Origin of the sequence: Planotetraspora sp. A-T 1434, assembly GCF_025420585.1 — a bacterium.
GTDB lineage: Bacteria > Actinomycetota > Actinomycetes > Streptosporangiales > Streptosporangiaceae > JAOEGB01.
In genome coordinates, this window is record NZ_JAOEGB010000016.1 from 1 (window position 1) to 57671 (window position 57671).

49 protein-coding genes (1 of these 49 running past the window's edge) are annotated in these 57671 nt (G+C 70.7%); 20 read left to right on the forward strand and 29 right to left on the reverse strand.

Annotated elements, in window-relative coordinates:
- Positions 1-47 precede the first annotated feature (47 nt).
- A complete protein-coding gene (metH, locus tag N5079_RS21040) occupies positions 48-3512 on the reverse strand; it encodes a methionine synthase (RefSeq protein WP_261585663.1) in 3465 nt (1154 codons plus the stop codon).
- A 243-nt stretch (positions 3513-3755) separates the two neighbouring features.
- On the opposite strand from metH, the gene N5079_RS21045 reads away from it, so the two are divergent.
- A complete protein-coding gene (locus tag N5079_RS21045; protein ID WP_261585664.1) occupies positions 3756-4610 on the forward strand; it encodes a PAC2 family protein in 855 nt (284 codons plus the stop codon).
- A 392-nt stretch (positions 4611-5002) separates the two neighbouring features.
- On the opposite strand, the gene N5079_RS21050 is transcribed toward N5079_RS21045, so the two are convergent.
- The 9 genes from N5079_RS21050 to N5079_RS21090 form a co-directional block, all read right to left on the reverse strand.
- A complete protein-coding gene (locus tag N5079_RS21050; RefSeq protein WP_261585665.1) occupies positions 5003-5254 on the reverse strand; it encodes a hypothetical protein in 252 nt (83 codons plus the stop codon).
- A complete protein-coding gene (locus tag N5079_RS21055) occupies positions 5248-5877 on the reverse strand; it encodes a hypothetical protein (protein WP_261585666.1) in 630 nt (209 codons plus the stop codon). Before N5079_RS21055 ends, N5079_RS21050 begins: the two co-directional genes overlap by 7 nt.
- 114 nt (positions 5878-5991) lie before the next feature.
- On the reverse strand, positions 5992-6801 hold the full coding sequence (locus N5079_RS21060) for a sirohydrochlorin chelatase (protein WP_261585667.1): 810 nt from the start codon (positions 6799-6801) through the stop codon (positions 5992-5994).
- Positions 6798-7961, reverse strand: a complete 1164-nt coding sequence (locus tag N5079_RS21065; protein ID WP_261585668.1) for a uroporphyrinogen-III synthase — start codon at positions 7959-7961, stop codon at positions 6798-6800. The genes N5079_RS21060 and N5079_RS21065 overlap by 4 nt, the downstream gene beginning before the upstream one ends.
- The gene (gene nirD / locus N5079_RS21070) at positions 7958-8317 is read right to left on the reverse strand and encodes a nitrite reductase small subunit NirD (RefSeq protein ID WP_261585669.1); all 360 of its coding nucleotides are present in this window, start codon (positions 8315-8317) and stop codon (positions 7958-7960) included. Before nirD ends, N5079_RS21065 begins: the two co-directional genes overlap by 4 nt.
- A complete protein-coding gene (nirB, locus tag N5079_RS21075; RefSeq protein ID WP_261585670.1) occupies positions 8314-10806 on the reverse strand; it encodes a nitrite reductase large subunit NirB in 2493 nt (830 codons plus the stop codon). The genes nirD and nirB overlap by 4 nt, the downstream gene beginning before the upstream one ends.
- Positions 10803-12323, reverse strand: a complete 1521-nt coding sequence (locus tag N5079_RS21080; RefSeq protein ID WP_261585671.1) for an FAD-dependent oxidoreductase — start codon at positions 12321-12323, stop codon at positions 10803-10805. Before N5079_RS21080 ends, nirB begins: the two co-directional genes overlap by 4 nt.
- Positions 12320-14416, reverse strand: coding sequence for a molybdopterin oxidoreductase family protein (locus N5079_RS21085; RefSeq protein WP_410007817.1), 2097 nt, complete (start codon positions 14414-14416; stop codon positions 12320-12322). Before N5079_RS21085 ends, N5079_RS21080 begins: the two co-directional genes overlap by 4 nt.
- 196 nt (positions 14417-14612) lie before the next feature.
- A complete protein-coding gene (locus N5079_RS21090; RefSeq protein ID WP_261585672.1) occupies positions 14613-15977 on the reverse strand; it encodes an MFS transporter in 1365 nt (454 codons plus the stop codon).
- A gap of 221 nt (positions 15978-16198) precedes the next feature.
- Here N5079_RS21090 and N5079_RS21095 point away from each other — a divergent pair, with 221 nt between their 5' ends.
- From N5079_RS21095 to N5079_RS21110, 4 genes are all read left to right on the forward strand, one after another.
- The gene (locus tag N5079_RS21095) at positions 16199-16675 is read left to right on the forward strand and encodes a peptide deformylase (protein WP_261585673.1); all 477 of its coding nucleotides are present in this window, start codon (positions 16199-16201) and stop codon (positions 16673-16675) included.
- A gap of 212 nt (positions 16676-16887) precedes the next feature.
- Positions 16888-17970, forward strand: a complete 1083-nt coding sequence (locus N5079_RS21100; RefSeq protein ID WP_261585674.1) for a peptidoglycan recognition family protein — start codon at positions 16888-16890, stop codon at positions 17968-17970.
- Between the two features lie 510 nt (positions 17971-18480).
- Positions 18481-19200, forward strand: a complete 720-nt coding sequence (locus N5079_RS21105) for a glycosyltransferase family 2 protein (protein WP_261585675.1) — start codon at positions 18481-18483, stop codon at positions 19198-19200.
- Positions 19201-19372: 172 nt separating this feature from the next.
- On the forward strand, positions 19373-22990 hold the full coding sequence (locus N5079_RS21110) for a lipopolysaccharide biosynthesis protein (RefSeq protein WP_261585676.1): 3618 nt from the start codon (positions 19373-19375) through the stop codon (positions 22988-22990).
- Positions 22991-23057: 67 nt separating this feature from the next.
- Here the strand turns inward: N5079_RS21110 and N5079_RS21115 are convergent, their stop codons facing one another.
- The 3 genes from N5079_RS21115 to N5079_RS21125 form a co-directional block, all read right to left on the reverse strand.
- The gene (locus N5079_RS21115; RefSeq protein ID WP_261585677.1) at positions 23058-23963 is read right to left on the reverse strand and encodes a glycosyltransferase family 2 protein; all 906 of its coding nucleotides are present in this window, start codon (positions 23961-23963) and stop codon (positions 23058-23060) included.
- A gap of 71 nt (positions 23964-24034) precedes the next feature.
- Positions 24035-25447, reverse strand: coding sequence for a GH39 family glycosyl hydrolase (locus N5079_RS21120; RefSeq protein ID WP_261585678.1), 1413 nt, complete (start codon positions 25445-25447; stop codon positions 24035-24037).
- Positions 25448-25457: 10 nt separating this feature from the next.
- Positions 25458-26720 (reverse strand): cytochrome P450, encoded by a 1263-nt coding sequence (locus N5079_RS21125; protein ID WP_261585679.1) that lies wholly within the window; start codon positions 26718-26720, stop codon positions 25458-25460.
- A 173-nt stretch (positions 26721-26893) separates the two neighbouring features.
- Here N5079_RS21125 and N5079_RS21130 point away from each other — a divergent pair, with 173 nt between their 5' ends.
- A complete protein-coding gene (locus N5079_RS21130; protein ID WP_261585680.1) occupies positions 26894-27979 on the forward strand; it encodes a GNAT family N-acetyltransferase in 1086 nt (361 codons plus the stop codon).
- The gene (locus tag N5079_RS21135; protein WP_261585681.1) at positions 27976-29046 is read left to right on the forward strand and encodes a GNAT family N-acetyltransferase; all 1071 of its coding nucleotides are present in this window, start codon (positions 27976-27978) and stop codon (positions 29044-29046) included. The genes N5079_RS21130 and N5079_RS21135 overlap by 4 nt, the downstream gene beginning before the upstream one ends.
- Positions 29047-29456: 410 nt before the next feature.
- On the opposite strand, the gene N5079_RS21140 is transcribed toward N5079_RS21135, so the two are convergent.
- The 8 genes from N5079_RS21140 to N5079_RS21175 form a co-directional block, all read right to left on the reverse strand.
- Positions 29457-31652: an HNH endonuclease signature motif containing protein gene (locus tag N5079_RS21140; RefSeq protein WP_261585682.1), complete on the reverse strand. Its 2196-nt coding sequence runs from the start codon at positions 31650-31652 to the stop codon at positions 29457-29459.
- A 525-nt stretch (positions 31653-32177) separates the two neighbouring features.
- The gene (locus tag N5079_RS21145; RefSeq protein ID WP_261585683.1) at positions 32178-33539 is read right to left on the reverse strand and encodes an LVIVD repeat-containing protein; all 1362 of its coding nucleotides are present in this window, start codon (positions 33537-33539) and stop codon (positions 32178-32180) included.
- 270 nt (positions 33540-33809) lie between these two features.
- Positions 33810-35030 (reverse strand): cysteine--1-D-myo-inosityl 2-amino-2-deoxy-alpha-D-glucopyranoside ligase, encoded by a 1221-nt coding sequence (gene mshC / locus N5079_RS21150; protein WP_261585684.1) that lies wholly within the window; start codon positions 35028-35030, stop codon positions 33810-33812.
- Between the two features lie 34 nt (positions 35031-35064).
- Positions 35065-35853 (reverse strand): NRDE family protein, encoded by a 789-nt coding sequence (locus N5079_RS21155; RefSeq protein WP_261585685.1) that lies wholly within the window; start codon positions 35851-35853, stop codon positions 35065-35067.
- Between the two features lie 25 nt (positions 35854-35878).
- Positions 35879-36640: an SCO1664 family protein gene (locus tag N5079_RS21160; RefSeq protein WP_261585686.1), complete on the reverse strand. Its 762-nt coding sequence runs from the start codon at positions 36638-36640 to the stop codon at positions 35879-35881.
- Positions 36641-36689: 49 nt separating this feature from the next.
- Positions 36690-37265, reverse strand: coding sequence for a DUF3090 domain-containing protein (locus N5079_RS21165; RefSeq protein WP_261585687.1), 576 nt, complete (start codon positions 37263-37265; stop codon positions 36690-36692).
- A 9-nt stretch (positions 37266-37274) separates the two neighbouring features.
- Positions 37275-37976, reverse strand: a complete 702-nt coding sequence (locus N5079_RS21170; protein WP_261585688.1) for a histidine phosphatase family protein — start codon at positions 37974-37976, stop codon at positions 37275-37277.
- The gene (locus N5079_RS21175; protein WP_261585689.1) at positions 37973-38791 is read right to left on the reverse strand and encodes an undecaprenyl-diphosphate phosphatase; all 819 of its coding nucleotides are present in this window, start codon (positions 38789-38791) and stop codon (positions 37973-37975) included. Before N5079_RS21175 ends, N5079_RS21170 begins: the two co-directional genes overlap by 4 nt.
- 35 nt (positions 38792-38826) lie before the next feature.
- Here N5079_RS21175 and N5079_RS21180 point away from each other — a divergent pair, with 35 nt between their 5' ends.
- The 3 genes from N5079_RS21180 (at position 38827) to N5079_RS21190 (ending at position 42318) form a co-directional block, all read left to right on the forward strand.
- Entirely contained in the window at positions 38827-39768 is a 942-nt protein-coding gene (locus N5079_RS21180; protein ID WP_261585690.1) for an aldo/keto reductase, read from the forward strand.
- A 227-nt stretch (positions 39769-39995) separates the two neighbouring features.
- Positions 39996-41072, forward strand: a complete 1077-nt coding sequence (locus N5079_RS21185) for a hypothetical protein (RefSeq protein ID WP_261585691.1) — start codon at positions 39996-39998, stop codon at positions 41070-41072.
- 472 nt (positions 41073-41544) lie between these two features.
- Entirely contained in the window at positions 41545-42318 is a 774-nt protein-coding gene (locus N5079_RS21190) for a nuclease-related domain-containing protein (RefSeq protein ID WP_261585692.1), read from the forward strand.
- 15 nt (positions 42319-42333) lie between these two features.
- On the opposite strand, the gene fabI is transcribed toward N5079_RS21190, so the two are convergent.
- Both fabI and fabG read right to left on the reverse strand, forming a co-directional pair.
- Complete coding sequence (fabI, locus tag N5079_RS21195; protein ID WP_261585693.1) at positions 42334-43098, reverse strand: enoyl-ACP reductase FabI; 765 nt, start codon at positions 43096-43098, stop codon at positions 42334-42336.
- Positions 43099-43163: 65 nt separating this feature from the next.
- Positions 43164-43868 carry a 3-oxoacyl-[acyl-carrier-protein] reductase gene (gene fabG, locus N5079_RS21200; RefSeq protein ID WP_261585694.1) on the reverse strand — a complete coding sequence of 235 codons (705 nt, stop codon included), beginning with the start codon at positions 43866-43868 and terminating at the stop codon, positions 43164-43166.
- 77 nt (positions 43869-43945) lie between these two features.
- On the opposite strand from fabG, the gene N5079_RS21205 reads away from it, so the two are divergent.
- Both N5079_RS21205 and N5079_RS21210 read left to right on the forward strand, forming a co-directional pair.
- On the forward strand, positions 43946-45439 hold the full coding sequence (locus N5079_RS21205; RefSeq protein ID WP_261585695.1) for a TldD/PmbA family protein: 1494 nt from the start codon (positions 43946-43948) through the stop codon (positions 45437-45439).
- 82 nt (positions 45440-45521) lie between these two features.
- On the forward strand, positions 45522-46904 hold the full coding sequence (locus N5079_RS21210) for a metallopeptidase TldD-related protein (RefSeq protein ID WP_261585696.1): 1383 nt from the start codon (positions 45522-45524) through the stop codon (positions 46902-46904).
- An 84-nt stretch (positions 46905-46988) separates the two neighbouring features.
- On the opposite strand, the gene N5079_RS21215 is transcribed toward N5079_RS21210, so the two are convergent.
- Entirely contained in the window at positions 46989-47201 is a 213-nt protein-coding gene (locus N5079_RS21215; protein ID WP_261585697.1) for a dodecin, read from the reverse strand.
- A gap of 126 nt (positions 47202-47327) precedes the next feature.
- Here N5079_RS21215 and N5079_RS21220 point away from each other — a divergent pair, with 126 nt between their 5' ends.
- The gene (locus N5079_RS21220; RefSeq protein WP_261585805.1) at positions 47328-47603 is read left to right on the forward strand and encodes a DUF3099 domain-containing protein; all 276 of its coding nucleotides are present in this window, start codon (positions 47328-47330) and stop codon (positions 47601-47603) included.
- Between the two features lie 212 nt (positions 47604-47815).
- On the opposite strand, the gene N5079_RS21225 is transcribed toward N5079_RS21220, so the two are convergent.
- The 3 genes from N5079_RS21225 to moaA are packed head-to-tail and all read right to left on the reverse strand — an operon-like array spanning position 47816 to position 49706.
- Entirely contained in the window at positions 47816-48073 is a 258-nt protein-coding gene (locus tag N5079_RS21225; RefSeq protein WP_261585698.1) for a DUF6457 domain-containing protein, read from the reverse strand.
- Positions 48074-48082: 9 nt separating this feature from the next.
- The gene (locus tag N5079_RS21230) at positions 48083-48700 is read right to left on the reverse strand and encodes a molybdenum cofactor guanylyltransferase (protein ID WP_261585699.1); all 618 of its coding nucleotides are present in this window, start codon (positions 48698-48700) and stop codon (positions 48083-48085) included.
- Between the two features lie 16 nt (positions 48701-48716).
- Positions 48717-49706, reverse strand: coding sequence for a GTP 3',8-cyclase MoaA (moaA, locus tag N5079_RS21235; RefSeq protein WP_261585700.1), 990 nt, complete (start codon positions 49704-49706; stop codon positions 48717-48719).
- Positions 49707-49891: 185 nt separating this feature from the next.
- On the opposite strand from moaA, the gene N5079_RS21240 reads away from it, so the two are divergent.
- From N5079_RS21240 to N5079_RS21260, 5 genes are read left to right on the forward strand one after another with little or no spacing between them, the layout of a single operon-like run.
- Complete coding sequence (locus N5079_RS21240) at positions 49892-50443, forward strand: RNA polymerase sigma factor (protein WP_261585701.1); 552 nt, start codon at positions 49892-49894, stop codon at positions 50441-50443.
- Positions 50427-51182 (forward strand): hypothetical protein, encoded by a 756-nt coding sequence (locus tag N5079_RS21245; protein ID WP_261585702.1) that lies wholly within the window; start codon positions 50427-50429, stop codon positions 51180-51182. The genes N5079_RS21240 and N5079_RS21245 overlap by 17 nt, the downstream gene beginning before the upstream one ends.
- Positions 51179-51901 (forward strand): hypothetical protein, encoded by a 723-nt coding sequence (locus N5079_RS21250; protein WP_261585703.1) that lies wholly within the window; start codon positions 51179-51181, stop codon positions 51899-51901. The genes N5079_RS21245 and N5079_RS21250 overlap by 4 nt, the downstream gene beginning before the upstream one ends.
- Positions 51898-52701 (forward strand): hypothetical protein, encoded by an 804-nt coding sequence (locus tag N5079_RS21255; protein WP_261585704.1) that lies wholly within the window; start codon positions 51898-51900, stop codon positions 52699-52701. The genes N5079_RS21250 and N5079_RS21255 overlap by 4 nt, the downstream gene beginning before the upstream one ends.
- 2 nt (positions 52702-52703) lie before the next feature.
- Positions 52704-53603 carry an ABC transporter ATP-binding protein gene (locus tag N5079_RS21260; protein ID WP_261585705.1) on the forward strand — a complete coding sequence of 300 codons (900 nt, stop codon included), beginning with the start codon at positions 52704-52706 and terminating at the stop codon, positions 53601-53603.
- Here the strand turns inward: N5079_RS21260 and N5079_RS21265 are convergent.
- Positions 53579-53701 (reverse strand): hypothetical protein, encoded by a 123-nt coding sequence (locus N5079_RS21265; protein WP_261585706.1) that lies wholly within the window; start codon positions 53699-53701, stop codon positions 53579-53581. The genes N5079_RS21260 and N5079_RS21265 overlap by 25 nt on opposite strands.
- A 111-nt stretch (positions 53702-53812) precedes the next feature.
- On the opposite strand from N5079_RS21265, the gene N5079_RS21270 reads away from it, so the two are divergent.
- Complete coding sequence (locus N5079_RS21270) at positions 53813-54967, forward strand: RtcB family protein (RefSeq protein ID WP_261585707.1); 1155 nt, start codon at positions 53813-53815, stop codon at positions 54965-54967.
- Between the two features lie 260 nt (positions 54968-55227).
- Here N5079_RS21270 and N5079_RS21275 read toward each other — a convergent pair whose 3' ends face one another.
- Complete coding sequence (locus N5079_RS21275; protein ID WP_261585708.1) at positions 55228-56160, reverse strand: helix-turn-helix transcriptional regulator; 933 nt, start codon at positions 56158-56160, stop codon at positions 55228-55230.
- A gap of 130 nt (positions 56161-56290) precedes the next feature.
- Between N5079_RS21275 and N5079_RS21280 the strand changes: the two genes are divergently transcribed.
- Positions 56291-57671, forward strand: the beginning of a protein-coding gene (locus N5079_RS21280; RefSeq protein ID WP_261585709.1) for a S8 family serine peptidase. 1883 nt of this gene lie beyond the right edge of the window; the window shows 1381 of its 3264 coding nt (coding positions 1-1381); its start codon is at positions 56291-56293; the stop codon falls past the right edge of the window.

Here is a 57671-nt window from a genome sequence, read left to right on the forward strand (position 1 = left end):
ACGTTGAAGTACGTCAGACGTTGAAGTACGTCAGACGTTGAAGTACGTCAGACGTTGAAGTACTTCGCCTCGGGATGGTGGGAGATCAGCGCCGACGTGGCCTGCTCGGGGTGGAGCTGGAACTCCTCAGACAGGGTCACGCCGATGCGCGACGGGTCGAGCAGCTCCATGACCTGCACCTGATCCTCCAGGTTCGGGCAGGCCGGGTAGCCGAAGGAGTAGCGGCAGCCCGCGATGTTGACCTTGAGCATGTCGGCGAGCGACTCGTCGCCGCCGATGCCCAGCTCCGAGCGCACCCTGGCGTGCCAATACTCGGCGAGCGCCTCGGTGAGCTGAACGGACAGGCCGTGAAGCTCCAGGTAGTCGCGGTAGGCGTCCTTGGCGAACAGCTCGGCCGTGGCCTCGCTGATCCGGTTGCCCATCGTGGCGACCTGGAAGGCGACGACGTCGACCTCGCCCGACTCGCGCGGCCGGAAGAAGTCGGCCAGGCAGAGATGCCGGTCGCGGCGCTGCCGCGGGAACGTGAACCGGGTCCGCTCGTTTCCGGCGTCGTCGAGGATGATCAGGTTGTCGCCCTCGCTGACGCAGGGGAAGTAGCCGTAGACGACGGCCGCCTCCAGCAGGTTCTCCGTCTGGAGCCGGTCCAGCCACATCCGGAGCCGCGGCCGGCCCTCGGTCTCGACGAGTTCCTCGTACGACGGCCCGTCACCGCCGCGGGCGGCCTTGAGGCCCCACTGGCCCATGAACGTGGCCCGCTCGTCGAGGAACGCGGCGTAGTCGGCGAGCGGGATGCCCTTGACCACCCGGTCGCCGAGGAACGGCGGCGTGGGCAGCGGGTTGTCGGCCGCCACGCCGGAGCGGGACGGCAGGTCCTCGACCGCCGTGCGCTTCAGGACGGCCCCGGTCTTGACCCGGCGCTCGCGGAGCGCGGGCAGCTCGGCCCCCTTCTCGCCGCGCTTGACCGCCATGAACGCGTCCATCAGCCGCAGGCCCTCGAAGGCGTCGCGGGCGTAGCGGACCTCGCCGCGGTACAGCTCGGCCAGGTCCTGCTCGACGTACGCCCTGGTCAGCGCGGCGCCACCCAGGAGCACCGGATACTTCTCGGCGATGCCCCGGGAGTTCATCTCCTCGAGGTTCTCCTTCATGATGACCGTCGACTTCACCAGAAGCCCGGACATGCCGATGACGTCGGCCTTCTTGTCCTCCGCGGCCTCCAGGATCGCCGACACCGGCTGCTTGATGCCGAGGTTGACGACCTCGTAGCCGTTGTTGGACAGGATGATGTCCACGAGGTTCTTGCCGATGTCGTGCACGTCGCCCTTGACCGTGGCCAGCACGATCCGCCCCTTGGTGGTGCCCTCGACCCGCTCCATGTAGGGCTCCAGGTAGGCCACCGCGGTCTTCATGACCTCGGCCGACTGGAGCACGAACGGCAGCTGCATCTGGCCGGAGCCGAACAGCTCGCCGACCGTCTTCATGCCGTCGAGCAGCACGTCGTTGATGATCTCCAGCGCCGGCCGCTGGGCGAGCGCCTCGTCGAGGTCGGCCTCCAGGCCCTTCTTCTCCCCGTCGACGATGCGCCTCTTGAGCCGCTCCCACAGCGGCAGCCCGAGGAGCTCCGCCGCCTTCCCGGCCTTGAGCGCCGCCGCGTCCACGCCCTCGAACAGCTCCATGAACCGCTGCAGCGGGTCGTAGCCGTCGCGGCGGCGGTCGTAGATCATGTCCAGGGCGATCTGGCGCTGCTCGTCCGGGATCCGCGCCATCGGCAGGATCTTCGAGGCGTGCACGATCGCCGAGTCGAGCCCGGCGTTGACGCACTCGTTGAGGAAGACCGAGTTGAGCACCATCCGCGCGGCCGGGTTGAGGCCGAACGACACGTTGGACAGGCCGAGCGTGGTCTGCACGGTCGGGTAGCGCCGCTTCAGCTCGCGGATCGCCTCGATCGTCTCGATGCCGTCGCGGCGGGTCTCCTCCTGACCGGTGGAGATGGGGAACGTGAGGCAGTCGACGATGATGTCCTCGACCCGCATGCCCCAGTTGCCCACCAGGTCCTCGATGATGCGGACCGCGACGCGGACCTTCCACTCGGCGGTGCGGGCCTGGCCCTCCTCGTCGATGGTCAGCGCGACCACAGCGGCGCCGTGCTCCCTGACCAGCCGCATCACCTTGGTGAAGCGCGAGTCGGGGCCGTCGCCGTCCTCGTAGTTCACCGAGTTCACGATGGCGCGGCCGCCGAGCATCTCCAGACCGGCCTCGATCACCGCCGGCTCGGTGGAGTCGAGCACGATCGGCAACGTCGAGGCGGTGGCGAAGCGGAACGCCAGCTCCTTCATGTCCACGACACCATCCCGGCCGACGTAGTCGACGCACAGGTCGAGCATGTGCGCGCCGTCGCGGGCCTGCGCCCTGGCGATCTCGACGCACTCCTCGTAGTTGCCCGCCAGCATCGCCTCGCGGAACGCCTTGGACCCGTTGGCGTTCGTCCGCTCGCCGATCGCGAGATACGACGTGTCCTGCCGGAACGGCACATGCTGGTAGAGCGACGCCGCCCCCGCCTCGGGGCGCGGACGCCGTACGGCACGGGCCTTGCCGCGGATGCGCTCGACCACCTGGCGCAGGTGCTCGGGCGTGGTGCCGCAGCAGCCGCCGACCAGCGCGAGGCCGTAGTCGCGGGTGAACCCCTCGTGTGCGTCGGCCAGCTCCCCCGGCGTGAGCGGGTAGTAGGCGCCGTCGGAGGTGAGCTGCGGGAGCCCGGCGTTCGGCATGCAGGAGATCGGCAGCCGCGCGTGCTTGGCCAGGTAGCGTAGGTGCTCGCTCATCTCGGTAGGGCCCGTGGCGCAGTTGAGGCCGATCAGGTCGACGCCCAGCGGCTCGATCACGGTCAGCGCCGCCCCGATCTCGGAGCCGAGCAGCATCGCGCCGTTGGTCTCGATGGTGACCTGGGTGATGATCGGGACATCCCGCCCCGCGGCCTCGATGGCCCGTTTCGCGCCGACGATCGCGGCCTTGACCTGGAGCAGGTCCTGGCAGGTCTCGATGATCAGTGCGTCCGCCCCGCCCGCGATCAGGCCCGCGGCGTTCTCCTGGTAGGCGTCGCGCAGCGTCTCGTACGGCAGGTGGCCCAGCGTGGGGAGCTTGGTCCCGGGGCCCATGGAGCCGAGGACGAACCGGGGGTGATCGGCCGTGGACCACTGGTCGGCCTGCTCCCGGGCCAGCCGCGCGCCGGCCTCGGACAGCTCGAAGATCCGGTCGGCGATGCCGTACTCACCGAGGGCGGCCCGGTTGGCGTTGAAGGTGTTGGTCTCGACGCAGTCGACGCCCACCGCGAGGTAGGCGTCGTGGACGGCCCGCACGATGTCGGGCCGGCTGACATTGAGCACGTCGTTGCAGCCCTCATGGCCCTGGAAGTCCTCCAGGGTGGGGTCATAGGACTGCAGCATCGTCCCCATGGCCCCGTCGGCGACCAAAACTCGCTCGGACAGCACTTCACGGAAGGACGGTCGGCTGGTCATGGAGCAAGCCTATCGGGACACCGCCCCCGCGAATTGAACGTGATGTCCAATGAAGGGATCTTCGAGGGGTCCTCCCATGTCCGCGTTACCTCCACGTAACTTCCGACGCGGCTTCAACGCCACTTCAACGCGGCTGCCGGCGCAGCGCAACGAGCCGGTGGGACACGAAGGTGACGCCCGGGTACCCTCACCGAATAGTCTTGAGTTGAACCATGCCGTGTGGGCCAATGAGGGAGGCGGCGCGTGATCGAGCTCGAAGGGCTCCCAGAGCTCGTCGACCCGGTGCTCATCGCCGCGTTCGAAGGGTGGAACGACGCGGGTGAGGCGTCCAGCGGCGTGCTCGCCCACCTGGAGACGGAGTGGAAGGCCACACCGCTGGTCGAGCTCGACCCCGAGGACTACTACGACTTCCAGGTCACCCGGCCCATCGTGGAGCTCGGCGAGGGCCTGACCCGTTCCATCATCTGGCCGACGACCCGGCTGCTGCTCGCCCGCCCGCCGGGCGCCAAGCGCGACGTCGTGCTGCTGCGCGGCATCGAGCCCAACATGCGGTGGCGGTCGTTCTGCGCCGAGATCGTCGGGCTCTGCCACGACCTGGGCGTCGAGCTGGCGATCCTGCTGGGGGCGCTGCTGAACGACTCCCCGCACACCCGGCCGGTCCCGATCGTCGGCTCGGTAAGCGACCCGGGTCTCGCCCGCGCGCTCAACCTGGAGCTGACGAAATACGAGGGCCCCACCGGCATCGTCGGCGTGCTGCAGCACTCGCTGAGCACCGCCGGGCTGCAGGCCGTCTCGCTGTGGGCGTCGGTCCCCCACTACGTCGCCCAGCCGCCCAACCCGAAGGCGACCCTGGCGCTGCTGCGCCGGATCGAGGACATGCTCGACATCCCCATGCCGTACGGCGAGCTGGCCGAGGAGGCCCGTGCCTGGGAGCACGGCGTCGACGAGCTCGCGGCGCAGGACACCGAGGTCGCCGAGTACGTCAGGGAGCTGGAGGAGCGCAAGGACGCCGCCGACCTGCCCGAGGCGAGCGGCGACGCCATCGCGGCCGAGTTCGAGCGCTACCTGCGCCGCCGCGACCGCGGCACCGACGGCTAGGACCCCGGTCAAGTAGGGGCAGAACGATGTGCGACGTGTGAATGTGTGTGATATGTGGAGGCCTTGCCTCCGAGCCACGGCGTGATCATGCACATGTTCCGCCACACACCGCCCCACCTGACGCTTCGCGCAGCGTGATCATGTACATGTTCCCGCACACACCGCCCCACCTGACGCTTCGCGCAGCGTGATCATGTACATGTTCCCGCACACACCGTCCCACCTGACGGTTCACACAGCGTGATCATGCACTATAAGGGCACGCCCGCCGGACGGACACTGCATGATCACAAAGAGTGTCGGCGCTGATCAGACCGCGTGCGGCGGAATCGGCGCATGATCACGACCCGGGAAAGCCCACGTCCCCGAGCTTCCCGGGAAACTCTGCTTGATCACGGCGACGCGGAGGATCCCGGCGGGGGTGATCCAGAAGGGCCGGGAGGCTCGGGGGCCTCGGCCCGCTCCTGGGTAGCCCGGATCAGCGCCACGTCCTGGTACGCCCTGGTCACGGCGGCGAACATGGCGGCCAGCGCGACAAGGGGCCCCACCGGCCAGACGTATTTCCCCGGCAGGAACAAGGCGGGAAGAACAGGCGAGGCGGCCAGGGCGACCCACAAGCCCGGCTCTCCCGGGACCCTCACCACCGGCTCTCCCACAGGTACCAAGGGCCGTCCATGTGGGTGTACACGGTGCGGGACTCTTCCGTTGGCGGCCCCTTCGGGCTCCATGCGAAGCCGTACTCGTCCAGGAAACCCGTGTCGCTCACCAGGAACCGCGCGCCGTCCTCGATCCGCTCGATCGACGTCACCGGATAGAGCCCCACCCACCCGTCGCCGCTCTCGGGCTCGCTCCCTGTCGCGACCGCGCGCGCGACGCGCTCCAGGCTTGCCTCAGAAAGCGCGAACCTGGCGGTGAAAGGCACGTCGAAGTACACCAGCCCGGCCACGGCCAGCCCCATGACCGGCGCGGCGGCCCAGCGCGCCCAGTGCCTGAGGAGCCTGGGGCGGCCGTCGGACCGCAGGAGGCCCACCCCGAAACGGGGGATCCAGACGATGACCGCGATGAACGCGATCAGGAGCCCAAGGAGGTAAATGTCAATAGGGCCCCCACCGGGGAGGCTCCTGTCGTGCAGGAGGATCAGCCCCGCCAGCGCGACGAGCGGAAGCAGGACCCGTCCGGGAGGACTCGTCAACACCCGGGTGAGCGCGGGTAATCGCGGCTGCTCGGCGGCCTCGTCGAGCGCGCTTTCCGGGGCGCTTTCTGGCATGCCAGAGCGTACCGCGATCTTGATCGTCCGGCCAAGGGTCGGCCGGGGGCGACCCACGGCCAGCGGAGGCGGTGGGGGCGGCGGTTCGTGGCAACAGGGACGCGTGAGCCGCCCTCAGACGCGGCGCCGGAGCACTGTCATGAACCCATGAACCCCGTCGTGAACCCCGTCGTGAACCCCGTCGTGAACCCCGCCATAAGCACCGCTGTAAGCGCCGTCGTACGCACCGCCGTAAGCACCGTCGAGAGCCCCGTGGAAGGTCTCGTCGAAGCGGGTCCACACCAGGGCGGCCAGGTCGTCGTCCACGCCGAGGGGGGCGCTCACCACGTCGGCCCCGCTGCGCGCCAGGCGGCTGTGGAAGAACCCGGGGGCGAGGAGGTACGACGCGATGGCGACCCTCGGGGCGGGCCCCGACCTGACCTGCTCGAGCGCCTCGGCGACCGTGGGGCCGCCGGCCGACGCGAAGGCGGCCGTGACGGGCCGCGACAGCCGTACCGACAGAAGGCGGGCGGCGGCGCGGACGTCCTCGAGGGCGGCGGGGTCCGAGGATCCGGCCGCGCCGAGGATCACCGCGTCGCAGGGCCGCAGCCCGGCCGAGGCGAGCCGCCGGGCCAGCACGGACGTCAGCAGCCGGTGCGGGCCGAGCTGACCCGCCACGCGGGCGTCGGGCCGGGCCCGCGCGACCACGGCGGGCAGGTCGATGTGCACGTGATATCCCCCGGCGAGCAGCAGGGGGACCACCACCACCGGCCCCGGTACGGCGGCAAGCACGTCGGACAGCAGCGGGGAGCTGATCTCCAGGAAGCCGAGCTCGACCCGGCTCCGGGGGCGGGCCCGGCGGACCCGCCCGGCGAGCGAGGCCATGACGGACTCCCAGTCCCCGTTGCGCGCCCCGTGCGCTGCGAGCACCAGGGTGGGAGTCACCGGTCGTCCCGCCCGCAGGCCAGGCGGTAGCCCCGCTTGACGACGGTCTCGACGATGCCGCCGGGGCCGAGTGCCCGGCGCAGCCGGGTGATCGCCATCTCGACCGCGTGCTCGGCGGAGTCGCGCGACGGCCCGCCGGGGAGCACCGTCCGCAGCTCGGAACGTGCCACGACGTGGCCGGGCCGCTCGGCGAGCCGCTTGAGCACCGCCATCGGGGCGGGCGGCAGCGGCTTGAGGTCGCCGTCGACCACGACGGCGTGGCCGCGGATCTCCAGCTCGTGCCCGCCGGCGGACAGCCGGGTTACGCTGCTCTCCGGCAGGTGGCGGGCGAGCGTCCGGGCCAGGGCGCCGAGCCGGGGCCGATCGGGCTGGATGACCCGCACGCCCCGCGCCGCGAGTGGCCCGGAGGTGACCGAGCCCACGCAGGCCGCCACGACGTCGGTGTTGAAGGCCGCCAGCAGCGCCTCTTCGAGCCCGTCGGCACGGGCCGCGTTCAGCATGGCGATCACGGCGGGTGCGCTGGTGAACGCCACCGCGTCCACCGATCCCGAGACGGCCTGGGTGACCAGGCGGCGCAGCGGGGAGGTGTCCCGGTAGGGCAGCCAGCGGTAGACCGGCGCCTCGATGACCTCGGCTCCCGCGTCGCGCAGCGACTCGACGAAGCCGGTGAGCGGCTCGCCGTGCAGTTGGACCGCGATGCGCAGGCCGCGCAGGTCGCGGGCGAGGAGGTACTGCTTGACCTCCTCGCACGACTCGGTCGCCGGGGTCCAGTAGTCCGTCAGCCCCGCCGCGCGGACCGCGCCCCGCGCCTTCGGGCCTCGGGCGAGCAGCCGGGAGTCCCCGAAGTGGGCGGCGATGTCGGTGGACAGCCCCCAGCCCTCCGCCGCCGCCATCCAGCCCCGGAAGCCCACGCCAGTGGTGATCACCACGTAGTCGACCGGCGCCTCCAGGCACGCGCGGGTGGCGGCCAGCAGGCCGGTGTCCTCGGCCAGCGGGACGACGCGGATCGCCGGGGCCTGGACCACCCGGGCGCCGCGCCGCTCCAGCAGCGCGGAGAACTCCTCGCGGCGGCGGGTCGCCGTCACCCCGATGGTGAACCCGGCCAGGGCGTCCGGCGCCGTCTCGGGGGTGACAAGGGGATCCTCCAGAAGCGCGGTCATGCCACGCTCACCTCCACGGTTCCATCGGTGACGCGAATCGGATAGGTCGGTACGGCTTTCGCGGGGTCGTCCAGGCAGACCCCGGTGACCAGGGAGAAGACCTGCTTGTGCATAGGGGACGCCACGGTGGGCTCGCCGTTCCTGGTCCCGACGATGCCCCGCGACATGACGCAGGCCCCGCTGAAGGGGTCCCGGTTGCCCACGGCGTAGAGGTCGCCGTGGAAGGTGCGGAACACGGCGACCTGGCACGTGCCCACGAGCGCCGCCGCGCCGCGCTCGGGCAGGAGGTCGGCATAGGGGCAGACCGGTGTCCAGAGGCCGCCGGACAGCGGGGACGCGTCCTGGATGACGCTCATCGGCTCACCGCCTCCAGGGGGATCAGCACAGGTTTGATCTGGTCGCGTTCGGTCTCGAACGAGATCGACGGGTCGGGGGTGCCCGGGGCGTTGACGAAACTCACGAACCGCCTCAGCTTCTCGGGGTCCTCGAGGGTGGCGCGCCACTCGTCGAAGTAGCTCTGAACGTGCCGGTCCATCTGGGCGTCGAGGTCGGCGCAGATGCCGAGCGAGTCCTCCATGATCACCTCACGGACGTAGCCCAGCCCGCCGTCCAGGCTCTCCAGCCAGGCAGCGGTCCGCTGCAGCCGGTCCGCCGTGCGGATGTAGAACATCAGGAACCGGTCGATGGTCCTGACCAGGACGTCCGTCGGCACGTCGGCGGCGAGCAGATCGGCGTGCCGCGGCGTGAAGCCGCCGTTGCCCGCGACGTAGAGGTTCCAGCCCCGCTCGGTGGCGATGATGCCGAAGTCCTTGGACCGCGCCTCGGCGCACTCGCGGGCGCACCCTGAGACCGCCGCCTTGAGCTTGTGCGGCGACCGGAGGCCGCGATAGCGCAGCTCCAGCTCGATCGCCAGGCCCACCGAGTCCTGCACGCCGTACCGGCACCAGGTGGAGCCGACGCACGACTTCACAGTCCGCAGCGCCTTGCCGTACGCGTGGCCGGACTCGAAGCCGGCGTCAACGAGCTTCTTCCAGATCTGCGGCAGCTGCTCGACGCGGGCGCCGAGGAGGTCGATCCGCTGCCCGCCGGTGATCTTGGTGTAGAGCCCGAAGTCCCGGGCGACCTCGCCGATCACGATCAGCTTGTCGGGCGTGATCTCGCCCCCCGGGATGCGCGGCACGACCGAGTAGGTGCCGTTGTTCTGGATGTTGGCGAGGAAGTGGTCGTTGGTGTCCTGGAGCGCGGCCTGCTCCCCTTCGAGGATGTGGCCGTTGCCCAGCGACGCCAGGATGGAGGCCGCCACCGGCTTGCAGACGTCGCAGCCGCGCCCGGTCCCGTGCTCGGCGATGAGCTGGGAGAACGTCGTGATGCCGCGGACCCGGACGATGTCGAACAGCTCGGCCCGGCTGTGGGCGAAGTGCTCGCACAGCGCCTTGCCGACCTCGACCCCCGACGTGACGAGGATCCGCTGGATCATCGGCACGCAGCTGCCGCAGGTCGTCCCCGCCCGGGTGCAATCTTTGACGCCCTGGACTCCGGTCAGGCCGTGGTCGGCGATGGCCGTGCGGATCCGGCCGTGCGTCACGTTGTTGCACGAGCAGACCTGGGCGTCGTCCGGCAGGTCGGCCTGGACGCCGCCCGCACCGGCGAACAGCAGGTCGCTCGGCGACCCCGGCAGCGCCCGGCCCACGAAGGGCCGCAACGTGCCGTACGGCGCGGCGTCGCCCACGCAGATCCCGCCGAGCAGCGTCTTGGCGTCGTCGCTGACGAACAGCTTCTTGTAGACGCCCGCGACCGGGTCCATGTAGGTGACGTCGAGCACGCCCGGCGTCTGACCGGGCCCCGTCCGCCGGAACTGGGTCTCCCCGAATTGGGCGACCTCCACGCCGAGCAGCTTCAGCTTGGTCGACAGGTCGGCTCCCTCGAACGCCGCCGAGCCGCCCATGATCCGGTCGGCCGCCACCTCCGCCTGCGCGAAGGCCGGCCCGACGAGCCCGTAGACCATGCCTCCGGCGAGCGCGCACTCGCCGATCGCGTAGATGTCCGGGTCGGAGGTCCGCATGCCGGAGTCCACGGCGATGCCACCACGCTCGCCGACGGCGAGGCCGCACTGCCTGGCCAGCTCGTCGCGTGGCCGGATACCGGCGGAGAACACCACGATCTGGGCCTCGATCACCTCGCCGTCCGGCTTGACCAGCCGGGCGGCGCGGCCGTCCGGGCCCGCCTCGACGGCCCGCACTCCGGAGCCGACGTGGACGATGAGGCCGAGCGCCTCCAGGTGGTTCCTGAGCACGGCGCCGCCGCCCTCGTCGACCTGCCTCGGCATCAGCCAGGGGCTCATCTCGACGACGTGGGTCTCCAGGCCGAGACCGCGGAGCGCGTCGGCCGCCTCCAGGCCCAGCAGTCCGCCCCCGATGACGACCCCGGCGCTCGCGCTCCGCGACGCCTCCCTGATGGAGTCCAGATCCTCGATCGTCCGGTAGACGAAGCATCCGGGCAGCTCCTTGCCGGGCACCGGCGGCACGAACGGCGCCGACCCCGTGGCCAGGACCAGCGTGTCGTACGGCTCGGCGTCCCCCGAGGCCGTGATGACCGTACGGCTCTCGCGGTCGACGCGGGCGACCCGGCTGCCCAGTCTGAGCGTGACGCCGCCGGGGGCGGGATAGGTGAGGTCCTCCACGCTCTTGCCGGCCAGGTAGGAGGTCAGCGCCACCCGGTCGTAGGCCGGGCGCGGCTCCTCCCCGAAGACCGTGATGCCCCCCTCGAAGCCTCCGGCGCGGACCGCCTCCACCAGCCGGTGCGCCGAGGGGCCGTATCCGACGACGACGAGCCTGTTCGGGTTCATGCGCTTACCACCTCCTGTTCGCACAGCCAGCCGACGATCCCCTCGACGGCGTCGCGGCAGTCGCCGCATCCGGTGGTGGCCCTGGTCGCGGCGGCGACCGCCGCCACATCACGGCCGCCGGACTCCCAGCACGCCCTGATCTCGCCTTTCGTCACGTTGTTGCACTGACAGACCTTGGCCGAGTCCGGCATCCGCACCGGGCTGTCCGCGACGGCGCCCGTCGTCGAGCCGGGGAAGAGCGGGCCGGGGAAGAGCAGGCCGGCCCGGTCGCCCGGGAGCGGCCCTCCCCTGTCGTAGAGCTGGGTCAGCGTGCCCACCGCCGGCGTCTCGCCCAGCAGGATCGCGCCGACCAGGCGGCCGTCGCGGATGACGAGCTTGCGGTAGGTGCCCTTGTGGCGGTGGCTGAAGCGGACGATCTCCGCCTCGTCCTCGGTCAGGTGCGTCTCCCCCATCGCGGCCAGCTCCACGCTGGCGGCCTTGAGCCGGGTGACCAGCCGGGAGCCGCGGTACCGCGCGCCCTTGTCGGCCCCCGTGACCAGGTCGGCGACCACCGCGGCCTGCTCCCAGGCGGGCGCGACCAGGCCGTAGACCATCCCGTCGTGCTGGGCGCACTCCCCGATCGCGAAGATGGCCGGGTCGTCGGTGCGCATCTCGTCGTCCACGACGACGCCGCGATCGACCTCCAGCCCCGCGTCGCGGGCCAGGCCGACGACAGGCCGGACGCCGCAGGCCAGGACCACCAGATCGGCGTCCACGGTCTCCGTGATGAAGGGCAGAGTGGCGGAGGACGCGGAAGCGGAGGACGCGGTAGCGGAGGGCACCGCCGCAGAGGACGGCGCCGTGGACGAAGCCACCACGGAGGACGGCGCCATTGCCAGTTCGACGCCCTTCTCGTGGACCGCGCTGACCGTGACGCCGGTGCGGACCTCGACGCGGAGCGCGGCCAGGGTCTCCCGCAGGACCAGCCCGGCCTCGGCGTCGAGCTGGCGCTCCATCAGGTGGCGGGCCTGGTGCAGCAGCGTCACCGGGATGCCGAGCCCGGCCAGGCCGCGCGCGGCCTCGACGCCGAGGAGGCCGCCGCCGACCACCACCGCGCTCCGGGCGGACCTGGCGGCGTCGCGGATCCGGTCGCAGTCGTCCAGCGTCCGGAACGCGGTCGCACGCTCCGCCCCAGGGATGGCCGGAACCACCGGCTCGCTGCCCGTGGCCAGCACCAGCACGTCGTACGGCTCTCGCGTCCCGTCGGAGGCGACGACCGTCCGGGCGTCTCGGTCGACCGTGGTCACCGTGACACCGAGGCGGGCGGTCACGTTGTGGTCGGCGTACCACCTGGGGTCGAGCAGCCGCACCTGTTCGGGGCTCGACGTCCCCGCCAGGACGTTGGACAGCAGCACCCGGTTGTAGGGCTGCCGGGTCTCGGCGCCGAAGACGGTGATCCGCACGTCCTTGCCGCGGGCGCGGACCTCGCTCACCAGGCGGGCCCCCGCCATCCCGTTCCCCACGACGACGAGCCTCACGCGACACGCTCCAGGTTCACGGCGCAGACCTTGAACTCGGGCATCCGCGACACCGGGTCGAGCGCCGGGTTGGTGAGCCTGTTGGCGCCGTCCCAGTGGAACGGCATGAACACCGTGTCGGGCCGGATCGTGCCGTTCACCCTGGCCACGCCTTCGGCGGCGCCCCGGCGGCTCAGCACGCGGACCCGGTCGCCCGGGGTGATCTCCAGCCGCTCGGCCAGGTCGGGGTGGAGCTCCACGAAGACCTCGGGGGACGCCTGGGTGAGCGGGCGGATCCGGCGGGTCTGCGCGCCGGACTGGTAGTGCGCCAGCACGCGGCCGGTCGTCAGGTAGAAGGGGTAGTCTCCGTCGATCTCCTCGGCGGCCGGGCGGTGCTCCACGGGAACGAGACGGGCCCGCCCGCCGGGGGTGGCGAAGCGGTCGAGGAAGGGCCGCGGCGTCCCCGGGTGCGGCTCCTCCCCCGGCTCCACGGCGGGGCAGGGCCAGAAGACGCCGGTTTCGGCCGCGATCCTTTCGTAGGTGATCCCGGAGTAGTCGGCGGTCCCGCCTTCCGAGGCCCGGCGCAGCTCCTCGAAGACCGCGCGGGGGTCCGTGGGGAACTTCTCTCCGCAGCCGAGCCGGTCGGCGATGCCGTACAGGATGGACAGGTCGCTCCGCACCCCGGAGGGCGGAGGGACGGCCTGCCGCCGGAGCAGGACGCGGCCCTCCAGGTTGGTCATCGTGCCCTCCTCCTCGGCCCACTGGGTCGTGGGGAACACGACGTCCGCCATCGCGGCGGTCTCGGAGAGCACGAAGTCGGACACCACGAGGAGGTCCAGCGAGGCCAGCCGCTCCGCGACCCGGGTGGCGTCCGGCGCGGAGATCACCGGATTCGACCCGAACAGCAGCAGCGCCTTCGGCCCGCGCGGGGTGCCCAGCGCGTCGAGGAGCTCGTAGGCCGACCGGCCGGGTCCGGGCAGGTCGGCCGGGGAGACTCCCCAGACGGCGGCGACGTGCGCCCGCGCCGCCGGGTCGCCGATCTTGCGGTAGCCCGGGAGCTGGTCGGCCTTCTGACCGTGCTCGCGGCCGCCCTGGCCGTTCCCCTGGCCGGTGACGCAGCCGTATCCGGATCCCTGGCGGCCGGGCAGGCCGAGCGTGAGGGCGAGGTTGATGAACGCGGTGACCGTGTCGGTCCCCTTGGCGTGCTGCTCCGCTCCCCGCCCGGTCAGGATCATCGCGCGGGAGGCGCGGCCGAGGATCCGCACCGCCTCGCGCATCTGGGCCACAGGGACTCCGGTCACCCTCTCGGCCCGCTCGGGCCACCAGGCGGACACCGACGTGCGGACCTCGTCGAAGCCGCTCGTGCGCTCGGCCAGGTAGCCCTCGTCGCCGTAGCCGTCCGCGATGGCGATGTGCAGCAGGCCGAGGGCCAGGGCGAGGTCGGTGCCCGGCGTCACCCGCAGGTGCAGGTCGGCCAGCTTCGCCGTCCTGGTGAGGCGGGGGTCGACGACGATGAGGCGGCCGCCGTTCGCCCGCATGGCCGTCAGATGCCGGACGAAAGGCGGCATGGTCTCCGCGACGTTGGCCCCGGCGAGCATCACCGCGTCGGCGGCGCCGATGTCGGTGATGGGGAACGGCAGGCCCCGGTCCATGCCGAAGGCGCGGTTGGCGGCCGCGGCCGCCGACGACATGCAGAACCGGCCGTTGTAGTCGATCTGACTGGTCCGCAGCGCCACCCGGGCGAACTTGCCGAGCTGGTAGGCCTTCTCGTTCGTCAGCCCGCCGCCCCCGAAGACGGCCACGCCGTCGGGGCCGTGCTTCGCCTGGATCGCCCTGATCCGTGCGGCCACGAAGTCCAGCGCCTCGTCCCAGCTCACCGGGCTGCCGCGCAGCAACGGGGAGGTGAGCCGCTCGGGCGAGTCCAGCAGTTCGGCCGCCGTCCAGCCCTTCTGGCAGAGGCCGCCGGCGTTCGCCGGGATGTCCGTACGTGGCGTGACCTCACCGTCCACGACGTACATGCCGCACTGCAGTGCGCAGTAAGGGCAGTGCGTCGCCGCCGCACCCACCGGCGGCCGTGACATCACAGGCCCCTCGGCGGATAGTGAGATCGGCATGGGTCCGATGGTGCTTTCAGGCGGTTTCACCGCTGGGTCCCTCCTGTTACTGCTGTGCTACAAGCCGCTAACCGCGCTCACTTACGCGCCCGGCGAGATGTGAGCCCGCTCGGAGCGAGGCCCTGGACCTGTGTTCGCTGGGCCGGTGCTTCTCGACCCGCGTTCTCCGGACCGTGTTTCTAGACGCGGGCCGTTTCTAGACGCGGGCCGCGGCCAGGCTGGGGGCGACCTTCGCGCCCACGGTCCGCAGGTAGCAGAACCACGTGAGGGCGAAGCACAGCGCGTAGAAGACGGCGAACGCCCCGATGGCCGCGCCGGCGCCGCCCGTGGCGGCGATCGACGTGCCGAAGCCGCGGTTGATGAAGAAGCCGCCGAAGGCGCCGATCGCGGAGATGATCCCGATCGCGGCGGAGGCGTCGCGTTTCCCGGCTGCGACCGCCTTGTCCAGGGCGGCCTCGTCCGCGGGCGGCACGCCCTCGACGGCCTGGGCCCGGAAGATCACCGGGATCATGCGGTAGGTCGAGCCGTTCCCCACGCCCGCGGTGGCGATCAGCAGCAGGTAGGCGCCGAAGAACAGCCCGGCACTGTGCGCGCTCAGGCCCCGCCAGACCAGGAACAGCGCGCCCGCCATCGCCGCGAAGTTCACGAACGTCACCCGGGCCCCGCCGAGCCGGTCGGACAGCCAGCCGCCGGCCGGGCGGACGAGCGAGCCGAGCAGCGCCCCGAGGAAGGCGTAGGAGATGAGCCCCAGGTGCTCGGGGAACTGCGACTTGATGAGCAGCGGGAAGGCCGTGGAGTAGCCGATGAACGAGCCGAAGGTGCCGATGTAGAGGATCGACATGATCCACGTCTGGCCCCTGCCGACGATCTTCAACTGCTCCTTGGGGCTGGCCTTGGCCGACGTGAGGTTGTCCATGAGGAAGAACGCGCCGACCGCCGCCGCCAGGATGAACGGCACCCAGAACAGCCCCGCGAAGGCCAGCCCGAACGCGCCGATGATCAGCGGCATCAGGAGCTGCACGGAGCTGACGCCGATGTTGCCGCCCGCGGCGTTCAGGCCGAGGGCGGCCCCCTGCTTCGTCCGCGGGTAGAAGTAGGTGATGTTCGCCATGCTGGAGGCGAAGTTGCCCCCGCCGAAGCCGGCCGTGGCCGCGATGAGCAGGAACGCCCAGTACGGCGTGCCGGGGTCGCTCACCGCCACCGCGAGCGCGACGGCGGGGATCAGCAGCAGCAGCGCGCTGGCGACGGTGAAGTTCCGGCCGCCGAATCTGGCGGGGGCGAAGGTGTAGGGGACGCGGAGGGCCGACCCCACCAGGTTGGGCAGGCCGACGATCCAGAACAGCTGGTCGGTGGAGAACTTGAACGCGCCGAGCTTGACGGCCACGATGCTCCACACCGTCCAGAGCGTGAAGCCCAGGTGCTCCGCGAAGATCGACAAGACGAGGTTGCGCCGGGCGACCCGCCTGCCCGTGCTCTCCCAGAAGGCGGGGTCGTCGGGGCGCCAGTCGCCGATCCAGCGGCCCTTCTCGGACGTGGCCCGGGCCACCTCGGTCACCGTCATCGTTCCTCCCGGTCTGTCGGGTTCAGCTGGGGTATGCCCCGAAATTAGGAGGAACGCGTTACGCACTTTGACTATGTGTGACGGTGCGGCGGTTACATGTGCCGCACCCGTGAAACATCCGATCCACAGCTGTCACCAATGCAACATGGATTTAACAAAGGTTGGTACCACCCATAGATGGGAATTTCGTTCTCGTGTCGTCGTCGCCGCGGGGAGCGTGCATGGCTGTCCGGCAGATCCGTATGTTCGCCGATCCTGCGCTACGTGCTGTAGCGGAGCCGGTGACCACCTTCGACCGATCCCTTCGAGAGCTCGTCCGGTCACTCACCGTCACCATGCGGGCGGGGCCCGGGCGGGCGGGGCTGGCGGCGCCGCAGATCGGCGTCCCGCTCCGGGTGCTCGCGTTCGACGTGGACGGCAGGGCCGGCCACATCGTCAACCCGCGCCTGGAGCTCTCGGGCCGCCCAATCCTCGCCGACGAGGCATGCCTGTCCGCGCCCGGGATGTGGTGGCCGCGGGAGCGGGCGTTCTCCGCCGTCGCCCGCGGCCGGGACATGTACGGCAAGCCGGTCACGGTCCGGGCGATCGGCATGCTGGCCCGGGTCCTCCAGCACGAGGCCGACCACCTGGACGGCGTCCTTTTCATCGACGGCCTACCGGCCGAGGACCAGCGGCGTTTCCTGGCCGCCATTCCATAACCGGATCGGCGATTTGCTGATAATTCCCTCAATGGCGCCGTTACGTCGGCGACCTGGGGAATTGCCGTCCGGGAATAGCTCGGACATTCTGGTTGAGATGTGACCGGTTTTCGGCTCCGAGGAATATCCGGAGCCGGAGCCGGGGATATGGATCCAACCTCCCGCCGGAACACGGGTCCCCCGAGGACCCGCGCTTCACTCGGGGAGGCCGCATGCCAGCGATCTCGGACGGATCCGTCACGCGCCGGGCGTTCCTGTCGGCCGGGGGCGGGCTGGCCGGGGGGATCCTGCTGGGAACGGCGGGCCGGGCCATGGCCCAGTCCGCCGAGCCCGCCCAGTTCGCCGAGGCCGCCCAGTTCGCCGAGTCCGCTGGCGGCGCGAAGCCGGGCCGTCCGCGTGTCTACACGCGCGACGCCTGGGGCGCCGCGTCGCCGAAGAACAAGGCCCTCGTGCTCGACCGCGCGCCGGACCGGATCGTCATCCACCACACGGCGACGGCGAACACGGGCGACCGGAGCCTCGACGCGGCGTTCCGGCTGTCGCAGGCCATCCAGCGCTACCACATGAAGCACAACGGCTGGGAGGACATCGGCGAGCACTTCACGGTCAGCCGCGGCGGCCACATCCTGGAGGGCCGCAACCGGACGCTGCCCGCGATCGCGGAGGGGAAGCTCGCGATGGGCGCGCAGACGGCCAACCACAACCGGCACACGATGGGGGTGGAAACCGAGGGGACGTACATGACGGAGCTCCCCACCTCCGCCCAGCTCGCCTCGCTGACGTCGCTGCTGGCCTGGCTGTGCGGCGTCTACGACCTCGACCCGAACGTCGCGATCATCGGCCATCGGGACCTGAACACGACCTCGTGCCCCGGAGACCGCCTGTACGGATACCTCCCCCAGCTCCGGGCGAACGTCGCGCGGCGGCTGGGCGACCGGCCGTCCCGGGCGCGGCTCGCCGCCATGCAGCCCCTCCCGGAGCCGCTGGGGGAGCCGCTGTCACAGCCCGCGCCACCCTTCGAAGCCGACGCCTCACCCCAGCCCGCGCCACCCTTCGAAGCCGACGCCTCACCGCAGCCCGCGCCGTACGCCGCGAGTGAGCCCCCATCCCCGCCTCCGCCCGACGCCGGACCGGAGGAGGCGGCACGGCTCGGCGCGCCCGGACCGGCGCGGCTGGCCGGACCGGTCGCCCCCTTCGACCACGGACCGGAGGTCGGCCCGCTCGATCGACGAGCGCCCTCCTCCCCACCCGGAAGGCACAACGAATTCCCGATCACAATTCGGATACGACGGTGAACGAAAGGGCCGGTCCAAACGTCCGCGTTGACAGTCATGCGGCCGCTTGGTCAGATAGGTATAACGATCAGCGGCCGCCCAGGTTACGCCGCCTCGTCGCGCCGAAGCGGAGTAAGCGGGCTGAGCTGGCCGTTCTTCTGGATCCCGGCGAGGGTGGGGGCATCGATGGCGTTCATTTCCACGAGAATGGCGGCGGCGGATTCACCAGGTGGGCCACCCGAGGCAAGATCGGGAAGGTAACCTCGGTTTTCGGCGGGGTTTCGGACGGTCTGCCGTCCATGCCCGCCCTCAGCGACACCTACCCGGTACGTTCGAACGTCCTCGCAGCTGAGCGAAGGGCAACGTGCCTTGTGCCAATGACGCCGCCAGCACCATGCCCCGGAGGATCCCCACAACATGAATCCCGAGAGCACCAAGTCTTTCCCCGTTTCACAATTAACGACGCTCTCGCCGAAGCCAGCCGTAGACGGATTTATCCGGATTTCGCCGCTTATGGCCATATCGCCCCGAGTGAGCGTGGTGGTGCCCGCGCTCAACGAGGCCGAGAACCTGCCGCACGTCTTCGCGACCCTGCCTCGCTGGATCCACGAGGTGGTCCTGGTCGACGGCAACTCGACCGACGACACGGTGGCGGTGGCGCGGCGGCTCCGCCCCACCCTCCGGGTCGTGCAGCAGCGCGGCCGGGGCAAGGGTGACGCGCTCGCCGCGGGCTTCGCCGCCTGCACGGGCGACATCATCGTGATGATCGACGCGGACGGGTCGACGGACGGCCAGGAGATCATCCGGTTCGTGGGCGCGCTCGTCGCGGGCGCCGACTACGCCAAGGGGTCGCGCTTCGCCAACGGCGGCGGCAGCGACGACATCACGCTCAGCAGGCGGTTCGGCAACTTCGTGCTCAGCTCGCTCGTCAACGGGCTGTACGGCACGCGCTACACCGACCTCTGCTATGGCTACAACGCCTTCTGGGCCTGCCACCTCGACACGCTCGCCCCCGACTGCGCCGGATTCGAGGTCGAGACGCTCATGAACATCCGCGCCGCCAAGGCCGGACTGCGTGTCCACGAGATCCCCAGCCACGAGCGCAACCGCATCCACGGCACGAGCAACCTGCGGGCGATCCGCGACGGCTGGCGCGTGTTGAAGACGATCATGCGAGAGAGACGGACGGGGCCTCCTATCCTGGAGCGCGGCCGTTCCACGGTTTCCGCCGCCGACCGCGGCGCGGCCTGAAAGACTCCGCCGCGGAAGCCTGGCAGACTCCCGCCGGGAGAGACTGAAAGACTTCCGCCGGGGAAGAACGCCCTCCCTCCCTGACATCCTCCTGACATCTCTTCTGACATGTAGACCGCCGCCGGGGCCGTGCTGTTGCGAGTGTCTCGCGAGCCAAGCAAGATCGAACTAAATGACTGACATCGTACGGCCCGAGGACGCACCCACCGATCACGAGGAGGGATGGCGCAGCACGCTCAGGAGACGTCTCCCGGCGGACCTCGACGACCCGCTGCTGCGCAACGCGTACGCGCTGATCGTCAACGCGGGCATCAGCGCGGCCCTGGGCGTCGGCTACTGGATGATCGCGACGCGGTTCTTCCGCACCGAGGACGTCGGGCAGGGCCAGGCCCTCATCAGCGCGATGCGCATGCTGGCGGCGCTCACGTCCTTCGGTTTCGTCGGCGCGCTCACCCGGTTCATCCCCGAGGCCAGCCACCGGACCCGGCACTTCATCGGCGGGGTCTACCTGGTCGGGGCCGTGCTGGGCCTGATCGGCACGGTCATCTTCCTGGCGGTGGCCGGAAACGAGCCGAACTACCGGATCCTGTCCGGGTGGGGCCCCGGGCTGGTCTTCGCCGCCGTGGTGGTCGTCTGGTCCGTCTGCACGCTGCAGGACGTCGTCCTCACCGCGCTGCGCAAGTCCGCGTGGGTCCCGATCGTCAACATCGCGGTCAGCCTGGCCAAGGTGGCCGCGGTGGCCGGATGCGCGGCGATGCTCGCGGGCCAGGGCAGGGAGGTCTCCTGGGAGGTCTTCCTCGCCTGGATCGTCCCGGTCGCGATCGGCATCCTGCCGGTCAACTATCTGATCTTCCGGCGGCTCATCCCGAGGCACATCATCGAGACGGCCCACCGGACGCCGCCCTCGCTCCGGTCGATCGCCCGGTTCGTCTTCGGCGACTACTTCGGGTCCGTCTTCACCCTCGCGGCCACCTACCTGATCCCCGTGATGATCGCCACGGAGGTCTCCAAGGCCACCTACGCCTACTACGGCATCGCGACGACCGTGGGCGGGCTGCTGGAGGTCTTCGCGTTCACGATGGCCACCTCGCTCACTGTGGAGGGGGCCTTCGACCCGGCGGCGCTCGGGGCCATGTGCCGGCGCGCCCTCCAGCGCAGCCTGCTGGCGCTCACCCCCATCGTCGCGCTGGTGCTCGTGGCCGCGCCGTGGGTGCTATCCGTCTTCGGCGAGCAGTTCTCCGAGAAGGGCACCACGCTGCTGCGCCTGCTCGCGCTGGCCACCCTCGCGCGGGCCGTCGTCGAGCTCTACCTGGGCGCGCTGCGGGCCCTCGGGCGGTCGCGCTCGCTGCTGCTCATCCAGGCCGTGCGGTGCGTCCTCGCCATCGGCCTCACCATGGTTCTGCTGCCGCGCATGGGCATCACCGGCGTCGGCGTGGCGATGCTCGTCACGCAGATCCTGATGGCCACGGCGATCGCACGGAACCTGCACAGGATCTGCGATGGCGAGCCCATCGAACAGGTCACAATGGAGGCCGTGACGCCCGCCGGAGCCGTCGGCTCTCCCCCCGCCGTGCACGACGAGGAACGGCCCGCCGTGGGCGCGGTGGCCTCGGGACGCCAGGCCGTACGGCGGTTGCTGGAGGCGGCGGGGCGGACACGGCGGCGGGCGACGCGAGAGCTGATCTCCCTGATCCGGCGGCCCGGGACGTGGCTGGGGCCGGTCATCACGATCGAGGCCCTCGTCATGTACGTCATCGCCATGCGCGCCCGCCCGGGGGCCCTCGTCGGCGTCGACCTCTACCGGATGAACGGGCTCGGCCTCATCTCGGTGATGCCGCCGGTGTCGCTCGCGGCCATCGGCCTGCTGATCCTGGTCTTCTTCGACACGCTCATGCGACGGCGGCATCGGCCGGTGCTGCTGCTCCTGCAGCTCCTGGCCATCCTGTTCACGCTGCACGGCGCGGCGATCCTCGTGGAGCCGCTGCCGCGCTTCCCCGTCGCCTGGACGATCGCGGGCTTCGTCGACTACATCGCCCGCACGGGAGACACGCTCCTGTCGCTCGACGCCCGGTTCAACTGGCCCGGATTCTCCACCTTCGCGGCGTTCCTCATCCGCGCGGCCGGCGTCACCGACCCGGCGACGCTGATGAACTGGTGGCCGCTGATCTCCAACGTGCTCTACCTGCTGCCGCTACTCGCCATCGCCCGCCGGATGCGGGCCGACCGCCGGGCGAAGTGGCTGGCGATCCTGATCTTCGTGGTGGCCCAGTGGGTCGGGCAGGACTACTTCTCGCCCCAGGGCCTGACATACCTGTTCTACCTGCTCTTCGTGGCGATGCTGATGACGTGGTTCGTCAGGATCGACCCCTCGCCGTCCTTCTGGCGCAAGCGCTGGACGCTCCAGCCCGGGGAGCTGCCCGCGCGCAAGAGCGGCAGGTCGGACCGGATCATCGTCCTGTTCGTGATGGTCCTCCTGTTCGCCGCCACGACCGCGGCGCACCAGATCACGCCGTTCATGATGGTGGGTGTGCTGGGCGGCCTCGTGGTCTTCCGGCGCACGCGGCTCAGCTTCCTGCTTCCCGTGCTGTTCGCCGTCCTCGTCGCCGCGTACGTCAACTACATGGCCATGGCGTACTGGTCGGGGCACCTGAGCAGCATGGTCGGCGGCGTGGGGCAGGTCGGCGGCAACCTCACCCAGAACACCACCGGCCGGATCAGCTCGACCGACCCGGACCGCCTGATCGTTCTCTACACCCGGCTCGGCGTCACCGCCGTGATGCTCGGGCTCGCCGGGCTCGGGTTCCTGCGCCGCCTCCGCCGCGGCATCGGCGACCGCGTGATCCTGGTAATGCTGCTCGTCCCCGTCATGTCGCTGGCGATGCTGAGCTACGGCGGGGAGCTGGGCCTGCGGGTCTACCTCTTCACGCTGCCCGCGACGAGCCTCCTCGTGGCCTACCTCTTCTTCCCCGACCTGCCGAGCCGTACGGCGGGCGGCAAGGCGGCCCTGAAAGCGGCGGCTCTTACAGCGGGCGCCAGGGCGGCACGGTCCCGGCTGCGGTCGATCCTGCTCGGGCTGCGCCCGGTGGCGGCGTGCGTGTGCGTGCTCGCCCTCGCCGGGGCGTTCCTGCTGGCGCGATTCGGCAACGAGAAGTACGAGTGGACGTCACCTCTGGAGCGTGCGGCGGTCGACTACGTCTACGCCCAGAAGCTGCCCACGACCCGGGTCCTCTACCTCGTCGCCGACGGGCCCGGCGGGTCGAGCATCGCCTGGAGCGTCAAGGGCGTCGAACGGGTCAGGCAGGTCAGGACTCCCACTTCACGCAACCCCGACGACGTGAAAGCCGTCATCGACCAGCTCCGCGACGCGGGCCCGGGGTCGTTCCTGCTCGCCACCCGGAGCCAGGACGCCTCCCTGCAGATCGACGCCAACTACCCCGCCGATTGGGGACCCCGGATCCGGGCGGCGCTGGCCAGGAGCCCGGAGCTGCGCACGGTCCTGTGGAACGACGACGCGGCCGTCTTCACGCTGAAGAACCCGCCGAAGGGCAAGTTCCCGCCGGCCCTTGAGGCTCTGCCGTTCCGGGTGGGCTCGACACCGGCCACGCCGTACGGCGTCGCGGCTCTCGCGCTGCTCGTCATCGTGGTGCTGTCCCGGGAGATGATCCGCATCCTGCAGCCGCGAGGCGCGTGGTGGTGGAGCCGCAAGCTCGCCATCGCGTCGCTGCCGCTGCTCATCATCGTGGCGGGCGTCGTCCTCGAACGCTTCAACGTCCTCGCCGGAGGAGGCTGACGAGTCAGCCCGGTCTCAGTAACCGGTCCAGTAACCGGTCGCGGGGGACGTTTCCCGGATGCCTGTGTCAGGTTCCGCTGCCGCGGGCCTGCACCTGGCGCAGCACCCACTCCCCCGTCACGAGCCGGGAACAGATCGCCAGCGCGGCGTAGGTGCGCGGCTCCAGCGGGCTCGTCAGGAAGGCGCGGCGGGCCCAGCGCAGCGAGCGCGCGCGGTTGCCCGCCATCGAGCTCTCGAACGCGACCTGGCCCGCGAGCCGCGCGTAGCCCCGCCGGGTCCGGCGGAACTCCGGGTAGTGCTCCAGCAGCCACTCGTGCGAGTCCGCGATCTGCTCCCAGCGGCCGTAGAAGTGCGATCCCTCGTGCGGCGGCACCTCGACGAGCACCTCCCGCACGTACGGGATGGGGGCGTGCCTGGCGGCGCGCAGCAGCAGCTCGTAGTCCTCGGCGAAGCCGCGCGGGATCTCCTCCGAGAAGATGCCCACGGGGCCGAGCAGGAGCGATCGGCGCATCAGGAACGACGAGGTTGTCGCCGAGGGAAGCCGGGAGCGCAGCAGGTCGTCGAACGTGATGTGGTCGCCCGGGAAGACACGCTCTTGGGTGGACACCATCCCGCAGGACGCGAGTGCGGCCTCCGGCTCGGCGGAGAAGAGCGCCACCTGGGCGCGCAGCTTGCCCGGCCGCCAGGTGTTGTCGTCGTCGCAGAACCCGACGAGCTCGGTCTCGGCGGCGAGGATGCCGCTGTTGCGGCTGCCTGCCACGTTGGGCACGCGTGTGTTGCCGGTCCAGGTGACCCGGCGGTGCGGGTCGTCGCTCAGCACGCCCACATCGGGCTCGCACCGGTCGAAGACGACGACCGCCGTGATGTCGCCGGGGTAGTCCTGGTCGGCCACGCTCTTGAGCGCGGCCCGGAGCATGTCCGGCCGGTTGCCCGTCGTGCAGACGACCACAGTCACCGGCGGCCACTGGTCCACGGTTCCCACTCCTAACGTGCAGTCCTATCGACGCGGTTTCACGTCAACGGCCCTGTCTCAACGGTGCTGTCTCAACGGTCCAGCCAGCGGATCTCGTACGGGCCGAGATCGACCTTCTTGCCGTCGACGTCGACGGTCAGCGACTCGTCCTGGGTGTTGACGACGACCATCTTCTTCGGCTGGGCGAGGACCCGCACGGTCGGCGGCGCTTTCACCGTCACCAGTTTGGTGCCCGCGGGGAACCACCGGGCGAAGTTCTGCATCAAGGTGAGCGCCGGGAGTGGCTTGCCGCCCTCGGGCACGTCGGTGTTGGTCCACAGGCAGCCCGGGCAATCCTCACCGGTCGTCTGGGGGCTCCAGTAGAGGGCCGCGGCGGCGCCGCTCTTCGCGAACTCGATCATGCCGCTGGCCTGTACGGCGGTGCGCCGCTCGTGGGTCCAGTCCTCCTCGGCCGGCGAGAAGTACCACTCCGCCCACCAGATCGGCAGGTCCGTCTGCTTGCGCAGCCAGGCGTCGACCGCGCTGAACTTCTCCAGAGCGCGGAACTCGTCCGGATACATCCCCTTCGACGACTCCGAGGTGCCGTCGACGACGACGAAGTCGGCGCCGTGCTTGTTGCGCAGCCAGTACTTGATGGCGTTCAGCCCGCGCTGGTCCTCGCTGCCCCAGGGCCCCTTCAGCTCGGAGTCCCAGCCCGGCCGGTCGGTCACGTTGACGTACGGCCCGCCGACCTGTATGTCGGGGTTCACCTTCTTGAGCGCGTCGTAGACGCGGTTGTACAGGTCGGTGTAGGCCTCGTAGTCCCACCGCTTGAGGTGCTCGTCGAAGAAGCCCTTGAACTCGTTCCAGACGATGTAGTGCTTCACGAACGGGTAGCGCTCGGCGACCTTCGCGGCCAGCTTGGCGAAGTCGTCGTAGTGCTTGCGCAGCGGCGCCTGGGTGAAGTACTTCTCCTGGGTCTTGCCGGCCACACCGCCGGCCATCCAGTCCGGGGCGCAGCACAGCGTGACGACCGGGACGCCGTGGGTCCGCCGGATGAGCTCCATGCGGCTGTCGAGGCTGCCGAAGTCGTAGTGCCCGGGCGACGGCTCGGGGTTGAGCGCGCCGAAGCCCATGATGTGCTGGTTCTGCAGGACAGGGCGCCGGGCAATGGCCGCCTGCGCCCTGTCAGTCGGAGCCGAGTCACCGGAGTCGGCGCTGAACCTCGTGTGGGTGAAGCCCCACACCGGCCAGTTCTTCCCCATGGAGGAGCCGCCGACGGTGTCGACCGTACCGAGACCGGACTCGGCGATGCGCTCCTCGGCCGCCGTGTCCTGCGGGGCCTTGAGCGGCCGGGGCGGCGGCGTGCTCGGGTCCGGCCCGGCCATCGCCACCACCAGGACCACGGCGCCCACGATGGCGGCCGTGACGAGCAGCAGCGACAGCCACGGCAGCGATCGCGATCGGCGGGCGTGACGGTAGTGCTCCTGTGCTTGCTGGGTCACCACGCCGTCCTCAGAACTCGAACCGCAGCTCGGTAAGACCATTCTCGAAGTTGGAGCGGAGCTGCCGGGGCTTCCCGACGGCGCGGATCTCCGGAAGCCTTCGGAAGAGCTCCCGGAAGGCCACGGTCATCTCCTTGCGGACCAGGTTGGCGCCGAGGCAGAAGTGGATGCCGGGCGCGCCGAACCCGACGTGCGGGTTGGGGTCACGGGTGATGTCGAAGGCGTCCGGGTCGGTGAACACCGTCTCGTCCCGGTTGGCGGACAGGAAGTACAGCACGACCTTGTCGCCGGGGAGGAACCTCTGCCCGTTGACCTCGTGCTCGGTGGTGATGGTCCGCCCGGTCCGCATGCCCGGCGTGACGTACCGGATGATCTCCTCGATCGTGGTCGGCATGTGGCGGTCGAAGTCCGACAGCAGCAGCTCGCGCTGCTCGGGGTGCTCGGTGAGCAGCCGCAGGCCGTGCGCCATGCCGTTGCTCGCGGTGTTTATTCCGGCGGTCACCAGGAGCGTGAAGAAGGCGCCGAGCTCCATGCTGGTCAGCTTCTCGCCGTCGATGTTGGCGGTGACCAGGGAGGAGATCACGTCCTCCTTTGGACTCTTGCGGCGCTCCTTGCCCAGCTCGATGACCATGGAGCGCAGGCCCAGCATGCCCCGGGTGTTCTTCGCGGCGAGCCGCAGCGAGGAAAGAAAGCCCGGCCGGACGCCGGTGTAGTCGGCCCACGTGTGGACCCGGTCGATGACCAGCTTGCGGTGCTCCTCCGGCACGCCGACCATGTCGCAGATGACGCCCGCGGCGACCGGGTTCGCGACCATGGTGATGAAGTCGCCGCCGGGACCGCGCTCGATCACCCGGTCGATGATCCGGTTGACGTTGGCGGTGACGTCCTCCTCGCTCTTGTTCAGCATCCGCGGCGTGAACGCCCGCGCGATGATGCGCCGGAGCCGCCCGTGCTGGGGGTCGTCGAGGTTGACCATGGAGTTGCCGAAGATGTACTTGGCCCACCGCGGCGGCGGCGGGATCGAGACCGACGGGTAGCTGCTGAAGACCTGGGGGTTGCGCAGCGCGTCGGTCACCTCCTTGTGCCGGACCAGCGCGTAGAAGCCCTTGCCGGACCGCAGCCCCGGGACGCGAGGCTCCCCGAAGTACATGGGTTTCTCGATCTGCCTGAGCCGCTCGAACGCCGCCAGCCGGTCCTCGTGCGGACGCGCCCAGAAGCTCAAGCTGCCCAGATCGATGTCGCTGATGGAGCGATCTACGGGCGCGGCAGTCATCGCGGGATTCCTTCGTCGGGGGAAATCATCGGAATCGTCGGGGAATCGTGGGAGGAGCATCGGGAAATCGCTGTCAGTCGGCGCGACGGCGGCCGTCATCCACCACGGCCGAGGATCGCAACGTGATTATTATGGCGCGGTCACGTCCCCCTAGCACACCGGATCCGCCCCACATGAAGATCGAAGTCGTCCGACCCCGCGATCTTGGTCCATCCGAGCTGGCGGCCTGGCGGACCATGCGCCGCGCGTCGCCGCACCTCGCGAGCCCGTGGCTGGCGCCGGAGTTCGCCGTCGAGGTGGGCGCGGTGCGCCAGGACGCCCGAGTCGCCGTCATCTCCGATGGCGCCGGAATCGTGGGGTTCCTCCCATTCGAACCGTCGGGATACCGCGCCGCCCGGCCCCTGGCCTGGCGGGTGACGCTGGCCCAAGGCATGGTGCACTCCCCCGGGGCGGAGTTCGACGGGCATGAGCTGCTCAGGGGGTCTGGTCTCGACGTCTTCGAGTTCGAATACCTGGTGAGCGGTCAGCCGTGGTTCACGGGCGGTTCGCCGAAGCAGGCGCCGTCTCCCAAACTGGCCCTTCTGCTGGACCTCGAAGCCGGACATGAGGCCTATATCAAATTCTTTCGCGAATCGTCGCCCAAGTCATTCAAGACATTGCAGTACAAAGAGCGCAAATTAGGACGAGAAATCGGCCCTGTCACCTACGACTACGACGTTCGCGATCCCGAGCAGTTCGCGCTGCTCCTCAAGTGGAAGTCCGAGCAGTACCGCCGTATCGGCCGCGCCGACAGGACCGCCGAACCCTGGGTCGCCGAGCTGGTCGAGCGCCTCCACCATCTGCGGACCGGCGACTTCCATGCCCCACTGTCCATGCTCTACGTCGACGGCCGACCCATCGCCGGGCACTTCGGCCTGGTCAGTGAGGGCGTCATGGCGGGCTGGTTCCCCGCGTACGACACCGAGCTCGGCGGCTACTCCCCCGGCATGCTCCACCACCTCCACCTCGTCGAGGCGGCTGCCGGACGTGGCATCCGGCACATCGACACGGGCACCGCCGGGGACTACAAGCAGACGATCTGCAACGGCACCCTTCCCCTCTACGAGGGCGTCGCCAGCCGTCCGTCCGCCGGAGCCGGGCTCCACTGGCTCCGGCGCGCCCCCGTGCGCCGCGTCCGCGGGCTCATCCTCGGCAACCCCCGCCTGTACGGCCTGGCGGATCGTGCGCTCAAGACCTACGGAAGGTTGCGGAACCGGTGAAGATCGAGGTGGTCCGCCCCGGAGAGCTCGGTCCGGCGGAGCTGGAGCAGTGGCGCGTGTTGCAGCGCGCCCACGGGACGCGCCCCAACCCCTTCCTCTCACCGGAATACTCGGTGGCCGTAGGCGAGGTCCGCGACAACGCCCGGGTGGCCGTCATCGACGGGGGCGAGGCCTTCTTCCCCTTCGAGCGGCACGCCGCCGGTGTCGGCAAGCCGATCGGCGCCGGCCTGTCCGATCTGCAGGGGATGGTCCACACGCCCGGCCTGGAGGTGCCCCCGCGCGAGCTGCTGAAGGCCTGCGACCTCGCCGTCTGGGAGTTCGACCACCTCGACCCGGCGCAGTTCCCTCGCCATCACAAGGCGCTCCACCCCTCTCCGATCATCGACATGAGCGACGGCTACGAGTCGTACGCCAAGGACCTCGCCGAGCGCTCCAACAAGATCTACAAATCGACGCTCAAGAAGGAGCGGCGGCTCAGCCGCGAGGTCGGCGAGGTCCGCTTCCTGTTCGACTCGCCCGACTCGGACGCGCTGCGCACGCTGCTGGGCTGGAAGTCCGCGCAGTACCAGCGGACCGGCCGCTCGGACCGGTTCGCCCAGCCGTGGATCGTCCGGCTCGTCGAGCGGCTGCACCAGATCAACACCGACGTGTTCGTCGGCACCCTCGGCCTGCTGTACGCCGGAGACCGCCTGGTCGCCGGGAACTTCGGCGTACGGACCGAGGATGTGCTCGTCGGGTGGTTCCCGACCTACGACCCCGAGTACGCCCGTTACTCTCCCGGCCTGATCCACCGGCTGCATCTCTGCCGCGCCTCGTCCGAGGCCGGGGTCACCCTCATGGACCTCGGCCGTGGGGAGAAGGGCTACAAGGACAGCCTGAAGAACGGCGAACTGATGGTCGCCGAGGGCAGGCTTGCCCGGCCGTCCCTCTCCGCCGCCGCCCACTGGCTGACGTACGAGCCTCGCCGCCGCGTCGGCAACCTCGTCCTCGGCACGCCGGTCCTGTACAAGACGGCCGACCGTGCCGCCAAATGGCTCGGGTCCCGCCGCACGGACACCCGGCCCTGATCCCCCGCCGATGCGTCCCTTGTCGGCTTCCCGGACGCCGATGCGCTGGAGCCGGCCGAAGTTCAGCGCGGAGGTCAGCGGGAGGTCAGCCCAGCAATAGCCTCGCCCCACAACCTCAGCGCTATAGGGCCGCCTGGGCCGGTTCGCCGTAGTGTGCACGGCTCAGCACTGCCGCCAGGCTCAGCACTGCGGCGATGGTGCGGCATGCGCCCGCGGTTGAGCGCCCCAACGGCGTCGTCGCCCATACGGCTCAGCTCTGGGGCTGCCTGGACGGGCTGACCGTGGCTTGTCGCACGGCTCGGCAGGGCCCGTGCATGCCTCAGCGGTTCCGTGCGCGCTTGCGCAGGACTCCCGCGTGTTCAGCAAGGCCTGTGCGAGGTTCAGCGTGGTCAGCGTCGCGCTGTTCCTGCTCAGGTTCGGAATCGGGCGGCGTAGCGGCCTTTTCTGCCGAGGTGGGTGAGGGTCCAGGTACCGTCGGGGTTACGGTGGGTGGTGTAGCGGTCGGGGTGGGCGGCTTTGTCCCGGTTGTGCCAGGTGCAGGCGGGGGCCATGTCCTCCAGGTCGGTGGCGCTGCCGTTGATCCACCCGTTGACGTGGTCGATCTCGGCCATGTCGGCGGGGATCGCGCAGCCGTCGCAGTAGCAGGTGGCGTAGCGGGCGATCAACGCCTGGCGTTGGGCGGGGGTGGCCAGCCGTACCGCGCGGCCCATGTTCAGGACCTGTCCCTTGGCGTCCACGACCATGCGGATCAGGCGGGAGGTGCGGGCCAGCCGGTGCACGTCGGAGATCGGCAGCAGTTGCCCGGTCGCGATCAGCAGCCCGGGCGCGAGCCGGTCGGGGTGGTGCCCACACCTCCCACACGCCGCATCCCCCACCCCCGCGCCGCCGCCAGCGTCCGCACCCGCACCCGCCCCCGTCCCCTCACCGGCACCGGCAGCGTCCGCACCGGCACCCGCGCCTACGTCGTTGCCGACACCCGCCGCCGCGCTCGGGTCCGCGTCGTTCTCGGCACCCGCCTCCGCGCTCGTGTCCACGCTGGTTTCCGCAGTCCCACGTCCGGCATCTGCCCCGGTGGAGTCCGCGTCAGCGGTCGCGGTCGCGCCGGCGCTGTGGCAGGCCCCGGTGACCGGCTCTTCTCCCGCACCGGCACTCCGAGCACTCATGCGGGCCGCGCCTGAGTCGGCGCGGTCGCCGCCGTTGGGGTCGGCAGCGCGGTGGGCGGTGGGGTCGGCGGCCGGGGTACTGTGATCGCAGCCGGCGGGGTTGTCCGGAGTGCGGTTAGTGCGGGCGGGGTTGGTGGGGGTGGGCGTGGGGTCGTCGGGGAGGGATTCGGCGCGGACCAGGACCAGCAGTTCGGTGCTGACCTTCTTGCTCAACAACGCCGCCAGCGCGTCAGCCTGCCGCACCCGCAGCGGCCGGTCATCGTCCTTGCCCTTCGGGCGGGCGTAGGCGGCCAGGAACTCCCGCAGCCGGGCGGCCGCCTCACGCGGCAGCCGGAACTCTCCCTCCACCCCGCCGGTGGAGGAGGGGCGGACCAGCAGGAACCGCGCCGCGTAATCAGCATCCGCCTCATCGTCCAGGCTGCCGGGATCGAGCAGCTCCCGCAGATACCGCCCCGCCTTGGCGATCTCAGCCGGGGTGGCATGGTCGGCCAGGTCCACCAGGATCTGCTCCACCAGCCCGACCTGCTCATCGGTCAACCCGGAGGTCACCTGGGTGATCGCATCAACCGACCCCTCAGCCAGGGTGCCGGCTGCGAACCGCCCTCGCACCACAGGCAGCCGGGCCAGCTCCGTGGCCAGCCGGAGCAGCCGCGACGCCCCCGCACCCGTCATCCCCGCCGCACCACGCAGCCACGTCCCCGTCGAGGCATACCCAACACTCCTGGCCTCCCCCGCCGCGTGAACCCGGCCCACCCGCGCGGCGACCGCCGAGACCAACCGGTCCCGCGCGTACAGCAACTCCTCAACCTCGGCCAGACACACCCCGGCGGTGTCGGGAAGGTCGGCCACCGCCAACCGGGACGCCAGCTCCCGCAACTCCGCCACCAGCACCCCCGACCCCACCGGCCCGCCCGACCCCGACGACCCTCCCGGCGACCCGACCGATTCACCGGCCCCCACGCGATCGCCGCAGCCTGCGGCCCCAGACCATGCGGGCCCCGGATCCGCAGGCGGCCCCGATTCGCCCCAGCGGGCGGACCCAGTCGACCCGGCAGGCCCAGCAGCCGAGGTTGGAGACCCTGAGACGACGCCATCGGAGGGTTCGCCGCCGCACGCGTCGTCGGAGAAGCGGGCTGGACCACTCGGGCTCACGGAGCGACCCGAGGCGCCCGCGAAGCTACCGGCGGCGGGCGACGACGCCCGGACGAACTTCTGGTATGCCTTCCAGCCGCCCGGCGCGTGCTGCCAGGCGCTGCCGTCCGCATCGTCGGCCGAGCGCTGCGGCGGGACGTAGTCAGGGTCCAGCACGGTGCCCTTGAGGACCTCGGGCAGCCCGCGCCTCGAAGCGCCCGCCGCACGAAGGGAACCCAATACATCGATCGGCGACTCGGCCATCGACGGCGCCTCCCCCACGCTCCAGCGGATCTCAAGAACTGCCCTCACGCTATCCAGCACCTACGACAAACCCGGGCGAGATCAAATACAAACCAGCAGGTCAGAAGGGCGTAGAAAAGATCTACCTTGCGCCTCGGACAAGCTACTCGCCAGGCCGGGAGCCACGCCCGCTTAGAACACACCCGCTCAGCAGCAGGCAGGCAGCGGCGGGACGGTCGAGAAACCGACGCGCCCAGACGCGTGGGCTGGGAGGGCGCGGGGGGCCGGGCGGGCGACAGTAGGCGGACAAGCAACACGAGCGGGTAGGTGGCAAGCAGCGCAAGCGGCACGCACGACAAGCGGCAGACAGCGGCGCAGGCGGCAAGCGGTACAGGCGCAGGCAAAGCAGCGCGGACGGCCGGGCGGCGCAGAAGGGCATGCGGCACACGGCGCGGGCACACGGCGCGGGCACACGGCAGGCGGCGCGGCGGGCAAGCGGAAACCAGGTGCTTTGCGTACGGCTGCGACAGCGACACGTACCCACGGACGCCCGGCCTTACCCGGCTGAAGACCGGCAGCTAGACGGCACCACGGCTAGTACGACTCCTGGGTCTGGGCGTTGAGGCCCTTCAGGTGGATGTCGTTGGCGGGGTCGGTACGGGGGTCGGTGACCTTCAAGACGTCGAGGCCCTTGGTGATGTCGCTGGAGTAGATGTAGCCGTTGTAGTAGTAGGCCGACCATGAGCCGCCGAGCGTGTGGGCGCCGGGGAGCGCCTCCCTGTCGAAGTATGCGATCTCACTCGGGGCGGCGGGGTCGGTGAAGTCCCACACGGACACCCCGCCCTGGTACCAGGCCTGGACGAGGATGTCCTTCCCCGGGACCGGGACGAGTGAGCCGTTGTGGGCCACGCAGTTCTCCGTATCCGACTGCACTCTCGGGATCTTGTAAAGGCCCAGCCGGACCAGCTTGCGGTCGGCGGTGATCTCGTAGATGGCGTCCCCGCCCTTGTTGTGCGGGATGTCGGCGGTGCACATGGGCGACTGGCCGCCCCCGAGTTCGTCGGTGAAGACGACCTTCGTGCCGTCGTTGTTGAAGGTGGCTGAGTGCCAGACAGAAAAGTTCTCGTGGTCGCTGACCTGCTGGAGCACCTTGGGCCGCAGCGGTTCGGCGATGTCCAGCAGGATGCCGTCCCCGTAGCACGCCCCGGCCGCCAGCTTCTTCTCCGGATAGACGGTCATGTCGTGACAGCCTCCGAACTTGCCGGCGTCACGTCCTTCGAACAACGTCGGGGTCGCCGCGACCCGGGCGGCTGCCGGGTCGTTCACCGGCACCTCGACGATCGAGATCATCTCGTGCGGGGGGCCGCAGTTGGCGGTGTCCGGGATGGGGCCGGGAGACGAGACGTAGAGATAGTCGATCTCCGGACCGGGGATCAGCGCGTGCGTGTGCGAGCCGCACTCGGTGCGGACGGCCTTCACGTACCGCGGGTTGCCCACGTCGCTGATGTCGAAGATCCGGATGCCCTCCCAGGACGTCTCCAGCGACGGGTCACCGCGCCCGCTCTCGCAGCCCTCCCCCGCCCTCGGCTCATCCACGGAGAGGAACAGCAGATTCCCGTAGACGGAGACGTCGTTCTGTCCGGCGGGGCAGAGCACCCGGGTGACCACCAAGGGCTTCTCCGGGTCGCTGATGTCGAAGACCGTGAACCCGTCGTAGTTGCCGACGAAGGCGTAGTTCCCTTGGAAGGCGAGATCGGTGCCCCAGGACTCGGGCCCGTCGAACGGCGCCTCCAGGGGAACGTTGGCGACGAGCCGCAGATTGGCGCTGTGCAGGACCTTCTGTGAGGGGGCAGTGACGGAAGGACTGGCCGAGGCTCCCGTCCTGGTGGCCGGTTCCTCGACGCCGGCCGAGCAGGCCGCGAGCAGCACGACCGCCGCCAAGGAAACCAGTCCCATGATGCGCTTCACTGACGTCCCCATCTCCCCCGCTGGTCAATATGGACGCTATGTCGCCATCAGGGCAGTCGCGGGCGTCATCGGTAACGGTTGGATGCCAGCATCCTGTGACCCTTCTCAGCCGCCGCTCAGCCGCCGCTCACGCCCGCTGACCGGCGTCATCGATCATCGCGACGCCGATCACCGCGTCACCGCGCTCACTCAAAGCGCGTCACCGGCACCGCGTCACCGGCACCGCGCCGTCGCCGATCAGCGCGTCAGCCCAAGGCGCTAGCCGACGCCGACCGCGACTCCGAGCAGGCTGTCGGCGATGTCGCGGACCAGACCCGGAGCGGCCGGGTCGTCCCCCTCCTCCGCCGCCCACTGGTCGATGACGGCCAGGGCCCCCGGCGCGTCCAGGTCGTCGGCCATCCGCTCGCGCACTCCGGCCAGTACGGCTGTCGCGTCCGGGCCGGACGGCCGGGCGAAGGCGGCGCGCCACCGGGCCAGCCTGGCCTCGGCCTCGGCGAGCTGGCCGGGGGTCCACTCCCAGTCGGAGCGGTAATGGTGGGCCAGCAGCGCCAGCCGTACGGCCATGGGGTCGGCCGTCTGCCGGAGCTTGGAGACGAAGACGAGGTTGCCCTTCGACTTCGACATCTTCTCCCCGTCGAGGCCGACCATCCCGGCATGCACGTACGCCCTGGCGAACGGCCACTCCCCCGTGGCCACATGGCCCTCCGAGGCCCCCATCTCGTGGTGGGGGAAGATCAGGTCGGAGCCGCCGCCCGCGACGTCGAACCCGCTGCCGAGGTTACGCAGGGCGATCGCCGTACACTCCACGTGCCAGCCGGGGCGGCCGGGGCCGAACGGCGCGGGCCACGACGGCTCGTGCGCGCGCTCCGCCCGCCACAGCAGCCAGTCGAGCGGGTGGCGCTTGCCCTCGCGGCCGGGGTCGCCGCCGCGCTCGGGGAACAGCTCCAGCATCCGCTCCTCGGAGTAGCCGGAGACGGCGCCGAACTTGGGCGCCGCGGCGACCGAGAAGTACACGTCTCCGTCCAGCTCGTAGGTGGCCCCCCGCTCGGTCAGCCGGCCGACGAGGTCCGCGATCTCTTCGATGATCTCCGTGACCCCGACGTACTCCCGTGGCGGCAGGATCCGCAGGGCCTCCATGTCGGACCGGTACAGATCGATCTCCCGCTCGGCCAGGGCCTGCCAGTCGACCCCCGTGGCCTGGGCACGCTCAAGGAGCGGATCGTCCACGTCCGTGGCGTTCTGCGTGTAGTGGACGTCGTGGCCCGCGTCCCGCCACACCCGGTTGACCAGGTCGAAGGCGAGGTAGGTGTTGGCATGCCCCAGATGGGTCGCGTCGTAGGGGGTGATGCCGCAGACGTACATCCTGGCCTCGCCCGTGGGGCGGGTCTCGCGGACCTCGCGGGCGGCGGTGTCGTACAGGCGCAGCGGAAGGCCCGAACCGGGCAGCCTGGGGACGTTCGGAGCAGACCACGATCGCATGGTGTGAAGCCTATCCGCGCTTGGTGATGTCGGATCAGCCGGGAGTGCGAACCTCGTGCCAGGATGCCGGATCGTCCGGCTGGGGGCAGAAGTCGTAGCGCATGCCGCCCTCAGCCAGGGCGATCAGGGTGACGGACAGCGTCGCGAAGATCCGCCCGTCATCCAGCTTCTGCCGGACGAGCAGGGCCCTCGGGTCGTCGTGGGCGAGCCCGGCGCCGGACGCCAGGGGAAGCCATTCGCCCCAGAACCGCTCCGTCGAGCCGCTTCCCGGCCACCGCGGCCGTACGGCTGCCGCGAACCGGGACCGGAAACAGGCGACGCGGGCGTTGTCGTCGCCGCGTTCCCACCCGGTGTTGACCAGCATGTGCACACCGGCGGGGAGCTTCTCCTCGGTGAGCCGCTCTCCGTTCCAGCTCCAGATCCGCACGCCGTCGAGGCCCGCGACCACGAGGTGAAAGGGGTCGTACACGGGGAGATCGACCGGTGGGAGCTCACCCGCGACGGCGGCGCGCAGGGGCAGGTCACCACGGGAGCGGCGGACCTCCTGGGGAGCGAGGGCGCCCCGGCCGTTCAGCAGCGCGGCGACCCTCCGGCCGGCCGGGTCGGCCGCCAGCCACGTGCCGCCCGCCATGAGGTCCCTGCCGCCGACCAGGCCGGGGTACTCGGGCCAGTAGGGCACCGGGGACATCCACGGCCGCGTGACGAACTCGTCACGTACCCCCACGAGGAGCACCGGAGCCTCGGCTTCCGGCTCCACGCTCACGATGACCGTACACAATGCGCGTTCCCTCCAGAATCGGTAGAGACCTTCTGCAGAGTGCACAATCCACGCAGTTTGCGCAAGTCGCCTAAATCGGGGGCCAGGGGATCGCCGGCCAGTCTTCCGACGGATAGGGATGGATGCCGGTGTCCAGCAGCCGCCTGACCCGCTCCCACGTGGCCTCCACCTCGGCGGGAGCGAGCAGCTCCCGCAGCCGCCGGCCGAGACGGCCGCGCTCGATCTCGCGCTCCAGGTTGACCAGCACGGTGACCGCCTCGCGCGGGAGCGGCTTGCCGCGCCACTGCCACAGCACGGTCCGCAGCTTGTCGTCGGCCGCGAAGCACACGCCGTGGTCCACGCCGTAGATGTGCCCGTCCCGTAACGGCAGCAGGTGGCCGCCCTTGCGGTCGGCGTTGTTGACCACGGCGTCGAACACGGCCATCCGGCGCAGGGCGGGGTGGCGGCTGCGGACCAGGGCGAGCAGGTCGGTCTCCGGGTCGGTGTCGATCCAGAGCTGCACCATGCCCGGCCCCAGAGGGCCGTCGCGGTAGACGGTCGGCGGCACGATGCGCCAGCCCGTGGCCGCGGCCACCTCGTAGGCGGCCACCTCCCGGGCGGCGAGCGTGCCGTCGGGGAAGTCCCACAGCGGGCGCTCGCCGCGCACCGGCTTGTACACGCACGCCGCGGCGTGCGCGCCGTTGCGTATCGAGCAGTAGAGCGTCATGTTGGTGGCCTCGATCAGCCTGCCGGCCACGTCCAGCGTGCCGTCCCGCAGTAGGCGCATGGCCGTGGCGTCGTCCAGCCCCGGCCCGTCTTCGTCACTGATGCTCGGCTCGCCCTCCGCTGTCATTCAGTTCCCCGCCAGACCTCGGCGACGATAATCGCGCTGCTTCGCTCCCTCACGCTGACAAACCCCCGGGGTGGTGGCCGTTGAGGCGGACACAGATGTGGCCCTCGGCGTCCAGGGGCTGGCCGCACAGCGGGCACGGCGGGCGGCCCGCGGCGACGATGTCCAGCGCGCGGCGGCTGAACGCGCGCGCGGCGGCGGCGCTGATCCGGACGCGGAGGACGGCGGGCTCGGGCCGGTCGTCCACGATCGGCTCGTCCTCCACCTCGTCCTCGTCCGCGTCGGTGGCCTCCTGCGCCTCGATGATCACCTGTGCGGTCTCGGGGTCCCAGGCGAGGGCCATGGTGCCCACGCGGAAATCCTCGTCGATCGGCAGGTCCAGCGGGCCCTCGTCGGTCAGGTCTGCCGGGGCCATGGCGGGGACGGGGGCGCGGCCGCCACTGCGGCGCAGCACCTCGTCGAGCAACTCGTCAAGCCGGTCCGCGAGCACGGCGACCTGGAACTTCTCGAGTGCTACCGTCGTGATCCTGCCCCGCCCACGGGCTTGCAGGAAAAAGGTTCGTGCCCCCGGTTGCCCCACGGCACCGGCCACGAACCTGTCAGGCGGATCGTAGTCGAAGACCGGCATAGCCCGACCCTATGTCGTCCCGGGTCCGCCGCCGACGGCGGCATCGCTCCCGGTGAGGTTTTCTCCCCCGTCTTTGTGCTCCGGAACCCCGCTGGGAGGCACCAGATTGGCCACATCGCCCCCCACGTCGTTGGATCTGAGCAGGAACGGGCGCAGGGGGGTGTAGCGGATCACCGTGACGGAGGCCGGGTCGGCGGTGATCCGCTGGAACTGGTCCAGATGGAGGCCGAGCGCGTCCGCCACGATGGCCTTGATCACGTCGCCGTGGCTGCAGACGAGGTAGGTGGCCTTCTCGCCCAGCCGCTCGTTCCAGTCCCGTACGGCCCGCACGGCCCGGCTCTGGGTGTCCGCCAGGGCCTCGCCACCGGGGAACACCGCCGCGCTGGGGTGGGCCTGCACGACCTGCCAGAGCGGCTCCTTGGCCAGCTCCTTCAGCGGCCTGCCGGTCCAGTCGCCGTAGCCGCACTCCCCGAACCGGTCATCGGTCTCCACGGAAACGGCCCGGCCGCGGGCGATGGCCGCCGCCGTCTCCTGGCACCGCTCCAGGGGGCTGGAGACGATCGCGTCGAGCTCCAGGGGCCCGAGCCGCCCGGCCAGAGCCTCGGCCTGCTCGCGGCCCCGCTCGTCCAGGTGGACCCCGGGCGTCCATCCCGCCAGGACGGGCCCGGTCATGGCGGTGAGGCCGTGCCGTACGAGGAGGACGGTCGTCATGACGAGATCACGCCAAGGCTGAGCAGCGTGAGCAGGAACGTGCCGGCGAAGACCCGGTAGACCACGAACACGATCGTCGAGTGCCTGGCGACGTAGCGCAGCAGCCAGGCGATCGAGGCGTACCCGACGACGAAGGAGATCACGGTCGCGATCAGGGTCGGCGCCACGGGCACCCCGCCGCCGTCGCCCACGTGGCGGAGCTCGAAGAGGCCCGACAGGATCACCGCCGGGATCGAGAGCAGGAACGAGTATCGCGCGGCGGCCTCGCGCGTGTAGCCGAGGAACAGGGCGCCGGTCATCGTGGAGCCCGAGCGGGAGGCGCCGGGGACGAGCGGCAGCATCTGCCAGGCGCCGATGATGAGGCCGTCGCGGAGGTTCAGGTCGGCGACGTCCTTCTTCTTGCGCCCCACCTGATCGGCGACGAGCAGCAGCAGGCCGAAGACGATCAGCATGCTCGCGTTCAGCCACAGGTTGCGGGCCGGGCCCTCGATCGCGTCCTTGAACAGCAGGCCCGCGACGCTGATCGGGATGGTCCCCAGGCCGATGTACCAGCCCATCCTCGCGTCGAGGTCGTCGCGGAGGTCCGGCGTCCACAGGCTGCGCAGCCAAGTCCAGAAGATCCGCACGATGTCGCGCCAGAAGTAGATCAGAACCGCCAGCATCGTGCCGAGCTGGATGACGGCGGTGAACGCCGCGCCGGGGTCGCCCCATCCGGCGAGCTTGGGCACGATCAGCAGGTGGGCGGAGCTGGAGATGGGCAGGAACTCCGTCAATCCCTGCACGATGCCCAGCACGATGGCCTGAAGTACATCCATGGTGCGGACAGCCTATCGGCTAGTCTTACCCGACAATGGATCAGCGATTTGTCGGGCGCAGCGGTCTCTCGGTGTCCAGGATCGGGCTCGGCACGATGACCTGGGCCCGCGACACCTCGGCGGAGGAGGCGACGGCGCAGCTCACCGCGTTCGCCGAGGCCGGTGGCACGCTGATCGACACCGCCGACGTCTACGGCGGGGGCGACGCCGAGCGCCTGATCGGCAGGCTGATCCGCGACGTGGTGCCGCGCGCCGACCTGGTGATCGCCACCAAGGCCGTGCTCACCCCCGATGGCGGCCGGAACGGCTCCCGCCGCCACCTCGTGAGGGCGCTCGACGCCTCGCTGGGCCGGCTCGGGCTGGACGAGGTCGACCTGTGGCAGCTGCACGCGTTCGACCCCGACATCCCCCTGGAGGAGACGCTCGCCGCCGTCGATTTCGCGGTCTCGACGGGCCGTACGGCTTACGCCGGCGTGTGCAACTACACCGGCTGGCAACTCGCCGCGGCGGCCGTCTGGCAGCGGTCCGGCGAGTCGCGTGCCCCCATCGTGACCGCCCAGGTGGAGTACTCCCTGCTCGCCCGCGACGCGGAGGTGGAGCTGCTGCCCGCGGCCGGGCATGTCGGGGCGGGCGTCCTCGCCTGGTCACCGCTCGGGCGGGGCGTGCTGACGGGCAAGTACCGCACCGGAATCCCGGCGGACTCACGGGCGGCCACGCCGCATTTCGCCGAGTTCGTCCAGCCCTATCTCGACGAGCGCTGCCGCCGGATCGTCGAGTCGGTGACCACAGCCGCGGAGGGCCTCGGCGTCTCACCGCTCTCGGTCGCACTTTCCTGGGTACGCGACCGCCCGGGCGTGTCGTCCGCGATCGTGGGCGCCCGCACCCACGCCCAGCTCCTCGGCGTGCTGCAGGCCGAGAAGCTCACCCTCCCCTGGGAGATCCGCGAGGCCCTTGACGACGTCTCCGATCCCGCCTGATGCCCCGCCTTCGCCTGGCGGGGCTCACACCCATTGAAGGCGGCATTCCCAAGGGCCGCGAGGGACGCGGCGGTGGCTGGACCGCGCGAGCGCGATAAGAACGAGAATCGACCTCGCGTATCACGCATCGATACCGAATTGCAACTTTCCGCTGCAAACTTCAGCGCTCAAGCGAAGAGTGTGGGGCATAGCGGAGGTTGGACACTTGGGTGGCTAAAGGGGGATAAATGGGGCTCTTACGTAAGACCTCCACGATCTCTGCCGGAGCACTGGCGATCGCCCTCAGCGGAGGAATCCCCTTGGCGGCCGCGGGGCCCGCGCACGCGCTCGACTGCACGGGGGGCGGTCTGATCGGCGGGGTGACCAGCAGCCTGTGCTCGGTCGTGGACGGCGTGACCGACGCGGTGGACAGCGCGACCGGTGGCGCGACGGCGCCCGTCACCAAGGCCGTGGACGACACCGTCGACACCGCGGGTGGCGCAGTGGGCGGCGCAGTGGGCGGCGCAGTGGGCGGCGCAGTGGGCGGCGCAGTGGGCGGCGCAGTGGGCGGCGCGGCCGGGTCGGCCGGAGGCGCGGTCGAGGGCGCCGCCCAGGCGGCGGGCGGCACTCTCGACAAGGCAGTGGACAAGACGGTCGCCACGGTCACGGACACGGTGAAGGGCGCTACGACAGGCTCAAACGGCTCCTCCGGTGGCGCATCGGGCGGGACATCGGGCGGAACGTCGGGAGGGACAGCTGGTGGCTCGTCCGGCGGATCATCCGGCGGCGCGTCCGCGGGCCTGCCGGGAAGTGGGGCGCTCACCGAGGGCCTGACGGGGACCGTCCAGAACACGTGCCTCCCGGTCCTCGGCGGGGCGCAGTGCGACTCCGGCGACGCGGACGAGCCGCCGGGGAGCGCGCAGGCTCCGGGGCGGCCCAAGCCGGTCACCACCGGCCCGCCGGACGGAGCGCTCCCGGTCGAGCCCTATCGGCCGCCGGTGGACCTGCCGGGGTTCATCCCGGCGGGCGGCCAGGGCGTCGCCCCCGCTCCGCACGTCGACCCCGACAGGGACGCCGGCATCCCGCTGCTCTGGCCGGGGCAGGACGTCCCCAGGCTGACCGGCCAGATGAGGGCCGACCCCGTCCGGCCGCAGCAGCCGTACGACGCGGTGGGGACCGCCCTGACGGCGGTGCTGCTGCTGTCGGCGGTGCTGGCGACACGCGTGGTCTCGGCGCGGCGCGCCCGCACGGAGAGGCACGAGTCGATCCCCCTGGAAGGCGGCATCGGACTCCCCAGCGCCTCCGGACGCCACCGCCTCGCCTAGGGAGCCGGCCAGCCAACCATCGCCGTGATCATGCAAGGTTTCCCAGGAAGCTCGGGGACGTGGGGTTCCCGTGGGGTTCCCCGGATTGTGATCATGCATGGATTCCGCCGTACGCGGTCTGATCAGGGCCGGCACTGTTTGTGATCATGCAGTGCCTGTCCGTGGGGCGCTACTCGTCATGCATGGTCACGCCACGCAAAGCACCAGGTGGGACGGTGCGTGCGGGAACATGCGCATGATCACGCTCCACAAAGCGCCAGGCAGGACGGTGCGCGTGGGAACATGTGCATGATCACGCGGCAAGGGCGCCCTCTTGTGGTGCTCCATTGAGTGATGTGACGCCTGGTGGGCGATTCGCCCTATTCCGTGTCACCCTGTCGGCTTACTTCCCTAACCTGTCTAGATATGTCCCCATCATTCGCGTATATGAATGATCAAGGGATATAGCTGCCAGTCACCTCGGGGGTGCCGGTTGCCGAGCGGATCGATCTACGTCTCTCCGGATGAGAAGTTTCACGGAAGCTCCCCGCAGTGGTGGTACGAGAAATTCTGGACCGAGGCTCGTCCCACGCGACTGCGGCGCAGGCGGTGGATCACCGGCATCGGGGCCGTGACGGGAGCCCTGCTCGCCATCCGGTTCTCGCTTCCCCTGATCCTGATGGCTCCGCTGGGCGCGGCGGTCGCGGCGGGCGGCGACCTGCTGTTCACCTGGTGGGATCACGAGAGGACGGCCGTGTGGCGGGGCAAGCGCCGCGGCGAGGTCCGCACCGGCCGCCTGCTCCGCCGCGGCCTCGCGAAGTACGGCTACAGCGTCCTGGACGGCCGGGCCGTACCCGGAGAGGCGTCGATCGACCACCTGGTGATCGGTCCGGGTGGTGTGTGGATCGTCGACAACGAGGCGTGGGGGCCCGACGTCCACATCGCCCAGTTCGGCGGGAAGCTGTTCTTCGACGAGAAGAACGGCTCCGCGGTCGCCAAGGGGCTGACCGACGCGGCGGCCGCCATGACGGGCCTGCTCTCCCGTGAGTCGGGGATCGACGTGGAGATCCAGCCGGTCCTCGCGGTGCACGGCGGCAAGCTCTTCACGGCCGGCCGCCCCCGTGTTGTCGTCGCCGAGGGGCTCGTCCTGGCGTACCCGAGGACGGTGTCCCGGGTCCTGCGCGGCAGCGGGCACGCGGGATACAGCGAGGAGCAGGTCGAACTGCTGACCCGTACCGCGGCCAGGATCCTGCGCCGGATCTTCTAGGGCTCAGGTCCGGGGTCAGACGCCCATGGCGTGGACGCCGCCGTCGACGTGGACGATCTCGCCGGTGGTGGCGGGGAACCAATCGGACAGCAGCGCGAGGCACGCCTTGGCCGCCGGGGCCGTGTCGGCGAGGTCCCAGCCGAGCGGGGCCTTCGCCGGCCAGCTCTCCTCGAACTCCTGGAACCCCGGGATGCTCTTGGCGGCCATGGTTCGCAGCGGGCCGGCGGCGACCAGGTTCACCCGGATGCCGTGCTTGCCCAGGTCACGGGCGAGGTAGCGGGAGCAGGACTCCAGACCGGCCTTGGCCACGCCCATCCAGTCGTAGACCGGCCACGCCTTGGTCGCGTCGAAGTCGAGCCCGACGACCGCGCCGCCCTCCTTCATCAACGGGAGGCAGGCGACCGCGAGCGACTTGAACGAGAACGTCGAGACGTGCACGGCCGTCGCGACGTCCTCCCACGTGGTGTTGAGGAAGTTGCCGCCCAGGGCGGTCTGCGGGGCGAAGCCGATGGAGTGGACGACGCCGTCGAGCCCGTCGACGTGGGCGCCCACGCGGTCGGCGAGGGTGTCGAGATGCTCGGTGTCCTGCACGTCGAGCTCGACGACGGGCGGCGGTTCGGGGAGCCGCTTGGCGATGCGCTCGACCAGGCTCAGGCGGCCGAAGCCGGTGAGCACGACCTGGGCGCCTTCCTCCTGGGCGAGCTTGGCGACGTTGAAAGCGATCGAGGAGTCGGTGAGGACGCCGGTGACCAGCAGTCGCTTCCCTTCCAGCAAACCCATGTTCAGCTCCAGTCTCTCGTCCGTCCGGGATGCGCGCGGGCCGCTCGCGACCCGGTGCCGATGACTCAGTGGCCCATGCCGAGGCCGCCGTCCACCGGGATGACCGCGCCGGTGATGTAGGAGGCGTCGTCGCTCGCCAGGAATCTGACGACCCGGGCGATCTCTTCCGCCTTGGCCTGCCGGCCGAGCGGGATGCTCTTACGGATCTGCTCCTGCTGGGCGTCGTCCAGCACGGCGGTCATGTCGGTCTCGACGAACCCGGGCGCCACCACGTTGACCGTGATGCCGCGAGAGCCGAGCTCCCGGGCCAGGGACCGGCCGAAGCCGACCATGCCCGCCTTGGAGGCGGCGTAGTTCGTCTGCCCGGCCGACCCGAGCAGGCCGACCACCGAGGAGATCAGGATGATCCGGCCGCGCCTGAGCCGGAGCATGGGCCGGACGGCCCGCTTGGCCACGCGGTAGGCGCCGGTCAGGTTCGTGTCGATGACGTCGGTGAAGGTCTCCTCCTTCATCATCGGCAGCAGCGTGTCCTTGGTGATGCCGGCGTTCGCGACCACGATCTCCACCGGGCCGTGCTCGGCCTCGGCCTTCTCGAAGGCGGCGTCCACGTCGGCGGAGCTCGTCACGTCGCAGCGGACGCCGAACAGCCCCTCGGGGGGCTCGCCGGAGCGATAGGTGACGGCGACCGCGTCTCCCGCGGCGGCCAGCTCGCGAGCGATCGCGAGGCCGATGCCGCGATTTCCACCGGTGACGAGAACAGAGCGAACCATGCGACCGACCGTATCGTCTCCCGCTGGGTAAACCACTTGTCCGCAGGGCACAAGATCACAGGGTTAGGATCGTGGACATGCGCCAGATCGACCCCGACTTTCTCGCCCTGCCGCTGCGGCGGCTGGCGGACGCGGCCCTCCAGCGCGCCCGCGACCTGGGAGCCGAGCACGCGGCCTTCCGCCTCGAACGGGTGCGCGCCGAGACGCTGCGCCTGTTCGACGCCCGGCTCGAGGGTTCCATGGACGCCGACGACCTCGGCTTCGCCGTACGGGTCATCAAGGACGGCACCTGGGGGTTCGCCTCCGGGATCGAGCTCACGCCGGAGGCCGCGGCGCGCGCGGCCGAGGAGGCCGTGCGGGTCGCCGCGGTCAGCGCGCCGATCAACCGGGAGCCGGTCGAGCTGGCGCCCGAGGCGGTCTACGCCGACGTCACGTGGGTGTCCGCCTACGACGTGGACCCGTTCGACGTGCCGCTCCGCGACAAGGTGGCCCTGCTGGGCGACTGGTCCTCGGGCATGCTGGGCGCGGTCGACCACGTCTCCGCCGCCCTCATGCAGGTGAAGGAGCAGAAGTTCTACGCCGACACGGCGGGGACGGTCACCACGCAGCAGCGGGTCAGGGTCCACCCGTCGCTCACCGCGATGAAGGCCGACGGCGACCGGTTCGACGACATGCGCACGCTGGCCCCGCCCGTCGGCCGGGGGTACGAGTACCTCACCGGCACCGGCTGGGACTTCCCCGCCGAGCTCGCCGAGATCCCCGAACTGCTGGCCGAGAAGCTCAAGGCGCCCTCGGTCGACGCCGGGACGTACGACCTGGTGGTCCATCCCTCGAACCTGTGGCTGACGATCCACGAGTCGATCGGGCACGCGACCGAGCTGGACCGCGCCCTCGGCTACGAGGCGGCCTACGCCGGGACCTCGTTCGCCACCTTCGACAAGCTGGGCGCCCTGCACTACGGCTCGCCGATCATGAACGTCGCCGGTGACCGTACGGCCGAGCACGGCCTTGCCACGGTCGGATGGGACGACGAGGGCGTGGAGGCGCAGTCGTTCGACATCGTGCGCGGCGGCACGCTCGTCGGCTACCAGCTCGACCGGCGGATGGCGCTACTCAAGGGTCTGGGACGCTCGAACGGCTGCGCGTTCGCCGACTCCCCCGGCCACGTGCCGATCCAGCGGATGGCCAACGTCTCGCTGCGGCCGGCCGACGACGGGCCCTCGACGGACGAGCTCATCTCCCGCGTCGACCGGGGCATCTACATCCTGGGCGACAAGAGCTGGTCGATCGACATGCAGCGGTACAACTTCCAGTTCACCGGGCAGCGGTTCTACAAGATCGAGAACGGCCGGCTGGCCGGGCAGCTCCGCGACGTCGCCTACCAGGCGACGACCACGGACTTCTGGCGGTCGATGGAGGCCGTCGGCGGGCCGGAGACCTACGTGCTCGGCGGTGCGTTCAACTGCGGCAAGGGCCAGCCCGGCCAGGTCGCGCCGGTCAGTCACGGCGCCCCCTCGGCCCTGTTCCGCGGCGTGCGGATACTCAACACCGTCCAGGAGGGCGGCAAGTGATCGACCTCCGCACGACCGCCCCGCCTCAACGGCGCCCCGAGCCCGCCTCGCCGGAGGCGAGGCAATCGAACAGGAGGACGGCATGACCACGCCACAGGAGACGGTCGAGCGGGCGCTCGCGCTGAGCGAGGCCGACGGCTGCGTCGTGATCGTGGACGAGGGGTCCACCGCCAACCTGCGCTTCGCGGGCAACACGCTGACGACCAACGGGGTCGCCCGGTCGTCGCAGCTCACCGTCATCTCGGTCGTGGGGCAGGGCGTGGGCGTCGTGTCCCGCGCCGCCGTACGACCGGACCAGCTCGCCGACGTGGTCGCGGCGGCCGACAAGGCCGCGAGGGACGCGCAGCCGTCCGAGGACACCCGCCCGCTCGTGGAGCCGTCCCAGCCGTCTGGCTCCGCCGGAGACTGGGACCGCGCCGTCGAGCCGACGTCGATCGAGGTCTTCCGCGACTTCGCGCCGGCGCTCGGCGAGTCGTTCGCCGCCGCCGAGGCATCCGGCAGGAGGCTGTACGGCTTCGCCGAGCACATCCTGACGTCCACGTTCGTGGGGTCGTCGACGGGCCTGCGGCTGCGCCACGACCAGCCGACGGGGCGCCTGGAGCTCAACGGCAAGTCCGAGGACATGTCGAGGTCGGCCTGGACGGGCGTGGCGACCCGCGACTTCACCGACGTGGACGTCGCGGCGCTCGATGCCACGCTCGCCCAGCGGCTGGAGTGGGCCAAGCGCCGCGTCAGCCTGGAGGCCGGGCGTTACGAGACGATTCTGCCGCCGACCGCGGTCTCCGACCTGCTGATCTACCTGTACTGGTCGGCCGGCGCCCGTGACGCGGCGGACGGCCGGACGGTCTTCTCCAAGTCCGGCGGCGGCACGCGCGCCGGGGAGCGGCTGTCGGACATCCCGCTGCGGCTGTACAGCGACCCGGCCTATCCCGGCATCGAGTGCTCGCCGTTCGTGGTCGCGCACGCCTCCAGCCGGGAGCAGTCGGTCTTCGACAACGGGCTCCCGCTGGGCGCGACGGACTGGATCTCCGAGGGCACGCTGGCGAATCTGCTGCAGACCCGTTACTCGGCCGAGCTGACCGGGCTGGCGGCCACGCCGCAGATCGACAACCTGATCTTGACGGGCCCGGAGGGCGGCCGATCGCTGGAGGAGATGGTCGCCTCGACCGAGCGCGGGCTGCTGCTGACCTGCCTGTGGTACATCCGCGAGGTGGATCCGCAGACGCTGCTGCTCACCGGGCTCACCCGGGACGGTGTCTATCTGGTGGAGAACGGCGAGGTCGTCGGCGAGGTCAACAACTTCCGGTTCAACGAGTCGCCGGTGGACCTGCTCGGGCGCCTCACCGAGGTAGGCGCGAGCCAGCAGACCCTCCCCCGGGAGTGGAACGACTACTTCACCCGCGCTGTCATGCCGCCGGTCCGCGTGCCGGACTTCAACATGTCCACGGTGAGCCAGGCCAACTGAGACCGGCGGGCGGCCTGGTCAGGCGCGTCCCAGGCGGCTCGGCGTCTCAGGCGTCTCAGGCGTCGCGGGCGGTCTCCGGGCCGCTCAGGCGTCTTCGAGCCGGAAGCCGACCTTCATGCCGACCTGGAAGTGGGCGACCTCGCCGTCCTCGATGTGACCGCGCACCTCGGTGACCTCGAACCAGTCCAGGTGCCGCAGCGTCTGGGCGGCCCGCCGGATGCCGTTGCGGACGGCCTGGTCGACACTCTCTCCCGAGGTTCCGACAATCTCTGTCACTCGGTAGGTTCGGTCCGACATCGTGCTCCTCCTCGTGTCTGGTGGGCATGATCGTATCCCCGCCGCGCCGCAGCGCCCGCGGGGGGCTACCGTGGAATCGTGAATCCATGGCGCAGGCTCAGAAAGGGCCGCGCGGTCGTCCACCAGGTGACGGACGCGCAGCCATCGCTGTCCGACGACATCAAGCGCCGCGAGATCAGCTATTTGATCAAGATGGGCATCCGTCTCATATGCCTCATTCTTGCTGTAGCCGTCCCCGCTCCGTGGCCCGTCAGGGCGCTGTTCGTGGCGGGGGCCGTTCTTTTGCCATACCTTGCCGTCGTTGGGGCAAATCAACGAGGTCAGGGGCTTCCTCCACCCGTAGACACGACTGGATCTAACCAAAACGAGATACCACGCCATCGACGCGAGATCGGGTCGTGACAAAGTCTTGACGCAACCCATGGGTTGTAGGTGTACAGTTTAGCCAAGCGCTCTGGTCCCCCGTCGGAGCGCTTGTGCCGGCGTTCCGGGCCCCCGTCGGAACGCCGATGAAAGCGACGCCGGGTGGTTTGCCCCCGTAACCACCCGGCGTCGCCCTTTTCATTTATGAACCCTGTATTACCGAGCCCTGTATTAACCGCGCTGCCTCCGGTCTACGCGTCCCCCAGGGTCTCGGTCGTGGCCTTCTCCCAGTCGCGGGCCAGACTCGACAGCCTCTCCACCGCGTCCGGCGGCGCCGTGCCCGCCCCCTGCGCCAGCCCGAGCAGGTAGGCCGTCAACGGCGCGGCGGGCCGCGCGACGCCGTGGGCGACGTCCCTGGTCAGGTCGAGCACCGCGTCCCTGTCCACCCGCGCCGGGTCGATCCCCAGCTCCCGGCAGACGAGGGCGGTCCACTCCTCAAGCACGTTCATTCGCACTCCTCATCCCTGGCGGGCCCGCTTCCGGGCCGCGCCGAGATCATCCATCGTGTCGCAATCGAACCACGGCGGCGACTCGTCGCCGGAGGGCGCCAGATGGACCCGCGCCGGTTCCAGCGGGCCGAGCAGCCGGTGCAGTGACCGGCCGTCGTACCGCTCCAGCCCCTCCGCCAGCACGGCCGCGCGCCACACCCCGGTCAGCCACTGCTCCCTGCCGCCGTCGTCGACCAGTACGGCTCCCGCCGCCTCGGGCGACGCGGCCGACGCGGCCCGCATGAGGGCCGACACGTGCGCGGCGGTGAGGAAGGGCAGGTCGGCGGCGAGCAGCACCACCCACTCCGCGGTGACCTCGGCCAGCCCGGCGCGCAGCGCGGGCACCGGCCCGCCTCCGGGGGGATCCTCCGTGGTGAAAACGGCCCTCGCCCGCATGCCCGGTCTCGGGCGCCCCACGACGACGAGTGTGCGGGCGTCCGGCACCGCCGCCGCCACGCGCTCGATCAGCGGCGTGCCGCCGACCAGCGCGCCCGGCTTGTCGAGGCCGCCGAGCCGCTCGGCCCGTCCCCCCGCGAGGATCACCGCGTCGTACGGCAAGCCGTCCGGGCGGTCCTGGAGCGTGTCCATTTTCCGGCGGCGGGCCTCAGCCGCCGATGGCCGACATGGGGCGGGCCGGCTGGAGGAAGCTCGGGTCGTCGATGCCGTGCCCGGCCCTCTTGCCCCGGACCGCCGCCGTCCACCGTTCCGCCAGCTCGTCGTCCGGCGCCCCGGCGCGCAGTGCCGTACGGAGATCGGACTCCTCGGTGGCGAACAGGCAGTTGCGGACCTGGCCGTCCGCGGTGATCCTGACGCGGTCGCAGGCCCCGCAGAAGGGGCGGGTGACCGAGCCGATCACGCCGACCCGGTCGGGGCCGCCGTTGACGAGGAACATCTCGGCAGGGGCGCTGCCGCGTTCGCGCGGATCGTCCTCCGTGAGGTCGAAGGCGTCCTTGAGCAGCCCGAGGATCTCGTCGGCGGTCACCATGTCCTCCCGCCGCCAGCCGTGCTGGGCGTCGAGGGGCATCTGCTCGATGAAGCGGAGTTCGTATCCGCGCTCCAGGCAGTAGCGAAGCAGCGGGACCGCCTCGTGCTGGTTGATGTCGCGCATCAGCACGGTGTTGACCTTGACGGGCCGGAGCCCGGCCCCGTCGGCCGCCATGAGGCCGTCGAGAACGTCGCCCAGCCTGTCGCGGTGCGCGAGCCGTACGAACACGTCACGGTCGAGCGTGTCGAGCGAGACGTTGACGCGGTCGAGCCCGGCGCGGGCGAGGGGCTCGGCGAGCCGGGACAGGCCGATGCCGTTCGTGGTCAGCGACACCTGCGGGCGCGGGAGCAGGGCTGTCGTCGCGGCGACGATCTCCACGAGCTCCCGGCGGAGCAGCGGCTCGCCCCCGGTGAACCGGACCTCGGTGATGCCGAGCCGTTCGACGCCGATCCGCACGAGCCGGATGATCTCGTCGGCGGTGAGCAGGTCGGGCTTCGGAAGCCAGTCGAGCCCCTCGGGCGGCATGCAGTACGCGCACCGCAGGTTGCACCGATCGGTGAGCGACACTCGCAGATCCGTCGCCACCCGACCGAAGGAGTCAACCAGCACGAGTGGACCTCCGTTGCGAGAGAAGACTCAAGCCTACGGCCTGTGCTCTCTCTGACGACAACCGCGTCCGTGCGCTCATCATTCCGATGCCGCCGGCCTCCGGCCGTCCCATCATGGGCACGGCCCCGTGAACCCTGGGGCACCGCCGGCGCTACATACCTGCCGATGGATGGGAAGTCAGGGAGATGACGCGGGGCTGGAGAGGTGGTCCGCAGACATGGGAGGCACACCTCCTGGCGAGGATCGCGGGCGGTGACGCCGGTGCGCTGACCCAGTTGCACGAGCGCTACTCCGGGCCGTTGTTCGTGTTCCTCTACCGGCTCTCCGGAGATCGCGGCACGGCGGAGGAGATCCTCCAGGACACGCTGCTGGCCGTATGGCGCTCCGCCGCCACCTATCGGAGCCGCTCCAGCGTGAGCACCTGGCTGTTCGGGGTGGCGCGGCGGCAGGCCCACAACCGGCTGCGCGGCGCGCCGCCTCCCACCGCCGCCGAGCCGTCCGATGGCGCGGATCTCCGGGCCGGCCCGGAGGAGCTGGCCTTGGGCGGGGACCGGGTGCGACGAGCGCTGGTGCGGCTGCCGCTGCCGCAGCGCGAGGTCGTCGTGCTCGCGTTCCTCGGCGACCTGAGCCACCAGGAGATCGCCGAGGTGCTGGACATCCCGGTGGGCACGGTCAAGAGCCGTCTCCATCACGCCCGCGCGACCCTGAGGGGGTGCCTCGATGAACGAATGGCCTGAACTGCCGGAGATCCGCGACGACATCCCGCCGCCGCCGGGGCCCGAGATCATCCGGAGCGTCCTGATGAGGTCCGTGCTCGACGGCGTGGACGCGCCGCCGGTGCCGCGAACCGTAAGGGCCTGGACACTCCTCGTGATGGAGGCCCGGATCCCGCGTCGGGCGCTGTGGCTGACGTCGGCGCTGGTCATGGCCGTCAGCGTGGGGTTCGTCCTGGCCAAGAGGGACGCCGCCGAGCTCGTGCTGGCCCTGGTCGCCCCGCTGATCGCCGGTATGGGCGTCGCGGGGTCGTACGGCCCCGAGCGCGACGACGCCTTCGAGGTGGTCGCGGTCACGCCGACGTCGCCGCGTGTCGTGCTGCTGGCCCGGATGACGCTGGTGTTCGGCTACGACCTCATGCTCGCGCTGCTGGCCTCAGCGGTCCTGACCGTGCTGCACTCGGCCCCTGTGGAGCTGATGCCGCTGATCGCGGCGTGGTTCGGCCCGATGGCCCTGCTGTCGGCGCTCAGCCTGCTGCTGTCGGTGTGCTGGACCGCCGAGGGCGCGATCGGCGTCGCGCTGGCCGTGTGGAGCCTGTACGCGCTGACCGCCACCGGTTTGCCCATCCTGGACGGCGTCAAGGGCTTCTGGACGACCAGCCCGGCCACGGTCGCCCTCGCCCTCGTCCTCGCGTTCGCCGCCGTGATCGCGGCGGGCCGGGGTGAACCGATCCGGCGCGTCCGCGCAACTCACTGGTCATGACTGCTCTTGATCTCTGGTCGCACGAGATACGCGGAGCCGGGCGCGCGGCCCTGCTCGCGCCTCCGGCGTTCGTGCTTGCCACCCTGCTGCTCGCCGCGTTCGGCGCCCGGCTCGGCTCCCGCGCGGGCACCACGGCATGGATGCTCCTGTGGGCGGTGGAGACGGGGATCCCGCTCATTGCCGGGCTGGCGGCCGCCTCGGTGATCGGCCGGGATCGCGCCACAGAGCTCCAGCTCAGCCTGCCGGCGAGATATCGCTCGACCGTGCTGCGCCGCCTGGCCGTCATCGCCGGCTGGGCGGCCCTGTGCGCCCTGGCTCTCTCGTCGCTGCTCATCGTCACCGGCTGGTGGGACGTCTTCGCCGCCCTCCCCGCGTTTCCCCTCGGCACCGCCGCCGTCCCCGCCGGTCAGCTCACCTGGCTGGCGCCCGCCGTCTGGCTGACGGCTCTGGGCCTGCTCGCCGCGGCCGTGTTCCGGAGCACCGTGGCCGCCACCACGACGGTCGCCGTCGTCTGGGTCTTCGAACAGGTTCTCTCCGGCCCCTTGCGGGAGAGCGCGGCGCCCCGGCTGCTCTACCTGTCCGCCACCGCACGCGGCGCGGCGCCCGGCGCCTGGCTGCCCAATCGCCTTGGCCTGATCTGCACCGCCCTGCCGCTTCTCGGGGCGGCCTGGGCCCTGCTCGGGAACACCGAGCGGATCCTCGGAGGGGAGCGCGGATGATCGCGGCGCTGTGCTACGAGTTCCGCATGCAGGTCCGCCGCCCCGTCCTCTGGGTCGTGTACGGGCTGACCTTGGCGGCCCTCATCGCCACTTTCGGAGAGTCGTACACGATGCTGGACCTGGGCCGGGGAGGCGGGCACGACCCCAAGGCCGCCATGGTCACTTCGGCCACGATCACGATGACCCTGCTGCCCATAGTCTACGGATGCATGCTCGCCGACCGGCTCGTCCGTGACCGGCGGCTCGGCGTCGCCGCGATCCTGGACGCGACGCCGTCCGGCCGGACCGGCCGGTTGATCGGCAAGTATCTCGGCACGTGCGCGGCCACCGCGACGCCGTTCGCCGTGGCGTACTTCGGCCGGGCCGTGGTCTGGGTGATCATGGAGGGACGGCCCGCCGCACTGGGCTGGTCGGCGCTGATGTTCCTGCTCGGCATCGTCCCGGGCCTGCTCTTCCTGGGCGCGCTGTCCGTCGCCGGGCCGCTGCTGATGCCGCCCCTGCTGTTCCGCGTGCTCTTCGCCGGCTACTGGGTCTGGGGCAACCTCATCCCGGCCACGATGATGCCGACCCTGTCTCACACCGTCTTCGCCGCCGACAGCGACTACGTCCCCTACGGCCTTCTCCGCCTGAGGATGCCCGACGGCATGAGCACCACCGGCCCGTGGCCCGGCGCGTCGCTCAACTTGCTGCGTCCCGTGGCAACCCCGTCCGTCGCCCTGCTGTGGATCGGCCTGATGGTGGCGCTCGCGGCAGCCGTGCTCTCCCTCGCCCGCCTTCACACCGCCCTCACGGAGTCCTGACGATGCGTATCCAGATCTCCGGCCTGTCCAAGACCTACAAGGGCGGCGTCCACGCCCTCGCCGGGCTCGACCTCGACGTGCCGACCGGCATGTACGGCCTGCTTGGCTCCAACGGGGCGGGCAAGACCACCCTCATGCGCATCCTGGCCGGGATACTCAAGCCCACGTCCGGGACGGTGCGCGTCGGCGGGCACGACATCACGACGCCCGACGGCCGGCTCGCCGTACAGCGAACCCTCGGTTACCTGCCGCAGGACCTCGGGGTCTATCCCGACCTGACCGCACGGCGGTTCCTCGACTACATCGCGCTGCTCAAGGGGTTGGACTCCCGTCCTACCCGGCGGCGCAGGATCGGCGAGCTGCTCGAGGTGGTCGCGCTCACCGAGCACGCCGACCGCAGGCTCAAGGGCTTCTCCGGCGGGATGCTGCGGCGGGTCGGTGTCGCCCAAGCGCTGCTCGCCGACCCCCGCCTGCTCGTCGTGGACGAGCCGACGACCGGGCTGGACCCAGAGGAACGGATCCGGCTCCGCACGCTGCTCTCCCAGCTCGCCGGGGACCGCACGGTGCTGCTCAGCACGCACATCGTCGATGACGTGGCACAGACCTCCCGGTCGGTCGCGGTCCTCGCCAAGGGCCGTCTGGTCTTCCAGGGCAAGGTTGGGGAGCTGACCGCCTTGGCGGGCCGGCGGGTGTGGAACGTCACGACCTCCGGCCCCCCGCCCGCTTCCGGGCGGATCGTGTCCGCCCTTCCCGATGGCGCCGGAACACGCTACCGAGTCGTCGCGCCCGAACCCCCGGCTCCCCACGCCCAACCGGCCGAGCCGACTCTGGAAGACGGCTACCTCGCCCTCATGGAGGAGCTGCCCCTGAAGCGCGGTCAGTCGAGGGAGAGCATCGCGTAGAGGAACCAGCAGGCGAGCAGGATCATGAGGATGAGCCCCGCCACGAAGAGCCCGATCGCGATGCCCAGGAGCCTGACACCGCCCCACTCCCCCGTCAAGATCGATCTGAGCGTCGGCGCGGCGGCCCCCCACCCGGGGCGTTCAGAATAATCAGTGGGATTGCGGCGAAGACATCGGCACAGTAGATCTCGACCGTAGAGGAGATCATCATGCCGAACGAGGTCGCACCGAACCTCCTGTCCTGGGCGAGCGACGTCGACCCGGGCACGATCGAGCAGGCCGCGCGCACCGCGCGGATGCCGTTCGTGTCCGGCCATGTCGCCCTCATGCCGGACGCGCACATCGGCATCGGGGCGACGGTCGGATCGGTCATCCCCACCGAGGGCGCCATCATCCCCTCGGCGGTGGGCGTCGACATCGGCTGCGGCATGATCGCGACCGAGACGACGCTCACGGCGGCCGACCTTCCGGACTCCCTCGGCGCCCTGATGCCGCTGGTGGAGAGGCGGATCCCCGCCGGCGTCGGCAAGGGCCACGACGACCGGGCCTCGGACAGGGCGCTGAGCGAGCTAGGCCGGCCGCACACCGATCTGACTCCCAAGCAGGAGAGGACGGTGGCCTCCCAGTTCGGCACCCTCGGGTCCGGGAACCACTTCGTCGAGGTCTGCCTCGACGAGCGGGACCGGGTCTGGACGGTGCTGCACTCGGGATCGCGCGGAATCGGCAACCAGCTCGCGACCAGGCACATCATCGGAGCGAAGAGCCTGATGAAGCGCCAGGCCATCGGCCTGGAGGACCCGGACCTGGCCTACCTCGTGCAGGGCACCCCGGAGTTCGCGGCGTACATCGACGACATGCTGTGGTCGCAGCGGTACGCCATGGCCTCGCGTGCCCGGATGGACAAGGTGCTGAGCAACGCCCTGTTCAGCGTCGTCGGCAAGGGCTCACGACTCCGGTCGATCAACTGCCATCACAATTTCACGCAAAGGGAGACGCATCACGGCAAGGACCTGTGGATCACCCGGAAGGGCGCCATCAAGGCCGACACCGGCGACGAGGGCGTCATCCCGGGCTCGATGGGCACCCAGTCGTACATCGTGAGCGGGCGGGGGAACCCGTCGTCGTACAACTCGTGTTCGCACGGGGCGGGTCGCCGGATGTCGCGCGGCCGGGCCAAGCGCGAGCTGACCGCCACGTCCCTCACCGAGGCGATGCGCGGCCGGACGTGGAACGCCGACCGGGCCTCCTCCCTGGTGGACGAGCACCCCGAGGCGTACAAGCCCATCGATCAGGTCATGGCGGACCAGAAGGACCTGGTCGAGATCCAGCACACGCTCCGCCAGGTGTTCAACTACAAGGGCTGAAGCCATAAGCCCTGCGCCCCGTTGCCTGACAAAGGCAGCGGGGCGCCGCCTTTCCGCCCCGGGGGCGGCCCCGAGCCGCGCGCCCGTCCAGCGCGGTGCTAGTGCCCCTCCCGTCAATCTTTGCCCCGTCGCGTTGCCCAGGGCGGCACCTCGCCGCGTTGTCGTCGTCGGCCGTAGGCTCCGCTACGACCTCCTCCTCCGCCTTGCGATGCACCACCCTGGACACCGCGCCTTCCGGGCAAACCTTGCCGGTCAGGGCACTAGAGCCAGCCTTCGCGCTGGGCGTGCATGCCGGCCTGGAACCGGGTGCGCACGCCCAGCGTGTCCATGAGCCTGCGCACCCGCCGCTGCACGGTCCGCGGATGCCAGCCCAGCTGGCGGGCGATCGACTCGTCGGTCATCCCTGCGGCGAGCAGCGTCAGCAGTCGGCGATCGTCCACGCCGAGCGGGTCTCCCGTGAGCGAGTACGGCGAGGCGCGGTTCCACACCGACTCGAACAGGGCCCGCAAGGCGGTCAGCAGCGACAAGGAGTGGATGATCATTACGCTGTCCGCGGTGGCCGGCCGCCAGAGGGAGATCATGCCGACGTGGTCGTCGGCCAGCAGCAGCTTGACCGGAACGTCGGAGGCCACCCTGGCGTGCTCGCCGTGCTTGATGTGCGACTCGATGTCCTCCAGCCGCCCGGGGACGGTCAGGGCGGTGGTGTCGTAGACCACCCGGTATTCGACACCGCGGGCGTGCCGCTCGCTCTGCACCGGATTGTCCTGGGTGAGGTACGGCGGGCAGTCGAGGACGCAGATCTCGTGCCTGGCCGCCTGCTGGAGCTGGATCCAGCGCTGCCGTACGGCGTCCACCCCTTCGAGCGTCTCGACGAGGGCGCCGGCGCCCTCGGGGCGGCGGGCGGCGCGGAAGCGCTCGGTCAGCAGCAGGGAGTCGACCCTGATCTTCTGCAGTTCCTCTTCGCGGGCGCGGATCAACATCTCGACTGCGACCTCGGGCGGAGCGGCGGAATACCGCGTGGGACGTCCGGCGAGCCGGGCCACGAGGCCCTTGTCCTGCAGCGCGCGCAGCGCGGCGGAGACGGTCGTCATCCCGGTCACCTCGCGGAGCCCGGCCTCCGTCATCGCGGGGTCGTCCAGCAGCGCCTGGTAGACCACCTCCTCCCGGCCGGTCAGCCCGAGAGCCTCCAGCACGCGCCACCTCCCCCGTAGTGCCGCTTTTGCGTAATTGCCCGGTTTTGGGCATTGCGCAGTGTTCCGTACTGATTCGTGCGTGTGCAAGTCTCCGACCTTGGTCCTCTCTTGATCTGCACCAGGAGCCTGCATGCGGTCCTCTCCCCCGCCCCTACTCGCGGCGGTCGCCGCCCTCGTCGCGGCCTGTCTCATCCCGGGGCTCTCGGCCCCGGCCCACGCCGCTATGACGGAGGCCGCTCCCCTCGCCGGATCGGCCGCGGTCGATCCGGGCGCCGGCCCGGCCTCCGGCACCGTCACTCTCATCACCGGCGACGAGGTGACCGTGAACGTGCTGCCCGACGGCTCGCCGGGCGTGGTGTTCCGGCCGGGCGAGGGCCGGGACGGCATGCCGTTCACGCAGTCCGTCAAGGACGGCGAGGTCTCCGTCGTGCCGTTCGACGCGCAGCGGCTCCTTGACACCGGGGCGCTGGATCCGGCCCTGTTCGACGTCTCCCATCTGCTGGACAACTGGAGCGCGGGCTCCGGCACGCTGCCGCTGATCGTGAGCTATCCCTCCGCCGGGGCCGTCAAGGAGGGCACGGACGACCTCCGCACGGACGGCGCCCAGGTGAAGCGCGCGCTGCCGTCGGTCAACGCCGTCGCGGCCACGGTCGCGCGCAAGGAGACGGCCGGGTTCTGGAAGGGGATCAACCCCACGGCCCCGGCCCAGGCCGAGCGGCTGGCCGACGGAATCGCGAAGATCTCGCTGGACGGCACGGCCCGGCCGCTCGACGTCGAGAGCGTCCAGCAGATCGGCGCGCCCGCCGCGTGGCGGCGCGGGCTCACCGGCGCGGGCGTGAAGGTCGCGGTGCTCGACAGCGGGATCGACGCGGCGCATCCCGACCTCGCCGGCAGGATCGGCGAGAGCCGCGACTTCACCGCGAGCCCCACGGGGGTCGCGGACACGCAGGGCCACGGCACGCACGTCGCGGGGATCATCGCGGGCACGGGCCCGCAGCCGGGCGTCGCGCCGGGAGTCACACTGATGATCGGCCGCGTCTGCCTGAACTCGGGCTGCCCCAACTCCGCGATCATCGCGGGCATGGAGTGGGCGGCCGCGTCCGGCGCGAAGGTGGTGAACCTCAGCCTGGGCGGCGCCTACACCGACGGCACCGACCCGATGTCGCAGTCGCTCAACGCGCTCACCGCCAAGTACGGCACGCTGTTCGTCGTGGCCGCGGGCAACGCCGGCCACAACCGCACGGTGAGCACGCCCGGCAGCGCGGACGCCGCTCTCACGGTGGGCAGCGTCACCAAGGACGGCCAGCTCAGCACCTTCTCCAGCCGCGGCCCCCGGGTCGGCGACGACGCCGTCAAGCCGGAGATCTCCGCGCCGGGCTACTCCATCGCCGCCGCGCGGGCCGCGGGCACCAGCATGGGGCTGCCGCTCGACGACCGGTACACGCTGCTCAGCGGCACCTCGATGGCCACGCCGCACGTCGTGGGCGCGGCCGCGATCCTCGCCGGGCAGC

What these genes read in the sequence shown, in the direction of transcription:
- metH (WP_261585663.1), bottom strand. Translation starts at nt 3,512, where the DNA reads ATGACCAGCCGACCGTCCTTCCGTGAAGTGCTGTCCGAGCGAGTTTTG.
- N5079_RS21055 (WP_261585666.1), bottom strand. Translation starts at nt 5,877, where the DNA reads ATGCCAGAAAGCGCCCCGGAAAGCGCGCTCGACGAGGCCGCCGAGCAG.
- N5079_RS21065 (WP_261585668.1), bottom strand. Translation starts at nt 7,961, where the DNA reads ATGACCGCGCTTCTGGAGGATCCCCTTGTCACCCCCGAGACGGCGCCG.
- nirD (WP_261585669.1), bottom strand. Translation starts at nt 8,317, where the DNA reads ATGAGCGTCATCCAGGACGCGTCCCCGCTGTCCGGCGGCCTCTGGACA.
- nirB (WP_261585670.1), bottom strand. Translation starts at nt 10,806, where the DNA reads ATGAACCCGAACAGGCTCGTCGTCGTCGGATACGGCCCCTCGGCGCAC.
- N5079_RS21085 (WP_410007817.1), bottom strand. Translation starts at nt 14,416, where the DNA reads ATGCCGATCTCACTATCCGCCGAGGGGCCTGTGATGTCACGGCCGCCG.
- N5079_RS21090 (WP_261585672.1), bottom strand. Translation starts at nt 15,977, where the DNA reads ATGACGGTGACCGAGGTGGCCCGGGCCACGTCCGAGAAGGGCCGCTGG.
- N5079_RS21095 (WP_261585673.1), top strand. Translation starts at nt 16,199, where the DNA reads ATGGCTGTCCGGCAGATCCGTATGTTCGCCGATCCTGCGCTACGTGCT.
- N5079_RS21100 (WP_261585674.1), top strand. Translation starts at nt 16,888, where the DNA reads ATGCCAGCGATCTCGGACGGATCCGTCACGCGCCGGGCGTTCCTGTCG.
- N5079_RS21110 (WP_261585676.1), top strand. Translation starts at nt 19,373, where the DNA reads ATGACTGACATCGTACGGCCCGAGGACGCACCCACCGATCACGAGGAG.
- N5079_RS21125 (WP_261585679.1), bottom strand. Translation starts at nt 26,720, where the DNA reads ATGACTGCCGCGCCCGTAGATCGCTCCATCAGCGACATCGATCTGGGC.
- N5079_RS21130 (WP_261585680.1), top strand. Translation starts at nt 26,894, where the DNA reads ATGAAGATCGAAGTCGTCCGACCCCGCGATCTTGGTCCATCCGAGCTG.
- N5079_RS21145 (WP_261585683.1), bottom strand. Translation starts at nt 33,539, where the DNA reads ATGGGACTGGTTTCCTTGGCGGCGGTCGTGCTGCTCGCGGCCTGCTCG.
- mshC (WP_261585684.1), bottom strand. Translation starts at nt 35,030, where the DNA reads ATGCGATCGTGGTCTGCTCCGAACGTCCCCAGGCTGCCCGGTTCGGGC.
- N5079_RS21160 (WP_261585686.1), bottom strand. Translation starts at nt 36,640, where the DNA reads ATGACAGCGGAGGGCGAGCCGAGCATCAGTGACGAAGACGGGCCGGGG.
- N5079_RS21165 (WP_261585687.1), bottom strand. Translation starts at nt 37,265, where the DNA reads ATGCCGGTCTTCGACTACGATCCGCCTGACAGGTTCGTGGCCGGTGCC.
- N5079_RS21170 (WP_261585688.1), bottom strand. Translation starts at nt 37,976, where the DNA reads ATGACGACCGTCCTCCTCGTACGGCACGGCCTCACCGCCATGACCGGG.
- N5079_RS21175 (WP_261585689.1), bottom strand. Translation starts at nt 38,791, where the DNA reads ATGGATGTACTTCAGGCCATCGTGCTGGGCATCGTGCAGGGATTGACG.
- N5079_RS21180 (WP_261585690.1), top strand. Translation starts at nt 38,827, where the DNA reads ATGGATCAGCGATTTGTCGGGCGCAGCGGTCTCTCGGTGTCCAGGATC.
- N5079_RS21185 (WP_261585691.1), top strand. Translation starts at nt 39,996, where the DNA reads ATGGGGCTCTTACGTAAGACCTCCACGATCTCTGCCGGAGCACTGGCG.
- fabI (WP_261585693.1), bottom strand. Translation starts at nt 43,098, where the DNA reads ATGGGTTTGCTGGAAGGGAAGCGACTGCTGGTCACCGGCGTCCTCACC.
- fabG (WP_261585694.1), bottom strand. Translation starts at nt 43,868, where the DNA reads ATGGTTCGCTCTGTTCTCGTCACCGGTGGAAATCGCGGCATCGGCCTC.
- N5079_RS21205 (WP_261585695.1), top strand. Translation starts at nt 43,946, where the DNA reads ATGCGCCAGATCGACCCCGACTTTCTCGCCCTGCCGCTGCGGCGGCTG.
- N5079_RS21210 (WP_261585696.1), top strand. Translation starts at nt 45,522, where the DNA reads ATGACCACGCCACAGGAGACGGTCGAGCGGGCGCTCGCGCTGAGCGAG.
- N5079_RS21215 (WP_261585697.1), bottom strand. Translation starts at nt 47,201, where the DNA reads ATGTCGGACCGAACCTACCGAGTGACAGAGATTGTCGGAACCTCGGGA.
- N5079_RS21225 (WP_261585698.1), bottom strand. Translation starts at nt 48,073, where the DNA reads ATGAACGTGCTTGAGGAGTGGACCGCCCTCGTCTGCCGGGAGCTGGGG.
- N5079_RS21230 (WP_261585699.1), bottom strand. Translation starts at nt 48,700, where the DNA reads ATGGACACGCTCCAGGACCGCCCGGACGGCTTGCCGTACGACGCGGTG.
- N5079_RS21240 (WP_261585701.1), top strand. Translation starts at nt 49,892, where the DNA reads ATGACGCGGGGCTGGAGAGGTGGTCCGCAGACATGGGAGGCACACCTC.
- N5079_RS21245 (WP_261585702.1), top strand. Translation starts at nt 50,427, where the DNA reads ATGAACGAATGGCCTGAACTGCCGGAGATCCGCGACGACATCCCGCCG.
- N5079_RS21250 (WP_261585703.1), top strand. Translation starts at nt 51,179, where the DNA reads ATGACTGCTCTTGATCTCTGGTCGCACGAGATACGCGGAGCCGGGCGC.
- N5079_RS21255 (WP_261585704.1), top strand. Translation starts at nt 51,898, where the DNA reads ATGATCGCGGCGCTGTGCTACGAGTTCCGCATGCAGGTCCGCCGCCCC.
- N5079_RS21260 (WP_261585705.1), top strand. Translation starts at nt 52,704, where the DNA reads ATGCGTATCCAGATCTCCGGCCTGTCCAAGACCTACAAGGGCGGCGTC.
- N5079_RS21270 (WP_261585707.1), top strand. Translation starts at nt 53,813, where the DNA reads ATGCCGAACGAGGTCGCACCGAACCTCCTGTCCTGGGCGAGCGACGTC.